Annotated in this window: 45 protein-coding genes; 19 read left to right on the plus strand and 26 right to left on the minus strand. The window is 67.5% G+C overall.

From position 1 onward, the window contains the following. The first annotated feature begins 402 nt into the window (after positions 1–402). The gene (locus PSK12I2_RS0109560; RefSeq protein WP_027598214.1) at positions 403–2,340 is read left to right on the plus strand and encodes an autotransporter domain-containing SGNH/GDSL hydrolase family protein; all 1,938 of its coding nucleotides are present in this window, start codon (positions 403–405) and stop codon (positions 2,338–2,340) included. A 51-nt stretch (positions 2,341–2,391) separates the two neighbouring features. Here the strand turns inward: PSK12I2_RS0109560 and PSK12I2_RS0109565 are convergent, their stop codons facing one another. From PSK12I2_RS0109565 to PSK12I2_RS0109585, 5 genes are all read right to left on the minus strand, one after another. Continuing rightward, a complete protein-coding gene (locus PSK12I2_RS0109565; protein WP_027598215.1) occupies positions 2,392–4,716 on the minus strand; it encodes a bifunctional diguanylate cyclase/phosphodiesterase in 2,325 nt (774 codons plus the stop codon). Further along, a complete protein-coding gene (locus tag PSK12I2_RS0109570) occupies positions 4,703–5,752 on the minus strand; it encodes a spermidine/putrescine ABC transporter substrate-binding protein (protein ID WP_027598216.1) in 1,050 nt (349 codons plus the stop codon). The genes PSK12I2_RS0109565 and PSK12I2_RS0109570 overlap by 14 nt, the downstream gene beginning before the upstream one ends. Before the next feature lie 154 nt (positions 5,753–5,906). Then, positions 5,907–6,536, minus strand: coding sequence for a phosphatase PAP2 family protein (locus PSK12I2_RS0109575; RefSeq protein WP_027598217.1), 630 nt, complete (start codon positions 6,534–6,536; stop codon positions 5,907–5,909). A gap of 170 nt (positions 6,537–6,706) precedes the next feature. Further along, entirely contained in the window at positions 6,707–7,897 is a 1,191-nt protein-coding gene (gene metK / locus PSK12I2_RS0109580) for a methionine adenosyltransferase (RefSeq protein WP_027598218.1), read from the minus strand. 116 nt (positions 7,898–8,013) lie between these two features. Then, positions 8,014–9,012 (minus strand): metalloregulator ArsR/SmtB family transcription factor, encoded by a 999-nt coding sequence (locus tag PSK12I2_RS0109585; RefSeq protein WP_027598219.1) that lies wholly within the window; start codon positions 9,010–9,012, stop codon positions 8,014–8,016. A gap of 213 nt (positions 9,013–9,225) precedes the next feature. Here PSK12I2_RS0109585 and PSK12I2_RS0109590 point away from each other — a divergent pair, with 213 nt between their 5' ends. The 5 genes from PSK12I2_RS0109590 to tkt all read left to right on the plus strand — a co-directional run bounded on the left by PSK12I2_RS0109590 (position 9,226) and on the right by tkt (position 14,812). Beyond that, complete coding sequence (locus tag PSK12I2_RS0109590; RefSeq protein WP_027598220.1) at positions 9,226–9,867, plus strand: paraquat-inducible protein A; 642 nt, start codon at positions 9,226–9,228, stop codon at positions 9,865–9,867. Next, positions 9,864–10,505, plus strand: a complete 642-nt coding sequence (locus tag PSK12I2_RS0109595) for a paraquat-inducible protein A (protein WP_115945141.1) — start codon at positions 9,864–9,866, stop codon at positions 10,503–10,505. Before PSK12I2_RS0109590 ends, PSK12I2_RS0109595 begins: the two co-directional genes overlap by 4 nt. Further along, on the plus strand, positions 10,489–12,135 hold the full coding sequence (locus PSK12I2_RS0109600; protein WP_027598222.1) for an intermembrane transport protein PqiB: 1,647 nt from the start codon (positions 10,489–10,491) through the stop codon (positions 12,133–12,135). The genes PSK12I2_RS0109595 and PSK12I2_RS0109600 overlap by 17 nt, the downstream gene beginning before the upstream one ends. Next, positions 12,132–12,731, plus strand: a complete 600-nt coding sequence (locus tag PSK12I2_RS0109605) for a membrane integrity-associated transporter subunit PqiC (protein WP_027598223.1) — start codon at positions 12,132–12,134, stop codon at positions 12,729–12,731. Before PSK12I2_RS0109600 ends, PSK12I2_RS0109605 begins: the two co-directional genes overlap by 4 nt. Positions 12,732–12,814: 83 nt before the next feature. After that, a complete protein-coding gene (tkt, locus tag PSK12I2_RS0109610; RefSeq protein ID WP_027598224.1) occupies positions 12,815–14,812 on the plus strand; it encodes a transketolase in 1,998 nt (665 codons plus the stop codon). Between the two features lie 69 nt (positions 14,813–14,881). Here tkt and tssI read toward each other — a convergent pair whose 3' ends face one another. The 7 genes from tssI to nrdH all read right to left on the minus strand — a co-directional run bounded on the left by tssI (position 14,882) and on the right by nrdH (position 23,120). Continuing rightward, positions 14,882–16,747, minus strand: coding sequence for a type VI secretion system tip protein TssI/VgrG (tssI, locus tag PSK12I2_RS0109615; RefSeq protein ID WP_027598225.1), 1,866 nt, complete (start codon positions 16,745–16,747; stop codon positions 14,882–14,884). Positions 16,748–16,834: 87 nt separating this feature from the next. Beyond that, positions 16,835–17,371 (minus strand): methylated-DNA--[protein]-cysteine S-methyltransferase, encoded by a 537-nt coding sequence (locus PSK12I2_RS0109620; protein WP_027598226.1) that lies wholly within the window; start codon positions 17,369–17,371, stop codon positions 16,835–16,837. After that, positions 17,368–18,906, minus strand: a complete 1,539-nt coding sequence (locus PSK12I2_RS0109625; RefSeq protein WP_027598227.1) for a DNA-3-methyladenine glycosylase 2 — start codon at positions 18,904–18,906, stop codon at positions 17,368–17,370. Before PSK12I2_RS0109625 ends, PSK12I2_RS0109620 begins: the two co-directional genes overlap by 4 nt. Before the next feature lie 460 nt (positions 18,907–19,366). Next, positions 19,367–20,347 (minus strand): class 1b ribonucleoside-diphosphate reductase subunit beta, encoded by a 981-nt coding sequence (gene nrdF / locus PSK12I2_RS0109630; RefSeq protein ID WP_284670313.1) that lies wholly within the window; start codon positions 20,345–20,347, stop codon positions 19,367–19,369. 10 nt (positions 20,348–20,357) lie between these two features. Beyond that, the gene (gene nrdE, locus PSK12I2_RS0109635) at positions 20,358–22,499 is read right to left on the minus strand and encodes a class 1b ribonucleoside-diphosphate reductase subunit alpha (RefSeq protein WP_084222082.1); all 2,142 of its coding nucleotides are present in this window, start codon (positions 22,497–22,499) and stop codon (positions 20,358–20,360) included. Continuing rightward, entirely contained in the window at positions 22,481–22,885 is a 405-nt protein-coding gene (nrdI, locus tag PSK12I2_RS0109640; RefSeq protein ID WP_027598230.1) for a class Ib ribonucleoside-diphosphate reductase assembly flavoprotein NrdI, read from the minus strand. The genes nrdE and nrdI overlap by 19 nt, the downstream gene beginning before the upstream one ends. Positions 22,886–22,895: 10 nt before the next feature. Beyond that, positions 22,896–23,120, minus strand: coding sequence for a glutaredoxin-like protein NrdH (gene nrdH / locus PSK12I2_RS0109645; RefSeq protein ID WP_027598231.1), 225 nt, complete (start codon positions 23,118–23,120; stop codon positions 22,896–22,898). Positions 23,121–23,584: 464 nt separating this feature from the next. Between nrdH and epd the strand changes: the two genes are divergently transcribed. From epd to fba, 5 genes are all read left to right on the plus strand, one after another. After that, positions 23,585–24,628: an erythrose-4-phosphate dehydrogenase gene (gene epd / locus PSK12I2_RS0109650; protein WP_027598232.1), complete on the plus strand. Its 1,044-nt coding sequence runs from the start codon at positions 23,585–23,587 to the stop codon at positions 24,626–24,628. 27 nt (positions 24,629–24,655) lie between these two features. Next, the gene (locus PSK12I2_RS0109655; RefSeq protein WP_027598233.1) at positions 24,656–25,819 is read left to right on the plus strand and encodes a phosphoglycerate kinase; all 1,164 of its coding nucleotides are present in this window, start codon (positions 24,656–24,658) and stop codon (positions 25,817–25,819) included. Between the two features lie 5 nt (positions 25,820–25,824). Continuing rightward, entirely contained in the window at positions 25,825–26,016 is a 192-nt protein-coding gene (locus tag PSK12I2_RS0109660) for a hypothetical protein (RefSeq protein WP_007161288.1), read from the plus strand. After that, complete coding sequence (locus PSK12I2_RS0109665) at positions 26,013–26,342, plus strand: MliC family protein (RefSeq protein WP_027598234.1); 330 nt, start codon at positions 26,013–26,015, stop codon at positions 26,340–26,342. The genes PSK12I2_RS0109660 and PSK12I2_RS0109665 overlap by 4 nt, the downstream gene beginning before the upstream one ends. A 118-nt stretch (positions 26,343–26,460) precedes the next feature. Continuing rightward, the gene (gene fba / locus PSK12I2_RS0109670; protein ID WP_007161286.1) at positions 26,461–27,525 is read left to right on the plus strand and encodes a class II fructose-bisphosphate aldolase; all 1,065 of its coding nucleotides are present in this window, start codon (positions 26,461–26,463) and stop codon (positions 27,523–27,525) included. A gap of 58 nt (positions 27,526–27,583) precedes the next feature. On the opposite strand, the gene PSK12I2_RS0109675 is transcribed toward fba, so the two are convergent. From PSK12I2_RS0109675 to PSK12I2_RS0109685, 3 genes are all read right to left on the minus strand, one after another. Continuing rightward, positions 27,584–29,794, minus strand: coding sequence for a hypothetical protein (locus PSK12I2_RS0109675; protein ID WP_027598235.1), 2,211 nt, complete (start codon positions 29,792–29,794; stop codon positions 27,584–27,586). A gap of 151 nt (positions 29,795–29,945) precedes the next feature. Beyond that, positions 29,946–30,899 (minus strand): nucleoside hydrolase, encoded by a 954-nt coding sequence (locus PSK12I2_RS0109680; RefSeq protein WP_027598236.1) that lies wholly within the window; start codon positions 30,897–30,899, stop codon positions 29,946–29,948. A 56-nt stretch (positions 30,900–30,955) separates the two neighbouring features. Further along, positions 30,956–31,210 carry a YebG family protein gene (locus tag PSK12I2_RS0109685; protein ID WP_007161283.1) on the minus strand — a complete coding sequence of 85 codons (255 nt, stop codon included), beginning with the start codon at positions 31,208–31,210 and terminating at the stop codon, positions 30,956–30,958. A gap of 316 nt (positions 31,211–31,526) precedes the next feature. On the opposite strand from PSK12I2_RS0109685, the gene PSK12I2_RS0109690 reads away from it, so the two are divergent. Together PSK12I2_RS0109690 and PSK12I2_RS0109695 are read left to right on the plus strand one after the other, a co-directional pair. Further along, complete coding sequence (locus PSK12I2_RS0109690) at positions 31,527–33,020, plus strand: lipid II flippase MurJ (RefSeq protein ID WP_027598237.1); 1,494 nt, start codon at positions 31,527–31,529, stop codon at positions 33,018–33,020. 286 nt (positions 33,021–33,306) lie between these two features. Beyond that, positions 33,307–34,521 carry an NAD(P)-dependent oxidoreductase gene (locus tag PSK12I2_RS0109695; RefSeq protein ID WP_169854534.1) on the plus strand — a complete coding sequence of 405 codons (1,215 nt, stop codon included), beginning with the start codon at positions 33,307–33,309 and terminating at the stop codon, positions 34,519–34,521. Between the two features lie 43 nt (positions 34,522–34,564). Here the strand turns inward: PSK12I2_RS0109695 and PSK12I2_RS0109700 are convergent, their stop codons facing one another. Continuing rightward, on the minus strand, positions 34,565–35,257 hold the full coding sequence (locus PSK12I2_RS0109700) for an HAD family phosphatase (RefSeq protein ID WP_027598238.1): 693 nt from the start codon (positions 35,255–35,257) through the stop codon (positions 34,565–34,567). A gap of 409 nt (positions 35,258–35,666) precedes the next feature. Between PSK12I2_RS0109700 and PSK12I2_RS0109705 the strand changes: the two genes are divergently transcribed. Beyond that, positions 35,667–35,876: a cold-shock protein gene (locus PSK12I2_RS0109705; protein WP_007161279.1), complete on the plus strand. Its 210-nt coding sequence runs from the start codon at positions 35,667–35,669 to the stop codon at positions 35,874–35,876. 87 nt (positions 35,877–35,963) lie between these two features. Here PSK12I2_RS0109705 and mdtD read toward each other — a convergent pair whose 3' ends face one another. Both mdtD and PSK12I2_RS0109715 read right to left on the minus strand, forming a co-directional pair. After that, positions 35,964–37,397, minus strand: coding sequence for a multidrug transporter subunit MdtD (gene mdtD / locus PSK12I2_RS0109710; protein WP_007161278.1), 1,434 nt, complete (start codon positions 37,395–37,397; stop codon positions 35,964–35,966). Between the two features lie 71 nt (positions 37,398–37,468). Next, on the minus strand, positions 37,469–38,356 hold the full coding sequence (locus PSK12I2_RS0109715) for an acyltransferase (RefSeq protein ID WP_027598239.1): 888 nt from the start codon (positions 38,354–38,356) through the stop codon (positions 37,469–37,471). Between the two features lie 106 nt (positions 38,357–38,462). On the opposite strand from PSK12I2_RS0109715, the gene PSK12I2_RS23890 reads away from it, so the two are divergent. Next, the gene (locus tag PSK12I2_RS23890; protein WP_037007636.1) at positions 38,463–39,719 is read left to right on the plus strand and encodes an HD-GYP domain-containing protein; all 1,257 of its coding nucleotides are present in this window, start codon (positions 38,463–38,465) and stop codon (positions 39,717–39,719) included. A gap of 7 nt (positions 39,720–39,726) precedes the next feature. Here the strand turns inward: PSK12I2_RS23890 and PSK12I2_RS0109725 are convergent, their stop codons facing one another. From PSK12I2_RS0109725 to PSK12I2_RS0109740, 4 genes are all read right to left on the minus strand, one after another. Continuing rightward, entirely contained in the window at positions 39,727–40,341 is a 615-nt protein-coding gene (locus PSK12I2_RS0109725; protein ID WP_037007637.1) for a glutathione S-transferase N-terminal domain-containing protein, read from the minus strand. A gap of 108 nt (positions 40,342–40,449) precedes the next feature. Next, positions 40,450–41,826, minus strand: coding sequence for a HAMP domain-containing sensor histidine kinase (locus PSK12I2_RS0109730; RefSeq protein WP_007161274.1), 1,377 nt, complete (start codon positions 41,824–41,826; stop codon positions 40,450–40,452). Beyond that, positions 41,823–42,497: a response regulator gene (locus tag PSK12I2_RS0109735; protein ID WP_027598241.1), complete on the minus strand. Its 675-nt coding sequence runs from the start codon at positions 42,495–42,497 to the stop codon at positions 41,823–41,825. The genes PSK12I2_RS0109730 and PSK12I2_RS0109735 overlap by 4 nt, the downstream gene beginning before the upstream one ends. A gap of 124 nt (positions 42,498–42,621) precedes the next feature. Continuing rightward, on the minus strand, positions 42,622–43,950 hold the full coding sequence (locus PSK12I2_RS0109740; RefSeq protein WP_156930138.1) for a sorbosone dehydrogenase family protein: 1,329 nt from the start codon (positions 43,948–43,950) through the stop codon (positions 42,622–42,624). Positions 43,951–44,391: 441 nt separating this feature from the next. Here PSK12I2_RS0109740 and PSK12I2_RS0109745 point away from each other — a divergent pair, with 441 nt between their 5' ends. Both PSK12I2_RS0109745 and gcvH read left to right on the plus strand, forming a co-directional pair. Then, entirely contained in the window at positions 44,392–45,435 is a 1,044-nt protein-coding gene (locus tag PSK12I2_RS0109745) for a glycoside hydrolase family 5 protein (protein WP_027598243.1), read from the plus strand. 77 nt (positions 45,436–45,512) lie between these two features. After that, a complete protein-coding gene (gene gcvH / locus PSK12I2_RS0109750; RefSeq protein ID WP_027598244.1) occupies positions 45,513–45,896 on the plus strand; it encodes a glycine cleavage system protein GcvH in 384 nt (127 codons plus the stop codon). 80 nt (positions 45,897–45,976) lie between these two features. Here gcvH and PSK12I2_RS0109755 read toward each other — a convergent pair whose 3' ends face one another. The 4 genes from PSK12I2_RS0109755 to PSK12I2_RS0109770 form a co-directional block, all read right to left on the minus strand. Further along, on the minus strand, positions 45,977–46,291 hold the full coding sequence (locus PSK12I2_RS0109755; RefSeq protein WP_007161269.1) for a DUF2388 domain-containing protein: 315 nt from the start codon (positions 46,289–46,291) through the stop codon (positions 45,977–45,979). 87 nt (positions 46,292–46,378) lie between these two features. Next, positions 46,379–50,725, minus strand: a complete 4,347-nt coding sequence (locus PSK12I2_RS0109760; RefSeq protein WP_027598245.1) for a PAS domain S-box protein — start codon at positions 50,723–50,725, stop codon at positions 46,379–46,381. Between the two features lie 37 nt (positions 50,726–50,762). Further along, positions 50,763–52,544, minus strand: a complete 1,782-nt coding sequence (locus tag PSK12I2_RS0109765) for a GspE/PulE family protein (protein WP_027598246.1) — start codon at positions 52,542–52,544, stop codon at positions 50,763–50,765. A gap of 189 nt (positions 52,545–52,733) precedes the next feature. Then, positions 52,734–54,083 (minus strand): inorganic triphosphatase, encoded by a 1,350-nt coding sequence (locus tag PSK12I2_RS0109770; RefSeq protein WP_027598247.1) that lies wholly within the window; start codon positions 54,081–54,083, stop codon positions 52,734–52,736. Positions 54,084–54,253: 170 nt separating this feature from the next. On the opposite strand from PSK12I2_RS0109770, the gene argE reads away from it, so the two are divergent. Next, positions 54,254–55,414, plus strand: a complete 1,161-nt coding sequence (gene argE / locus PSK12I2_RS0109775; protein ID WP_027598248.1) for an acetylornithine deacetylase — start codon at positions 54,254–54,256, stop codon at positions 55,412–55,414. Between the two features lie 163 nt (positions 55,415–55,577). Continuing rightward, positions 55,578–56,876 (plus strand): amino-acid N-acetyltransferase, encoded by a 1,299-nt coding sequence (gene argA / locus PSK12I2_RS0109780; RefSeq protein ID WP_007161264.1) that lies wholly within the window; start codon positions 55,578–55,580, stop codon positions 56,874–56,876. The last annotated feature ends 795 nt before the right edge of the window (positions 56,877–57,671 follow it).

The raw sequence follows: 57,671 nt of genomic DNA on the forward strand, positions 1-57,671 counted from the left end.
CCCTCACCCCAACACTCTCCCCTGGGGAGAGGGGGCTATTCGAACGGGCGCTTGGCGTCATCGCTCCGGAGAAAATCGTAGCCTGGAAAACGGCGCAGCCTTTTCCACTGGGCTCGCTGCCAGGGCCCTCACCCCAACCCTCTCCCCGGGGGAGAGGGGGCTATCCGAGCGGGCGATCAGCCTCATCGTCCCGATGAGCGTCGCCACGGATTGAGCGGCAGACTCGACAGTCATGGCAGGCCGCTCCGGTCGAATTGCCGACAGCCCTCTGACCTGCCGTTCAAGCCGAACAAATGTCTTCCAGGTTTTTGTTTACACCCAGATACAACGTCACAAAAACCGTCTAGCGTGGGGCCACACGCCCTGACGCGTGCCCCGATAACAACAATCAAGGATGCAGGCATGACATCTTTCCTCAGGCAACGCCTGCCGCTGGCCATCGCCCTGGCCACGGCGCTCGCGGCAACCGCCCAGGCGGCTCCCAATCCCTACAGTGGCTTCACCGTGTTCGGCGACAGCCTGCTCGATGCCGGGCAATTTCCCGATACCGGGGTCACGGGCGCCAGCCTCAGATTCACCAACCGCGTCGGTCCCGGCTACAGCCCGGCCAGCGGCGCGGTGACCGGACCGGTGTCCTCGATCCTGCTCGGCCAGCAACTGGGCTTCGATGTCCGTACCCTGGACGCCTCGACCTCGCTGATCAATCAGCGGATCGGCCTGAGCGATGGCGACAACTGGGCCACGGGTGGCTACACCACGGCGCAGATCCGCGATTCCATCACCGCTCGCAACGGCTCGGTGGTGGCGGTGGGTGGCCTGACCCTGCGCAGCCGTGACGGCTACCTGCCCGGCCTCGCCAGCCAGGGACTGAGCCTGGATCCCAACACCCTGTTCTATATCAGCGGCGGGGGTAACGACTTCCTCCAGGGACTGGTCACCTCGCCGGCCACCGCGGCGGCCGCAGCCAATCGCCTGGGTGACGGCGTGGCTGCGCTGCAGCAGGCCGGCGCCCGCTATATGGTGGTCTGGCTGCTGCCCGACATCGGCCAGACCCCAGCCCTGGCCGGTTCGCCGCAACAGGCGGCCAGCTCGGCCCTGAGTCGGGTCTACAACCAGGCGCTGGTGGCGCGCCTGGCCGGTATCGACGCCGAGATCATCGGTCTCAACGTGCCCCAGCTGCTGGCCGAGGTGGTGGCCGAGCCGGGCCGCTATGGCCTGGCCAGCGGGCAGAATCTGACCGGCACCTGCTTCAGCGGCGACAGCTGCACCCGCAACCCCACCTATGGCCTGGGTGCGGCGGCGGCCGATCCCAGCCAGCTGCTGTTCAACGATCGCGTCCACCCGACCATCACCGGCCAGCGGCTGATCGCCGACTACGCCTATTCGCTGCTGGCGGCGCCCTGGGAGGTCACGCTGCTGCCGGAGATGGCCCAGTCCACCCTCAGGGCGCACCAGGACGGCCTGCACCAGCGCTGGCTGGGCGACTGGCATGCCTGGCAGCCGGTGGGGCGCTGGCAGGGCTATGTGGATACCAGCGCGCGGCGCCTGGACGTCGACGACCAGCGCAGCACCGCCGGCGGCGATGGCAACGGCTACAGCCTGGACCTGGGTGGCAGCTATCGGCTCAGCGAGGAATGGCGCCTCGGCGTGGCCGCCGGTGTCGCGCGCCAGCGCCTGGAGCCCGGCGCGGCCGATTCCAGCTATCGCCTCAACAGCTATCTGCTCAGCGCCTTCGCCCAGTACCAGGGCGAGCGCCTCTGGGGCGATCTCACCGCCACCGGTGGCCGGCTGGACTATGACGACCTGAGCCGCCGTTTCGCCCTCGGCCCGACCACCCGCAGCGAGCAGGGCGACACCGACGGCGATCTGCGCGCCCTCTCGGCGCGGCTGGGCTACGACCTGGCGGCGGCCGGCAGTCCCTGGCACCTGAGTCCCTATCTCAGCGCCGACTATGCCCGCGTCCAGGTGGATGGCTATCGCGAGCGCGGCAACGACGCCACGGCGCTGGAGTTCGACGACCAGTCGAGCACCTCGCGGCGGCTGGGGCTGGGTCTGCAGGGGCGCTGGCAACTCGCCCCGGCCACGGCGCTGTTCGCCGACCTGGGCCGCGAGCGGGAATTCGCCGATGGCACCCGCGACGTGACCATGCGCCTGAACAGCGTGCCGGGTCTGGACTACACCCTGGACGGCTACCAGCCCGACAGCGACCGCACCCGACTGAGCCTGGGCGTGGTCCAGCGGCTGACCCCGGAACTGACCCTGCGCGGTGGCTACAGCTATGCCGGCGCGGGCGATAGCCATCAGCAGGGCGTGGGCCTGGGCCTGTCACTGGACTTCTAACCGCCGCGCTGCGGGCAAGGCCCGCTGACAGGGTGTCAGCGGGCATTGCGGCTAGACCCGGCTGGGATCGCCCAGGCGCTGGCGCTGCCAGTCGCGCAATTCGTCCAGACGGCGCGGCGGGCAAACCAGAAAGCCTTGCAGAAGATCGCAACCGGCCTGTTGCAGGCAGAGCTGCTTGAGTTCGGTGTCCACGCCCTCGGCGATCACCTGGGCGTCGCGGGCATGGCAGAAGGCGATGAGCGCATCCAGGCTGGCCTGGTTGCCGGGCTGGCTGAGGCGCTCGACGATGAGCCGGTCGAACTTGATGGTGTCGGCGGGATAGTCGGTGACCTGCTGGATCGAGGTGTAGCCGACGCCGAAATCGTCGATGGCCACGCGAAAGCCCTCGGCGCGCAATTCATGCAGCAGCCCCAGGGTCCGCTCGTTCAGCTCGGCGGCGAAGGTCTCGGTGAATTCCAGTTCCAGGCGGGCCGGATCGACACGGTGGTGGCGGACCCGCTCGCGCAGATAGGGCACGATGTCGGCCTGATCCAGTTGCGCCGACGACAGGTTGATGGACAGCACCAGGTCGCTGCCCAGCACCTCCTGCAGCGCCGGGTATTCGCGGCAGGCCTGGTCCACGACCCAGCGATCGATCCAGCGAAAGTGCCCCTGGCGTTCGGCGATGGGGATGAATTCCGCCGGTGACACCGGGCCGAGGCGCGGCGAATTCCAGCGCAGCAGGGTTTCGGCGGAACGCACCTGGCCGTTGCTGTCGACCGCCGGCATGTAGACGAGATGGAATTCCTCGTCCGGGTTCATGCGCCGCAGGTGCTCGTCCAGCAGATCCTGGCGGCGCTGGCGCGCGGCCAGTTCCGGGGTGAAGTGCACCAGGCGGTTGCCGCCTTCGTTCTTGGCCCGGTTCAGGGCCAGGTCGGCCTGGGCCAGCAGGTCGGCCAGGTCCAGCGGGGCCTCGGGGGTCGCCAGGCCGATACTCAGGGTCACCGCATAGCGCCGCTCGCCAACCAGGGTGCCGTTGTCATGGTTCTGCTGCAGCTGCTGGCCCAGGGCGAGGGCGTCGGTCGCCGCCGCCGGGCCGCGCAGCAGGATGGCGAATTCATCGCCCGCCAGGCGCGTGAACACCAGCTCGTTGCCCGCCTGATAGGCTTCCAGCTGCTGCTGGGTCTGCCGGGCCACGGCCTGCAGCAGCTCATCGCCCACTTCGTGGCCGAATCTGTCGTTCACCGACTTGAAGTGATCGAGGCCGAAATAGAGCAGGGCGATATGGCGGCCGTCCGGCTTGCCCGCCAGCCAGGATTCACCCATGAGCTGGAAGTAGCGACGATTGCCGATCTGGGTGAGGACGTCGGTGCGCAGGGCCGTGCGCAACTGCGCCAGGATGGCCAGGTTGTTGTCGTGCAGGCGCTTCATGTTGGCGCCCAGATGGCCGATCTCGCCGGGTTCGTCGCCGGTTTCGAGGGCCTGGCGCTGGCCTTCCAGCACCTCGGTGAGCTGACTGTCCAGCCGCGCGATGGGCCGGGTGATATAGCGGCGGATCAGCAGGATCAGGACCAGGATGCAGGCCAGGGTCACCAGCAGGCCGCCGCTGAAGTAGGCGATCGCCAGACGGCGCAATTCCCGGTCCAGGTGCCCCGGATCCGGGGTCAGGCGTACATAGAGATCGGGCGACAGGCGCTCGACGGCGGTGAAATCGCTGGTGCGGGCGGGCAGCGTCCGGCTGAATTCCAGGGGCGCGCCATAGCTTTGCTCGAGGGTACGGCGCATGGCCTCCATCCGGTCCGGGCTGACCGCCAGTTGCAGCGTCATCGCCAGCCCGCGCTGACCCGGCAGGGGCGGTCCGGCGGTGCTCGGCAGCAGTGAAGTGGTCGCCACCAGCAGTGATCGCCCCTGTTCGTCGAGCAGATAGTCGCGCCGCTCCAGCGGACCGCTCGGCTCCTGGGCCAGGCGTTCGAGCAGTTGCCGCTGGGCAGCGCTCAGTTGGGCGAAGGGGTCGCCACTGCGTTCGTAGTAGTAGGCCAGGCTGAGGTCGGGGCGGGCGATGGCCAGGGAGATATGGCTGGGCGCATCGTCGCCGGCCAGCTGGCGCACCGCCAGTTGCAGCTGGGTACCCAGGGCTTCGTTGCGATAGGGCACCTCGGTCTGCCGCAGGAAGTTGCCCAGGGCGGCGCTGTTGGACAGGGCATAGAGCAGGTTGCGGCTGAAGTGGTCGTACTCGCGATAGGTGGTTTCCAGCGCCGCCAGGTCATGGTTGACCCGCGAGCGTTCGAGGCCGATCACCGCTTCGCGCTGGACCGTGTAGCCCAGACCGACCAGGGTCAGGCTGCAGAGCAGGGCGACCGGCAGGATCAGCAGCAGGGCGCGTCTATTGAGCGTCATGGCGACCTACCAGAGCACTGCCGATGCGTTGCCGGGTCTGGAAGGTGTCGGGCGGACCTTCGCGAAAGACCTGGCTGCGGGCGAGCACCTCATCGGGGGGAAACAGGCTGGGATCCTGACGCAGGTCTGCCGACAGCAGCCGCAGGGCACCGGCATTGGGGGTCGCCAGGTGCAGGTCCTCGGTCGCCAGCACGGCATTGCGCGGTTCGTTGAGGAAATCGATGAAGCGCCAGGCGGCGGCCTGGTGCCGTGAGCTGCTGAGCAGGGCCACGCAGTCCACCCACAGCAGGCTGCCCTCGCGCGGCGTGACGAAGCGCCAGGGCTGCCCGGGCGTCGCGGCATTGAGCAGGTGCTGGTCGCCGCTGTAGCCCAGGGCCAGCTCGATGCGATCGCTGTAGGCCGGATTGTGCAGGGCGCTGACCACATACTGATAGGTCAGCACCGCCGGGGCCTGGGCCTTGAGCAGCGCGAAGCTGCGTCTGAGCAACTCGGGATCGTCGCTGTTGATGGCGGCGCCGAGGGTGATCAGAGGCGCCACCAGGAGGTCGTCGTGGTCTTCGAGCATGGCGATATGGCCGTGCAGGGCCGGCTCCGGCTGCAGCAGCGGCTGCCAGGACGAGGGCGCCTGGGCCAGGCGATCGCTGCGGTAGAGCAGGCCCAGGGTGCCCCAGACGTAGGGCACGGCATAGTCGCCGCAACTCTGGCGCCAGCGCGGATCGAGCTCGCTCAAATGAGGCAGGCGCTGGGGATCGATGCGCATCAGCAGGCCGTCCTGGCCGAGGCGGGTGGCGCTGACCTCGTTGATCACCACCAGGTCGAGATCGGCATCGCCGCGTGCCAGGGTGGCATCGCGCACGTCGCTACTGTCGAAATGGATTTCCTGCACGGGCGAATGAGCCTTGGCCCAGCGCTGCAACAGGGTGTCGCTGAAATAGCCTTCCCAGGTATAGAGCCGCAAGGGCTCGGCAGCCGCCACGGGTGACGCGGGCAGCCCGGTGAGCACCAGGCTGCAGACAAGGGGGAGGCAGTAGCGCATGCGGACGACTCGGCGGCAAGGACTGACTTAACTAGGAGGGGCCGCAAGGCCCTGACGTTCACCCCGCGAACGTCGGGGCTCTTGCCAGTCTAGGAGTCATCCGCGTATTCGCCAGCCGCGGGCGCCGTCTATTGCACGCGCTGAGTTCTGACCTTCAGTTCTGCAGCGGCGCCACCCCGGCGCGCTGATGGGCGCGGGTCCAGGGATTCTGCTCGTCGGCGAATTTCACCGCCAGACGCTCCAGCACCCGTTGCGTGGGCGCATTGGTGCCATGCAGCAACAGCAGGGGCAACAGCAGCAGGCTGGCGCCCAGCGCGGCCTGACGCGGCTTGAGGTTGACCTCCTGGCCCCGCAGCAGCCACAGCAGGCTGCCGCTGGCGGCGTAGCCGATGGGCAGGCCGGTCACCACTTCCGAGATCGAGTGATAGCCCAGCACCACCCGCGAGACGGCGATGAGCAGGGCGCACAGTGCGCCCAGGGCGGCCGCGGTCAGCCGCAGCGACGGCCGCGCCCGGCTGGCCAGCAGCCAGCCGAGGACCGGCAGCACACTGCCTACCAGCATGGAATGGCCGCTGAAGCCGGTGAAGTCCAGGCGCGGAATGCCCAGGCCCCAGCCAAAGAAGGCGATCTTCGACAGGGCCACGCTGAGACTGGCCGCACCAAACAGCAGCAGCCAGAGCAGTGCCGCCCGCGCCGACAGACCGGCCAGCAGCCAGAGCGCAATCAGCACTGCGCAGGGAAGCATCACCGAGGAATCGCCGAAGTTGGTGATGAACAGCCACATGGATAAGCACACTCCTGGAGAAGACGAGGCATTCTGACCACCGCACGCCCAGAGGTTGCATCGCCCGTGCCAGCCTGTGGACTGGCGCAAGAAAGCGCTGGGACCCCGGTTGCAGACCCAGAAAAAAGCCCCGGCACCGGAGGTGGCGGGGCTGTCTGCCGGGAGGCGTCTTACAGACCGGCAGCGGCGCGCAGGGCGGCGGCGCGATCGGTGCGTTCCCAGGTGAAGGTGGTGAAGGTGTCATCGCCCACGGTGATTTCCTGGGGATGGCGACCGAAGTGACCGTAGGCCGCGGTGGCCCGGTACATCGGGTGCAGCAGGTCGAGCATGGTGGTGATGGCGTAGGGGCGCAGGTCGAAATGCTCGCGCACCAGCTGCACGATCTTCTCGTCGCTGATCTTGGCGGTGCCGAAGGTGTTGATCGAGATGGAGGTGGGCTGGGCCACGCCGATGGCGTAGGACACCTGGATCTCGCAACGATCGGCCAGGCCGGCGGCGACGATGTTCTTGGCCACGTAGCGACCGGCGTAGGCGGCGCTGCGGTCGACCTTGGACGGGTCCTTGCCGGAGAAGGCGCCACCGCCGTGACGGGCCATGCCGCCGTAGCTGTCGACGATGATCTTGCGGCCGGTCAGACCGCAGTCACCCACCGGGCCGCCAATGATGAACTGGCCGGTCGGGTTGATGTGGAACTGGGTGTCCTTGTGCAGCAGCTCGGCGGGGATGACGTGCTTGACGATCAGCTCCATCACGGCTTCGCGCAGGTCGGCGTACTTGACCTCGGGATTGTGCTGGGTGGACAGCACGATGGCGTCGATGCCGACCACCTTGCCGCCGTCGTAGCGGCAGGTCACCTGGGACTTGGCGTCCGGGCGCAGCCAGGGCAGCAGGCCCGACTTGCGTGCTTCGGCCTGACGTTCCACCAGGCGGTGGGAGAAGGTGATGGGCGCGGGCATCAGCACATCGGTCTCGTTGCAGGCGTAGCCGAACATCAGGCCCTGGTCACCGGCGCCCTGGTCTTCCGGCTTGCTGCGATCGACGCCCTGGGCGATGTCCACCGACTGCTTGCCGATGATGTTGACGATGCCGCAGGTGGCGCCGTCGAAGCCCACGTCCGAGCTGTCGTAGCCGATGTCGACGATGACGTCGCGCACCAGTTGCTCCAGGTCGACCCAGGCGGAGGTGGTCACCTCGCCGGCGACGATGGCCACACCGGTCTTGACCAGGGTCTCGCAGGCCACGCGGGCGTGCTTGTCCTGGGTGATGATGGCGTCGAGCACGGCATCGGAGATCTGGTCGGCGATCTTGTCCGGATGGCCTTCGGACACGGACTCGGAGGTGAACAGGGAATATTCGCTCATCGAATGGTTCCTAAATTACCAAGGGGTAGGGGCCCGCAGGCCGGTCGAGACAGCAGTTTCCTTGCTGGACATGACGCCCTTGAGCGTCGGGTCCGCCCGCCACTGGCCGGTTGGCCTCATGACGGGGTGTTTCCCTGATCCGGGCGCGCGAACTGGCGCACCTGGATCTGAAAGCCGTTGCGCAGGCCGAGGTAGAGGCTTTCGCCCGCCTGCAGGCCGGCGGCCTGGGCCCAGCGCGCCAGTTCGTCCTGGTCGAAGCCGAGCCAGAGATCGCCACAGGCCGCGCGCGCCCAGGTCTGGTCGTGGGGGCAGAGGTCGGTGATCACCAGGCTGCCGCCCGGTGCCACGCGCCGCGCCAGCTGCTGCAGCGCCTCCGCCGGCGCGGCGAGGTGGTGCAGGACCATGTTGAGGACCACGCAGTCGGCCGCTGGCAGCGGCTCGGCGAGGGCGTCGGCCAGTTGCAGTTCGACATGGGCGAGGCCGTCGCGCTGGCAGCGCTGGCGCGCCAGTTCGAGCATGGCCGGGCTGTTGTCCACCGCCACCACCCGGGCGAAACGCCGCGCCAGGTCCGGCAGGAAGGCGCCGTCGCCCGGACCCACTTCCAGGGCGCAGCCACGCGGATCCAGGGCCAGGGCGTCCAGCAGGCTGAGCAGGCCGTCGCGATACTGCGGCAGGCTGGCGATCAGGTCCTGCTGGGCCTGGAATTTTTCCGCTACCCGGGCGAAGAAGTCGCGACTCACCGCCGCGCGCTGGGCATGCACCTCAGTGATCCGCGTCTGCACGGCGCCGGGCAGGTCCAGGGCGTCCACCTCTTCGAGCAGGGCGGCGTGCAGGGCGCCACCCAGGCTGCCGGGGCGGGGCAGGGCGCGGCGATAGAAGATGGCGTTGCCCTCGCGGCGGGTGGCCACCAGCTGCGCCTGAGCCAGCACCTTGAGGTGGTGGCTGATGCCGGACTGGCCGGTGGCGAAGATCTGCGCCAGTTCCAGCACGCCGAAGGAGGCGCTGTGCAGGGCGCGCAGGACGTTCAGGCGCAGGGGATCGCCGCCGGCCTTGCACAGGGCGGCGAGGGTATCTCCTGGTTCTTGGCCGAGCGCCGGCACGCGGAGCGGATTCATGGGGCGCTAGTCTAGAGACCCGTCCCGGGCCTCGCAAGAAAAGCATCAAAAAGTTTTGATACTTGTCCATGGCGGTGGGCCGCGCATACCTTCGTCGAGGAAGGTAAGATGCCGGGGCCTTTTGCTCAGCGGTCTTCGCAACGTTGCGGTAACGACCGCGAGACTCGCGCGTCCAACCTGCAGCCCCCTTCCAGGAGCGTCACCGGGTAACCCATGTCCGTCCAGCCACCGTCCCCTTCCGCGCCTGCCGCCAGCACGCGCCTGGTGATCTGCGAGCACTGCGATTCGGTGCATCGCCTGGAGCCGCTCGCCGCTGGCGAGCGGGCGCACTGTCTGCGCTGTGGCGCCTTGCTCTATCGTGCCAGCCGCCTGGACATCCAGGGTCTGCTGGCGCTGGCGATCGCCGCGGCGGTGCTGTTCGTGATCGCCAATGTCGGACCCATCCTGCAACTCAGCTTTCGCGGCCTGCACAGCGAGGCGACCCTGCTGGAATCGGTGGTCGCCATGAGTCGCGGCTTCGCCGGCCCCATGGCGCTGGTGGTGGCCATGACCCTGTTCGTGGTGCCGCTGCTGCAGATCCTGCTGCTGCTCTGGGTGCTCGGCTTCGCCCAGCTCGGCCGCCGTGCCCCCGGCTTCGCCACGGCCATGGTCACCCTGCACTACCTGCGGCCCTGGAGCATGATCGAGGTCTTCGTGCTCGGCGCCCTGGTGGCGGTGATCAAGCTCGCCGGCCTGCTGCACGTGGTGGTGGGCCTGGGGCTGTTCGGCATGGTCGGGCTGATGGTGGTCCTCTTGATCATCGCCAAGCGCGACCTGCACCCGCTGTGGGACGCCGTCGGGGAGCGCGAGTCTTGAGCGCGCCGCAGTTGCCGCCGCGCGCCGACGAACTCGGCCTGTGCCTGTGCCACGTCTGCGGCAAGGTCTGTACCGCGCCGCGCCGGCACAAGGCCGGCTGCCCGCGCTGCGGCTCGGCGCTGCACCGGCGCAAGCCCAACGTCTATGCCAAGACCTGGGCCTATCTGCTCGCCGCGCTGATCCTCTATATCCCCGCCAATACCCTGCCGGTGATGTTCACCGGTACCCTGGGCCGCGGCACGGAAAGCACCATCCTCGAGGGGGTGATCGAATTCTGGGAGAACGGCTCCTGGGGCGTCGCCCTGGTGATCTTCATCGCCAGCGTGGCGGTGCCCTCCATCAAGTTTCTGGTGCTCGGGACCCTGCTGGTGAGTTGCCAGCGCCGCAGCGACTGGGCCACCGCCCAGCGCGCCCGGCTCTATCGCTTCGTCGAGCTGATCGGCTACTGGTCGATGCTCGACGTGATCGTGGTGGCCCTGGTCTCGGCGCTGGTGCACTTCGGTGCCCTGAGTTCGGCGGCGCCGCGCCTGGGTATCGTGTTCTTTGGTTTCGTGGTGGTGCTGACGATGCTCGCCGCGATGAGTTTCGATCCCCGCTTGATCTGGGATGCAGAGGTGAACGATGACGGACAGGCATGAACCCGACGCCCTGGCGCCTACTCCCGAGGTACGCCGCAGTCGCTGGAGCGTATCGCTGATCTGGCTGGTGCCCATCGTGGCGGCCCTGATCGGGCTGTCCATGGTGATCCACAGCTGGGCCTCGCGCGGGCCGACCATCACGGTGACCTTTCTCACCGCCGAGGGCCTGGAAGCCGGCAAGACCCAGGTCAAGTACAAGAACGTGGTGATCGGCACCGTCAGCGACATCCAGCTGGCACCGGATCGCAACCGGGTGATCACCACCATCGAGCTGGAAAAGTCCGCCGAGGGCTTCGCGACCAAGGACGCGCGCTTCTGGGTGGTGCGGCCGCGCTTCGGCGTCAATGGCGTCTCGGGAGTCGACACCCTGGTGTCGGGCGCCTTCATCGGCGCCGACATCGGCGATTCCACCGAGTCCCATCGCGACTTCCGCGGCCTGGAGCAGCCGCCGGCGCTGATTCACGGCGCCTCGGGCAAGAGATTCATCGTCACCGCCGACGACATCGGCTCGCTGGACGTCGGCTCGCCGGTCTATTACCGGCGCATCCAGGTCGGCCGGGTGGTGTCCTTCCACCTCAACCAGGACGGCAAGGGCGTCAGCGCGCAGATCTTCGTGGATTCGCCCTACGACCGCTTCGTCACCGCCAACAGCCGCTTCTGGAACGCCAGCGGGGTCGATGTCTCGCTCAGCGCCTCCGGCCTCAAGCTCAATACCCAGTCGCTGGCCACGGTGGTGGCGGGCGGCATCGCCTTCGTCACCCCCGAATGGCCCAAGGATCCGCAGGAGGCCGACGAAGACCAGCGTTTCACCCTGTTCGACGACCAGGCCAGTGCCCTGGCGCCGCCGGATGGCGAGCCCTTCTATGTGCGGATGAGATTCCAGCAGTCGCTACGCGGGCTCGCCACCGGGGCGCCGGTGGAATTCCTCGGCATGAACGTCGGCCGGGTGGTCTCCCTGACCCCCGACTACGAGGACGCCCAGGATCGCTTCTCGCTGATCGTCGGCGCGGTCATCTATCCCCAGCGGCTGGGCGACGTCGGCAAGCGCATCGAGACCAAGGACCGCGACGGCAAGCTGTTCGCCGGCTGGGTGGCCCGCGGTCTGCGCGCCCAGGCCCGCACCGGCAACCTGCTGACCGGCCAGCTCTACATTTCCGTCGACTTCGTGCCCAATGCGCCCAAGGTGGCCTTCGATCCCCAGGCCAAGCCGCTGTCGATTCCCACCGTCACCGGCAGCTTCGATCGCCTGCAGGAGCAGATGGCCGGCATCGTCAACAAGATCGACAAGATCCCCTTCGATTCCATCGGCAAGAATCTCGACACCAGCCTGGCGCAGCTCAGCGGCACCCTCAAGCAACTCAATGCCGGGGTCCTGCCGCAGCTGACCACCACCCTGATGGGTGTGCAGCAGCTCACCGGCAGCGCCAGCCAGAGTCTGGGCGCGGATTCCCCGGTGCAGCAGAATCTGACCCAGACCCTGGAAGAGATGCAGCGCATGGCGCGTTCCCTGCGCGTGTTCGGCGACTACCTCGGCCGCCATCCGGAATCCCTGATCCGCGGTCTGGTGACCGATCCGCCGCCCAAGTTCGAACCGGGCTCCCGCGATCCCGCCAAAGGAAAACTGCAATGAAGCGCCTGACCTGCCTGGCTCTGCCCCTGCTGCTGGCCGCCTGTTCGTCCAAGGCGCCGCTCAACTACCACACCCTGACCAGCGCCGCGGAGCCCGCCAGCCAGGCGCGCGCGGCGGACTTCCGCTTCGCCCTGCAGGGCGTCTCGGTGCCGCCCCAGGTGGATCAGCCGCAACTGGTGGTACGCCAGGGCGAGGGCATCGCCCTGCTGGAAAACGAACGCTGGATCGCGCCCCTGGCCGACGAGGTGCGCAGCGCCCTGTCCGCCGACCTGTCCCGGGACCTCGGCACCCTGGACCTGGGCGATGCCCCGCGCGGCAGCGGCGCCCCGGTGCTGCGCATCAAGGTGGATCTGCAGCGCTTCGATTCGCAGCCCGGGCGCGGCGTCCAGCAGGACGCGCTCTGGACCCTGCGCCTGGCCGAGCCGGGCGGGGAGCGGGTGCTCACCTGCGGCAGCCGGATCAGCCAGCCCGCCGGCGCCTCCTATGCCGAGGTCGTCGCAGCGCACCGCCAGGCCCTGGCAGCCCTGGCCCGGCGTATAGAACCAGTGGCGCGCGCCTTCGTGGCCGACGGCGCGACAGTCTGCCCGGCGGGCTGAAGCGACCGCGCCGATTGCTGGAAGTGCCCTGGCTGGGCCAGAATGATGGCCCTTTCGCTCTGCCTCTGCCAGGAGACACCGCAATGCCCAGCCGTCGTGATCGAGCCAACGCCATCCGCGCCCTCAGCATGGATGCCGTGCAAAAAGCCAACAGCGGCCACCCCGGCGCCCCCATGGGCATGGCCGACATCGCCGAGGTGCTCTGGCACGATCAGCTCAAGCACAACCCTGGCAACCCCCAGTGGGCCGACCGTGACCGCTTCGTGCTGTCCAACGGCCACGGCTCCATGCTCATCTATTCGCTGCTGCACCTGTCCGGCTACGACCTGTCCATCGACGACCTGAAGAATTTCCGTCAGCTGCACAGCAAGACCCCGGGTCACCCCGAATACGGCTACGCCCCGGGCATCGAGACCACCACCGGTCCCCTGGGCCAGGGCATCGCCAACGCCGTGGGCTTCGCCCTGGCGGAAAAGGTCATGGCCGCCCAGTTCAACCGCGATGGCCACCAGATCGTCGATCACCACACCTACGCCTTCCTGGGCGATGGCTGCATGATGGAAGGCATCTCCCACGAGGTCTGCTCCCTGGCCGGCACCCTGGGCCTGTCCAAGCTGATCGCCTTCTATGACGACAACGGCATCTCCATCGATGGCGAGGTCGAAGGCTGGTTCACCGACGACACCCCCAAGCGCTTCGAGAGCTACGGCTGGCAGGTGATCCGCAACGTCGACGGCCACGACGCCGACGAGATCAGGACCGCCCTGGACACCGCGCGCAAGAGCGACAAGCCCACCCTGATCTGCTGCAAGACCGTGATCGGCTATGGCGCGCCGCACAAGCAGGGCAAGGAAGAGTGCCACGGCGCACCCCTGGGCAACGACGAGATCCAGGCCGCCCGTGAACTGCTCGGCTGGTCCCATGCGCCCTTCGAGATCCCCGCCGAGCTCTATGCCGAGTGGAGTGCCAAGGAGCGCGGCGCCGCCGCCGAAGCCGAATGGAACGAGCGCTTCGCCGCCTACGCCCAGGCCCATCCGCAGCTGGCCGCCGAATTCAAGCGCCGCATGGCCGGTGACCTGCCCGCCGATTTCGCCGAGCGCGCCGCCGCCTTCATCCAGGACGTCGCCACCAAGGGCGAGACCATCGCCAGCCGCAAGGCCAGCCAGAACGCCCTGCAGTTCTTTGGTCCGCTGCTGCCCGAGCTGCTCGGCGGTTCCGCCGACCTGGCCGGCTCCAACCTGACCCTGTGGAAGGGCGCCAAGGGCGTCACCGCCGAAGACGCCAGCGGCAACTATGTCCACTACGGCGTACGTGAATTCGGCATGAGCGCCATCATGAACGGCGTCGCCCTGCACGGCGGTCTGGTGCCCTACGGCGCCACCTTCCTGATGTTCATGGAATACGCCCGCAATGCGGTGCGCATGTCGGCGCTGATGAAGCAGCGGGTGCTCTATGTCTTCACCCACGACTCCATCGGTCTCGGCGAAGACGGTCCGACCCACCAGCCGGTGGAGCAACTGGCCTCCCTGCGCTACACCCCCAACCTGGACACCTGGCGTCCGGCCGATGCGGTGGAATCCGCCATCGCCTGGACCGCGGCCCTGGAGCGTCGCGACGGTCCCAGCGCGCTGATCTTCTCGCGCCAGAACCTGGCCCACAGCGTGCGTGACGAAGCCACCCTGGGCAACGCCGCGCGCGGCGGCTACGTGCTCAAGGACTGCGTCGGCGAGCCCGAGCTGATCCTCATCGCCACCGGCTCCGAAGTCGGCCTGGCGGTGCAGGCCTACGAGCGCCTGAGCGCCGAAGGTCGCCAGGTGCGCGTGGTCTCCATGCCCAGCACCAGCGTCTTCGACCGCCAGAGCCCCGAGTACCGCCAGCAGGTCCTGCCGGTGGAAGTCGGTGCCCGCATCGCCATCGAAGCCGGCATCGCCGACTTCTGGTACAAGTACGTCGGTCTCGACGGTCGCATCATCGGCATGCACACCTACGGCGAATCCGCCCCGGCTGCCGCGCTGTTCGAGCACTTCGGCTTCACCCTGGACAACGTCCTGGCGGTGGCTGGCGAGTTGCTGGAAGACTGAGTCCTGCCGCGCTAATAGAAAAAGCCACGCTGAAGCGTGGCTTTTTTATGCCCGGGATTCAGCGCCTGCTCAGGGATTCACCCGGATGCTCGGCCCTGACAGGGTGACCCCGCCGGCCTCCAGTTGCACGAAGCTGCCGCCGGCCTTGAGGGTCAGGCGGGCGCCGGCTTCCAGGACAATCTTCTGGCCGGACTGGAGCCGGATCTCGCTGCCGGCCTCGACCAGCAGACTGCCGTCTAGCCGCAGGTGCTGACTCTCGCCGATGTCCAGGTGGTCGTCGGCGCGCACCTCGCTGCGGCGCTCGCCCCGGGTGATGCGGTGTTCCTCGGCGTGGAATTCGCTGTAGCTGTTGCCGCGGATGCGCTCATGACGCTCGTGGCCGATCTCGCTGCGGTGATCATGGCCGATGCGTTCGTCCCAGTCGCGCTGGGCATGGACATGGATCTCTTCCTGACCCTCTTGATCCTCGCTGCGCAGTTCGTTGTATCCACCGCCGCCGGGGCTGCTCAGGCTCTTGAAGGTGCTGCGGGTCTTGTCCCGGGGCAGCTCCAGCGGTGGGCGATGCTCGGCGTGGTACAGGCAGCCGATCACCAGGGGTTGGTCGGGATCCCCCTCGAGAAAGCCCACCAGCACCTCCATGCCGATCCGCGGCACCGCCAGGGCGCCGTGGCCGTCACCCGCCCAGCCGCTGGCGACCCGCAGCCAGCAGCTGGTGCGCTCATCGGCCCGGCCCTGGCGGTCCCAGTGGAATTGCACCTTGATCCGGCCCAGGGCATCGCAATGGATGTCCTCGCCGGCCGGTCCGGTGACCACGGCGCTCTGGGCGCCCAGCAGCCTGGGCTTGGGATGGCGCAGGGGCAGGCGGAAGGGCTGCGTCCAGGGCCGGGCGACAAAGCTGTTGCGATAGCCCTGGCGCCAGCTGGCGGCCGGGATGGCGTCGGTGGCGTCTTCCTCCAGGACCTGGGGCTGGCGACCCTCGTGCTGGATCTCGGTCAGCAACCAGAGCTGATTCCAGTCGGCGCGCGGGTGCTGTTCCAACGGCAGGAAATGCCCGCTCACCAGGCTGGGCTGGTCGCTCGCACCCTCGGCCTGAACGGCGTCCCCTCGCAGGCGCTCCAGGCGCCGGCTGCTCAGGCGCTGGCCGGTAGCGCGATCGGTGAAGCGGCCGGGAAAGCCATAGTCTTCCAGCGCGGGCTGGGCCGCGGTTTCCGCATTGCTGTGCAGGCGCAGCCGAGGTTGCAATGGGTCGTGATCGCGTAGGGTCGCGGCGCTGCTGCGGATCTGCAGGCCGACCGCCAGGCGACTGATCACGGGTTCGTCCGTCACCAGACCACTGCCGGGTCGATAACGGGTGGCGCCCAGCCGCGCAAAGCCGGTGGCGTCATCGCCAAACACCAGCACATGACCGTCGCGGCGATGCTGGTGGTGGAAGTGCAGGCCCTCTTCTTCGCAGAGGCGGGTGAGAAAGGCCAGATCGCTTTCGCCGTACTGCACGCAGTAGTTGCGCGGCGGATAGCGCGTTGGCCCCAGGGCGAAGCGATAGTCGCCGTCGAGGATGCCGTGCTCCTCGAGCAGCTGCGCCAGGATCTCGGGCACGCTGCGTCCCTGGAAGATGCGGGAATTGACGCGGTGGGCCAGGGCAGCCAGGCGCGGCACCAGTTCGGCGCGATAGCGGGTCAGGCGCCGGCCCGTATCGCCCTGGGCCACGGCGGCGAGCTGGCCGTGGATGCCCTGGTCACCCGGACCCAGGGCGAGAAAGGCGGGCCGCTGCAACAGCGCTTCCAGCGGCCAGTCCGGGCGCTCGCTGACCAGCTCGAGCTGGAAGCGATAGGGCTGGCCGATGGCCTCGTGGCCGTCGAAGGCGAGCACCTGGAAATCCTGGGCGACGCCGTCCAGCGTCAGGGTGAAGGTCGGGGTATTGGCTGAGCTGAACATCGCATCGCGTCCTTGCGAATCGAAAGCTCCAGTGTGCGCTACAGGGTTGCACCGACTCAAGCGCCGAAAGGTGCATTCTAGAGCCTTTTAACAGGCAGATTCTGGCGCAGTGCCTGGCTGGGAGGCGGCGAAGAGATCCCGCGGCTGCGGCAGTGCGCCTTCCAGTTCCAGCAGGAATTGCTTGGTCGGCAGGCCGCCGCCAAAGCCGGTCAGGGCGCCGGACGCCCCTATCACCCGGTGGCAGGGCAGCACGATGGGCAGCGGATTGCGCCCGTTGGCGGCGCCCACCGCGCGCATCGCCTGGGGTCGGCCGAGATGGCTGGCGAGTTGACCATAGCTCCAGGTCCGGCCGTGGGGGATCTCCGCCAGGGCCTGCCAGACCGCCAGCTGGAAGGGGGTGCCGCGCGGTGCCAGGGGCAGCTCGAAGGTCCGGCGCTGCCCGGCGAAGTATTCGCCCAGCTGCTCGCGGGCCAGGTCGAGGATGGGGTGGTCGGCGGCGCTCCAGCTGGCGTCGCGCTTGGCCAGGTAGCGATTCTCGGGAAACTCCACCACGCGCAGGCCACTGTCGTCGGCGGCCAGGGTGAGCGTACCTATGGGGCTGTCCAGCAGGCAGTAGGCGATCATCGGGGCGACTCCTTGGCGAGACGGGTGGGAACGGGTTCGGCGGGGGCGTCGGCGGGCGCCTTCCAGGTGGCTTCGCGCCAGACCTGCATCACCCCGTAGGCACGCCAGGGCCGCCAGGCTTCGGCGCGGGCGTACAGGGCCTTGGCGGTCAGGCGCTCGCCGGGCGGCGCCAGCCGCTTCTGCAGCACCAGGTCTTCCACCGGGCAGGCATCGGGATGGGCCAGGGCACGCAGGGCGATGTACTGGGCGGTCCAGGGCCCTATGCCCTTGAGCGCGATCCAGCGCCGGGCGAAATCGTCCAGGGTGCGCCCGGTGTCGAAGTCCACCTCACCGGCGCGCAAGGCCCGGGCCACGGTGCCGAGGGTGCCGGCGCGGGCGCGGATCAGGCCGAGGCCGGTGAGGTCTTCCAGGGCGGCATCGGCCAGGGCATCCACCGTGGGAAAGAAGTGATGCAGACCGGCTGGCGGTCGACTGGCCTCGTGACCAGGCTCGCCCCAGGGACGACCGAAGCGCTGCACCACCCGGGCGGTCATGGTGGTCGCTGCCACCACGCTGACCTGCTGGCCGATGACGGCGCGCACGGCGATCTCGAAGCCGTCCCAGCCACTGGGCAGGCGCAGGCCCGGGCGGCGCGCCACCAGTTCCGCCAGGGTCGGATCGACCGCCAGACCCTGGGCGATGGCTTCGGGATCGGCGTCCAGATCGAACATGCGGCGAATACGCGCCACCGCGGCCTGCAGCTCTCCAGGGGCAGCACCGTGCAATTCCAGGCGCAGCGCCGGCGTGTCGGCGTCCCAGGCCGAGACGCGCAGCCAGCCCGGCTGCTCGGGGGTGCCGATCACCCGGGCGTAGCTGGTGTCGTCCAGCACCTCGACGCCGGGCAGGGCGTGGCCGCGGAGAAAATCCAGCTGGGCGGCGAAGTCGTAGGGCGGTCGATAGGCCAGGCGCAGGACCAGCACCGGCGAAGCCGCGGCCTGACCCTTGCGCACCTGACTGGGGGCCAGGCCGTAGGCGTCGCGAAAGGCGGTGTTGAAGCGTCTGAGACTACCGAAGCCGGCGGCCAGGGCCACCTCGGTGATGGGCAGCCGGGTCTCGCTGAGCAATTGCTTGGCGAACAGCAGTCGGCGGGTGGTGAGCACCGCCAGGGGTGCGGCGCCCAGGCGCTCGACGAACAGCCGGCGCAACTGACGTTCGCTGAGGTCGAGGCGGGCGGCGAGGGCGGGCAGGCCGCCGTCGTCCAGGCCTTCGTCCATCAGTCGCAGGGCCCGCGCCAGGGTGGCGTCGCCGCGTTGCCAGTGGCCGCCGGCGGGGGAGAGCTCCGGGCGGCATCTCAGGCAGGGGCGATAGCCCGCGGCCTCGGCGGCTGCGGCGCTGGGGTAGTAGCTGACGTTTTCCGGGCGTGGCGGTTGCGCCGGGCACACTGGCCGGCAGTAGATGCCGGTGGTGAGCACCGCGGTGTAGAACAGGCCGTCGAAGCGCGGATCCCGCGCCAGGCGGGCGCGTTCGAAGGCGGGAATATCGGGAAAGGCATTCATGGCGGCAGGTTAGCACCGCCGGGGAGGGGTGACTGGCCGTTTTCGGACGGGACCGCTGAGGTAGAGAGCTATCGCGGCCATGGGCCGCTCCTACAGGAGCATCAGGCGTTTGTAGGAGCGGCCCATGGCCGCGATAAGCCGTATTACTAGCGTCGTGGCGTGGAAAACGGCGCAGCCTTTTCTGCTGGGGACTTCGCGGCGAGGGGCACCCTCACCCCAACCCTCTCCCAGGGGGAGAGGGGGCTTGCCGGAGCAGGCCGGTTCAGCATCGTAGCGTAGAAAACGGCGCAGTCTTTTCCACTAGAGCTTCGTCGCGAGGGGCGCCCTCACCCCAACCCTCTCCCAGGGGGAGAGGGGGCTTGCCGGAGCAGGCCGGTTCAGCGGCGTAGCTTGGAAAACGGCGCAGCCTTTTCCGCTGAGGACTTCGTCGCGAGGGGGCTGATCGGAGCAGGAGGTAGGCTCAGAAATCCCAATCCTCGTCTTCGGTACTCACCGCCTTGCCGATGACGTAAGACGAACCCGAACCGGAGAAGAAGTCGTGGTTCTCGTCGGCGCTGGGCGACAGGGCGGCCAGGATCGCCGGGCTGACGTCGGTCATGCTGCTGGGGAACAGGGCTTCGAAGCCCAGATTCATCAGCGCCTTGTTGGCGTTGTAGTGAAGGAATTTCTTCACGTCCTCGCTCCAGCCGACGCTGTCGTAGAGGTCCTCGGTGTAGGCCACCTCGTTGTCGTAGAGATCCTGCAGCAACTCGTAGGCGAAGTCCTTGACCTGCTGGCGGCGCTCCGGGCTTTCCTTGGCCAGGGCCTGCTGGAATTTGTAGCCGATGTAGTAACCGTGCACCGCCTCGTCGCGAATGATCAGGCGGATCAGATCGGCGGTGTTGGTCAGCTTGGCGCGGCTGGACCAGTACATCGGCAGGTAGAAGCCCGAATAGAACAGGAAGGACTCCAGGAAGACGCTGGCCACCTTGCGCAGCAGCGGGTCCTCGGCGTGGTAGCGCGCCAGGATCAGGTCGGCTTTGGTCTGCAGATAGGGATTCTCCTCGCTCCAGCGATAGGCCTCGTCCACGTCCGGCGTCGAGCAGAGGGTGGAGAAGATCGAGCTGTAGGAGCGCGCATGCACCGCTTCCATGAAGCCGATGTTGGCGATCACCGCTTCCTCGTGGGGGGTGACGGCATCGGCCAGCAAGGTCGGCGCGCCCACGGCGTTCTGGATGGTGTCCAGCAGGGTCAGGCCGGTGAAGACGCGGATGGTCAGCTGCTGTTCCTTGGGCGTCAGGGTCGCCCAGGAGGGGATGTCGTTGGACAGCGGGATCTTTTCCGGCAGCCAGAAGTTGCCGGTCAGGCGATTCCACACTTCCAGGTCCTTCTCGTCCTGGATGCGGTTCCAGTTGATGGCGTTGATGCGATTCAGGCGCGGGGCGTTCATAGCTGCATTCATGACCTTTTCCTCACAGGCTGCAGGACACGCAGCCCTGCACCTCGGTGCCTTCCAGGGCGGCCTGGCGCAGGCGGATGTAATAGAGCGTCTTGATGCCCTTCTTCCAGGCGTAGATCTGCGCCCGATTGATGTCGCGGGTGGTGGCGGTGTCGCGGAAGAACAGCGTCAGCGACAGTCCCTGGTCGACATGGCGGGTGGCCTCGGCATAGGTGTCGATGATCTTTTCCGGGCCGATCTCGTAGGCGTCCTGGTAGTACTCCTGGTTGTCGTCGGCCAGGTAGGGCGCCGGGTAGTAGACGCGGCCCAGCTTGCCTTCCTTGCGGATCTCCACCTTGGCAACGATGGGGTGGATGCTCGAGGTGGAGTGGTTGATGTAGGAGATCGAGCCGGTCGGCGGGATGGCCTGGAGGTTGCGGTTGAACAGCCCGTGCGCCATCACCGAGGCCTTGAGTTCCTGCCAGTCCGCGCGGGTCGGCAGGCGGATGCCGGCCACCTCGAACAACTCGGCCACCCGCGGGGTGCGCGGGGTGAAGTCGCCCTCGGTGTACTGATCGAAATACTCGCCGCTGGCGTACTTGGAATCGGCGAAGCCCTGGAAGCTCTGGCCGCGTTCAATGGCCAGGCGATTGGAGGCGCGCACCGCATGGTAGGTGACGGTGTAGAAGTACAGATTGGTGAAATCCAGACCCTCGGCCGAGCCGTAGTGGATGTGCTCGCGGGCCAGGTAACCGTGCAGGTTCATCTGCCCCAGGCCGATGGCGTGGGAGGCGGCGTTGCCGGCGGCCACCGAGGGTACGCAGCGAATGTCGCTCATTTCCGAGACCGCGGTGAGGCCGCGGATGGCGGTTTCCACGGTTCGGCCCAGATCCGGCGAATCCATGGTGCGGGCGATGTTCAGCGAGCCCAGGTTGCAGGAGATGTCCTGGCCGACATGCTCGTAGCCCAGGTCTTCGTCGAAGCGGCTGGGGGTGTTGACCTGGAGGATCTCCGAGCAGAGGTTGCTCATGTTGATGCGCCCGGCGATGGGATTGGCGCGATTCACCGTGTCTTCGAACATCAGGTACGGATAGCCGGATTCGAACTGGATCTCCGCCAGGGTCTGGAAGAATTCCCGGGCATTGATCTTGCGTTTGCGGATGCGCGCATCGGCCACCATCTCCGCGTACTTGTCACTCACGCTGATGTCGGCGAAGGGCACGCCATAGACCCGTTCCACGTCGTAGGGCGAGAACAGGTACATGTCGGCGTTGCGCTTGGCCAGCTCGAAGGTGATGTCCGGGATGACCACGCCAAGGGACAGGGTCTTGATGCGGATCTTCTCGTCGGCGTTCTCGCGCTTGGTATCGAGGAATCTCAGGATGTCCGGGTGGTGGGCATTGAGATAGACGGCCCCGGCGCCCTGGCGCGAACCCAGCTGGTTGGCGTAGGAGAAGGCGTCTTCCAGCAGTTTCATGATCGGGATGATGCCGGAAGACTGGTTCTCGATGCGCTTGATCGGCGCCCCCACCTCGCGCACGTTGCTCAGCAGAAAGGCCACGCCGCCGCCACGCTTGGACAGCTGCAGCGCCGAATTCACCGCGCGGCCGATGGACTCCATGTTGTCTTCGATGCGCAACAGGAAGCAGGACACCAACTCGCCGCGCTGGCGCTTGCCGGCGTTGAGAAAGGTCGGCGTGGCCGGCTGGAAGCGCCCGCTGATCATCTCGTCCACCAAGGACTCGGCCAGGCCCTCGTCACCACGGGCCAGACTCAGGGCGACCATGCACACCCGATCCTCGTAGCGCTCCAGGTAGCGCTGGCCATCGAAGGTCTTGAGGGTATAGCTGGTGTAGTACTTGAAGGCGCCCAGGAAGCTCTGGAAGCGGAATTTGTAGGCATAGGCGCGCTCGAACAGCGCCTTGACGAAGGCCGGGGCGTATTGCTCCAGCACCGCCGCCTCGTAGTAGCCCTTGTCCACCAGGTAGTCGAGTTTTTCGTCCAGGTTATGGAAGAACACGGTGTTCTGGTTGACGTGCTGCAGGAAGTACTGGCGCGCCGCCTGGCGGTCCTTGTCCAGCTGCAACTCGCCGTTGGGGCCGTAGAGATTGAGCATGGCGTTGAGCGCGTGGTAGTCCGCCTCGCTGCCGGTCGGGGTCAGGCCTGACGTTGCCAAAAGTCGTTCACTCCCGTTCTCACCCGGTCGACATCTTCCGTCGTGCCGAGCAGTTCAAATTGATAGAGCAGGGGTACCGCGCATTTCTGGGCGACGATGCGTCCGCCCAGGCAGTAGCCCTCGCCGAAGTTGGTGTTGCCGGCGGCGATGACGCCGCGGATCAGAGCGCGATTGTGCGGATCATTGAGAAAGTGGATCACCGGCTTGGGCACCGCGCCCTTGCTGCCGCCGCCGCCATAGGTCGGCAAGACCAGGATGTAGGGCTCGCGGGCCTTGAGCGGTTCGGCGGCGGGATCCTGGGGGATGCGCCGCGCTGGCAGTCCGAGTTTCTCGACGAATCTGTGGGTGTTCTCCGAGGTGCTGGAGAAATACAGCAGCTCGCCCATGGTCCTGGCCTCAGGCCACCAGCTGGCCGAGCTTGTCCGGGCGGAAGCCGGCCCAGTGGTCGTCACCGACCACCACCACCGGCACCTGGCGATAACCCAGGGATTCCACGGTCTGGCGCGCCTTGGCGTCCTGCTCGATGTCCACCACCTGGTAGGCGATGCCCTGGCGATCCAGGGCGCGATAGGTGGCGTTGCACTGCACGCAGGCGGGCTTGCTGTAGATGGTGATGGTCATGGCTGACTCCTGTCCGTAGTGGGGCGAACTCAAAGGAAAAAGCCTGTCGCCAGCCGGGATCTGCCGGGGCGGCACGGGTCTTTTCCTTTGAGTTCGACTTGGGCCTCAAGTTCGGTCCAGATACTACATATGGTGTTTTTGAATTTCTACACCACAACAAGTGGGGATTTTGATCTGGGTCATGGCTCTGCTCTATCACGCCTGGATGACGATTTCAGTCAGGCCATGGCCGCTGAACCAGGTAGTCCCTCCGCCCCTGGGGCTACCTGCGGACCTCTCCCTGCAGACCGCCAGACGCCGTGGCTGCGGCAGGGGCGTCTGGCCAGAGGGTGGATTTCTTTCCTGTCTGCCAAGGAGAGCGCCTTTTTGTAGTGCGAAAGTCGACCGGACTACGCTCGCGACTCCCATTCGTCGTCGAACCGCCGCATAATCGGCCTTTCGCTTGCGCCCGAGTCCGTTCACGCATGAGTTCCGCTCGCTATCGCCTCGCTCTCAACGGCTACGGTCGCATCGGTCGTTGCGTGTTGCGTGCCCTGCACGAGCGCGGTGCGGCGAGCGAGCTCGCCATCGTCGCCCTCAACGACCTGGCCGACCGGCCCAGTCTCGAATACCTGACCCGCTTCGACTCCACCCATGGCCGCTTTCCCGGGCGGGTGGCGCTGGACGGCGAACGCCTGCGCATCGGCGACCAGGCCCTGGAGATCCGTCGCGAGGCGGAGCCCGACCGGGTGGACTGGCGCGCGCTGGACGTCGATCTGGTGCTGGAATGCTCCGGCGCCTTCAGCACCCGTGCCGAGGCCGGGCGCTTTCTCGCCGCCGGCGCACCGCGGGTGCTGTTCTCCCAGCCCATGGTCAGCGAGACCGACGTCGACGCCACCGTGGTCTATGGCGTCAACCAGCAGGCCCTGCGCGGTGACGAGACGCTGGTCTCGAATGCGTCCTGCACCACCAACTGCAGCGTCCCGGTGCTGAAACTTTTGCACGAGACCCTGGGTCTGGAGTACGTCTCCATCACCACGATCCACTCGGCCATGAACGACCAGCCCGTGATCGACGCCTACCATGCCGAAGATCTGCGGCGGACGCGGTCGGCGTTCCAGTCGATCATCCCGGTGGCGACCGGCCTGGCGCGCGGCATCGAACGCCTGCTGCCCGAGCTCGGCGGGCGCATCCAGGCCCGCGCCGTGCGCGTACCCACGGTCAACGTCTCCTGCCTGGACATCACCTGCATCGTCGGCCGCGACACCACGGCGCCGGCGCTCAACACCCTGTTGCGTGACGCCGCCCAGAGCGGTCCCCTGGCCGGGCTGATCGACTACACCGAGTTGCCCCACGCCTCCTGCGATTTCAACCACGATCCCCATTCCGCCATCGTCGATGGCAGCCAGACCCGCGTTTCCGGCCCCCGGCTGGTCAATCTGCTGGTGTGGTTCGACAACGAATGGGGCTTCGCCAACCGCATGCTCGACGTCGCCGGCCATTGGCTGCGCATCGCCAAGCCCACCTGAAACAAGCACAACTAAGGGATTGCCTGTATGTCCGTGTTGAAAATGAGCGACCTCGATCTGAAGGGTAAGCGCGTCCTGATTCGCGAAGACCTCAACGTTCCGGTGAAGGAAGGCCAGATCAAGAGCGATGCCCGCCTGGTCGCCGCCCTGCCGACCCTCAAGCTGGCCCTGGAAAAGGGTGCTGCGGTGATCGTCTGCTCGCACCTGGGGCGTCCCACCGAGGGCGAGTTCAGCGAGGAAAACAGCCTGGCCCCGGTCGCGGCCTACCTGAGCAAGGCCCTGGGCCGCGAGGTGCCCCTGGTGAAGGACTACCTGGACGGCGTCCAGGTCGAGCCGGGTCAGCTGGTGCTGCTGGAGAACGTGCGCTTCAACGCGGGCGAGAAAAAGAACGCCGATGAGCTGGCGAAGAAATACGCCGCCCTGTGCGACATCTTCGTCATGGACGCCTTCGGCACCGCCCACCGCGCCGAGGGTTCGACCCATGGCGTGGCCAAGTTCGCCAAGGTCGCCGCGGCCGGTCCGCTGCTGGCCGCCGAACTGGATGCCCTGGGCAAGGCGCTGGGCAATCCCGCCCGCCCGATGGCCGCCATCGTCGCCGGCTCCAAGGTCTCCACCAAGCTGGACGTGCTCAACTCCCTGGCGCAGATCTGCGATCAGCTGATCGTCGGCGGCGGCATCGCCAACACCTTCCTCGCCGCGGCCGGCTACAAGGTCGGCAAGTCGCTGTACGAAGCCGATCTGGTGGACACCGCCAAGGCCATCGCCGCCAAGGTCAGCGTGCCGCTGCCGGTGGACGTGGTGGTCGCCAAGGAATTCGCCGAGACCGCCCAGGCCACTACCAAGTCGATCAACGACGTGGCCGACGACGACATGATCCTGGACATCGGCCCGGTCAGCGCCCAGCAATTCGCCGACCTGCTCAAGTCGGCCAAGACCATCCTCTGGAACGGTCCGGTGGGCGTCTTCGAATTCGACCAGTTCGGCGAAGGCACCCGCACCCTGGCCCAGGCCATCGCCGACAGCGACGCCTTCTCCATCGCCGGTGGTGGCGACACCCTGGCCGCCATCGACAAGTACGGCATCGGCGAGAAGGTCTCCTATATCTCCACCGGTGGCGGCGCCTTCCTCGAATTCGTCGAGGGCAAGGTTCTGCCGGCCGTCGAAGTCCTCCAGCAACGCGCCCAGGAGTAATCGCCATGCGTACGCCGCTGCTCGTCTGTTCCGCTGTCCTGATGCTGGCCGGTTGTGCCGGTGGCAATGCCGACAAGGCCTGCGCGGTGTTCGCGCCGCCACCGGCGGCAGCCGCCACGCCCACGGCGCAGAATGGCGAGCGGGTCGATACGCTCAATGGCAACGCCAGCCGTCCTGCCAGCGGTTGCGCCCAGTGAAGGGGCGCACGCTCGCCCTCGGTCTGCTGGGTCTCGCCGTGCTGACCGGCTGTGCCGGTCGCGGCGCGCAGCAGACGGGCGGCTGGACCCACTGGGTCTGTGATTCCAAGGCGGCCTTCGACTGGCGCTATGTGGATCGCAGCCAGTCCATCGTCGACCTCAAGCTGGAAGGCGATGGCCTGATCCGCCATCTCAACCGCGAACCGGCCACCGATGGCCAGTCCTATACCGACGGGCTGGTGGCTTTGCATATCCGCGGCGACCAGGGACTCGTCTACTGGATCGCCAACAACGACCTCATCGGCCGCGGCTGCCGGACGCCTTGAAGCGGCGAATGTCAGCTGAACCGATTAATCCAGGGCGGCCAGGGGTCGGCCGCTTGAACCCTGCCAGCCGCTCATGCAGGCTGGCGCCACCACCGCCTTTGTAGGGAGATAATCACCAATGGCACTCGTCAGCATGCGTCAGCTGCTGGATCACGCCGCCGAATTCGGCTACGGCGTCCCGGCCTTCAACGTCAACAACCTCGAGCAGATGCGCGCCATCATGGAAGCCGCCGACAAGACCGATTCGCCGGTCATCGTCCAGGCCTCCGCCGGTGCCCGCAAGTACGCCGGCGCTCCCTTCCTGCGTCACCTGATCCTGGCCGCGGTGGAAGAATTCCCGCACATTCCGGTGGTCATGCACCAGGACCACGGCACCAGCCCCGACGTCTGCCAGCGCTCCATCCAGCTGGGCTTCTCCTCGGTGATGATGGACGGCTCGCTGATGGCCGACGGCAAGACGCCGTCCGACTACGACTACAACGTGCGCGTCACCCAGCAGACCGTGGCCTTCGCCCATGCCTGCGGCGTGTCCGTGGAAGGCGAGCTGGGCTGCCTGGGCAGCCTGGAAACCGGCATGGCCGGTGAAGAAGACGGCGTGGGCGCCGAAGGCACCCTGGATCACAGCCAGCTGCTGACCGATCCGGAAGAAGCCGCCCAGTTCGTCAAGGCCACCAAGGTCGACGCCCTGGCCATCGCCATTGGCACCAGCCACGGCGCCTACAAGTTCACCAAGCCGCCGACCGGGGACACCCTGTCGATCCAGCGCATCAAGGAAATCCATGCGCGCATCCCGGACACTCATCTGGTCATGCACGGCTCCAGCTCGGTGCCCCAGGAGTGGCTGAAGATCATCAACGAGTACGGTGGCGACATCAAGGAAACCTACGGCGTGCCGGTCGAGGAGATCGTCGAAGGCATCAAGTACGGGGTCCGCAAGGTCAACATCGACACCGACCTGCGTCTGGCCTCCACCGGTGCCATCCGCGAGTTCATGGCCAAGAACCGTAGCGAGTTCGACCCGCGCAAGTACCTGGCCAAGACCGTCACCGCCATGCGCGACGTCTGCATCGCCCGTTACGAAGCCTTCGGCACCGCTGGCCAGGCCTCCAAGATCAAGCCGATCTCCCTGGACGCCATGTTCGAACGCTATGCCCGCGGCGAGCTGGATCCCAAGGTCAACTGATCCCGCGCTGCAGGAAAAGGCCCCGTATGGGGCCTTTTTTTATGGCCCGCAGCCAGGCTCAGGCGCTTTGTTGCCGCGACGCCTGATCGGCTTCGGCGGCCAGGCAGGCGCGGGCGAGGAGCAGCCAGAGACGCTGGTGTAGGGCGTTGAGCGCAGGCAGCAGCTCGGCGCTGTGGCGATAGACCGCGGAGAGGGAATCCTCGGCGAGATCGAGCCGGGGGCAGTGACGCTGCAGGTAGTCGCCCAGGCTGACCGTGGCGATGGCGGGAGGCAGGGGCAGATCGCAGGCCAGCCAGTCCGCGACCCGGCGTCGATAATCCTGCTTGGCGAATTCGCACAGGGCATTGATCTGACTGGGGCCCTGCGGTCGCCGCTGCAGGGTGCGGTATTCCTTCACCAGCAGGCGCGCCTCGCGCAGGCGCTCCACGTCCGGATAGCGCTCGGCCAGGGTGAGCAGCAGCCGATAGAGCTCGGCAGCCTGCTCCTGGCCGGGCAGACGCTGGGCCAGGGCCCGTTCGATGCGCTGCCGATAGAGCGGCGCCACGGCCAGCAACTGCTGGCGCGCGGCGGTCTGCCAGGTATCGATGGCCCGATACTCCTGCAAGTGCTCCTGGTTGAACGCCCCTTCGCCGTGAACGACGTGGGCCAGTCCATGACTGTGCAGCTCTTCGTAGAAGGCCAGCAGGCAGCGCCGCTGGCTTTGCTTTTCCGCCTCCTGCCAGGCGTCCGCAGTGCCGGCGGCCAGCAGCAGGATGCGTTCGCGGACAGTGTCCGCCTCGAGGGCGCGGGTGGTCCGCTCCAGCGGCAGGTGCAGGGGTAGCCAGGGGCAATCGGGCCAGGCATGGCCACTCCAGCGCTGCAGGTCCGTGTCACTGTCCTGGACCGGTTCCGGAACCAGCGTGGCCACCGTGGCCGCTGGCTCCGCCTCGGGCTGGCGGCCGGCCAGGCGATGGACCAGCAGGGTCAGGGCGCGGCCATGCGCATCGGGCTGCTCCAGCAGGGCACTGGCAGGGCGCCGGTCGTCCAGCAGTCCGGGGAGCGGATGCCGCTCGGCCCAGGCGATCCGCTGCCGATCCGCCGGATGACGACCCCAGTAGCGGCTGCTGGCGGAGGTCGGCGTGGGGGAGAGCGTCTGGCGAGCCAGCAGGGCCGCGTGCAACTCCAGCAGATTGCCGACCAGGCCCTGGGCCGCGGGTGCCGTCAGGCTGCGCCGTCTGGCTTCACGCCAGGCCTGCTGGGCCAGGCGCGTCTGGCGCGCCGTTGTGCGAAAGGCCGCGCTGCCGCCCAGCAGGACCTGGTAATGATCGGCGCGGGCTTCCCGGCGCTGGCTGGCGGTGCGGGTGAGGCGCTGGCCGCTGGCAAAGAGCAGGCGGGCCCAGCCACGGGCGACGCGGGCGAGGAGCCCTCGGGACGCCGCCTGGCCGAGGCGTTCCAGTTGCGCGAGGCAGGCATTGAGCAGGGCGCCCCCCAAACGATCCAGAGCGCTCACCTGGTGCCCCAGCACATGGGCGAGGCTGGCCAGGTACTGATCGCGGGTGAGTGCCGTCATCAGCGGCAGACCCAGGCGCAGCGTCCGGGTCCTGACCGCGAAGCGGATGTCGACCTCCGCCGTCAGCAGCAGGCGCCGAGGCGGGCAGACCCCCATGGCCTGGCAGAGCGCTGCGATCAGCGAATGCAGCGCCGGCTCCTGGGCTGGCGTCAGCGGCCGTTCGGCGGCGGCTTCTGTTCCTCGGCCCGGGCGCGGCGCCAGAAAGCCCAGGGCCAGCCAGGCGCCCAGGCCGGCCAGCGGCAGGGCCAGGCCACAGGCGACGACGATATCCTGGTGCAGCAGAGTAATGAAGGCCGCCAGGGCACAGATCGCCAGCAGCAATCCCGCCAGGCCCGGCAGCAGATAGAGCAGGCTGAGCGTCAGGCCGAGGAGCACGGCCGCCAGCAGTTGCAGGCGCTCACCCAGGGAGAAGGCCGGGCGCGGCAGGCCCGCTGCCTGCAACGCGGCCAGACGCGCCTGCAGATCGAGGTCCTGGGCGACGGGGGTGGAGTCCTGGCGTTCGACCAGATGGACATCCAGTCCCGTATCCCGCAGCCGCTCGGCCCATTCGTGGGCTTGCGCGCTGGCCAGATCCCGCTTGAGGACACCCCTGGCCGGGGGCAGCAGGCGCTCCACCTGCTCCGGTGCCAGCTTGAGCTGATAGAGCAGGCTGATCCTCAGGGTGTCGGGGGAAACATCGTCGCGGCAGCTGCCGCTGAGCAGGAGATCGTAGCGAGCCATGGGCAATCCTTTGCGCAGTCGTCCGCCGGGGCGGTAGGTAGAAATCCAGAGCGGCTTTCTACCTCACTGCTGCAATCGCGTTGCGTGCATGGCTCTCAGTTGCGCGGCCCCGGGCCGCTCTGGCACGCCCTTCTGGCGGATTCGTGACCGATTACCGCTCCGCTGCGGTCAGGACCTCTTCCATCCAGGCCACCATGGCGGCGCCATCCATGCCCAGGCAGACCGTGACCAGCGGATTGCCGGACCAGCGCCCGTCCAGGTAGGCGCGCCCCTCGGGGGCGAAAAAGGTCTGGCCTTCCGCCAGGCCTTCGGTGCCGACGCTGAGGTGACCGCGAGCGGTGTGGAACAGCTCGGGGCGGCGCAGATAGGCGAGGGCGCAGCTGTCGTGGGGATGGCAGCCGTCGATGTCCTTCACGCTGCGGTAGAAGTCCGCATAGAAGTCATAGCTGCGGGCGAGCACCTCGCCGAGGGCGCCCTGGCGCGCCGCGATGCGCTGCAGGCGGGGCGGATCGAGCACGGCGCGGTGGGTGGCATCGAGGCCGACCAGGGTCAGCGGCCAGGGAGCGGCGAAGACCCGTGCCGCGGCATGGGGATCGGAAAAGATGTTGGCTTCGGCCACCGGCGTGACGTTGCCCGGCTCGACGATGGCGCCGCCCATCACCACCACCTCGCGGACGCGCTCGGCGACCGTGGGATCCAGCGCCAGGGCGAGGGCCAGGTTGCCCAGCGGCCCGACCGCCACCAGGGTGATCTCGCCCGGTCGCAGGCGGGTCTGCTCGACGATGAAGCGCGCCGCATCCAGGGCATGGGGTGTCTGGCTTGGTGTGGGCAGCTGCTGGTTGCCCAGGCCATCCTGGCCATGCACGTGCAGGGCGTGGTTGCCGGCCGGCTTGACCAGAGGCTCGGCCACCCCAGCCGCGACGGGTGTGTCCCGGCCGGCCAGTTCGGTGAGCAACAGGGCGTTGCGGGTCGCCGTGGTGACCGGCACATTGCCGAAGGTGGTGGTCAGCCCGATCACCTCGAAGGCGGGATCGGCAAACAGCAGGGCGATGGCCTGGGCGTCGTCCACGCCAGGATCGGTATCGAAGATGATGGGAAGGGACAAGAGGCTTTCTCCGGCTCAGATCTCTTCCCAGGCTACCCGAGGGGCAGCGCCCCTTGCTAGCTGGGCAGGTCCAACTCGCCCAGGGCGTCCGGCTGGTTGCGAAACGCCCGGGCGAAGACCTCGCGATTGCGGGCCATGAACAGCCCCAGGTCTTCGCACTGCTTCTCGGCAAGACCGGGTACGGCCTTGTCCAATACGCTGGCGAGCGACTCGGCCAGCTCCAACATCTTGTCGTGACGATCGGCTTCGGCTTTATCCATGAACAGGCGCTCCGGATCTCGGCTGCTGCGATACAACACTTCGACGGCCATGCGTCACCTCGTATTCTGTATCTGGTTATATATACAGTAGTTGGCTTGCCGCGGGATTGCAAGGACTACCGCTCGGCGGTCAGCCTTAGGTCACTCATGGCAATTTGCCAATCGTTCGACATTTCCGCGTGTCTCCAGATTTGCCTCGGGAAACTTAAGCGCGGAAGCTGGTCTCTGAGTCTGGACCAAACGGGCATCACTGCCCGCCTTTATCCGGATCACCTCCGGCTCACGGAACGAGACCGCCAATGCCTGCCATCTTTATCCGTCCGCTTATTGCCGCGCTTGGCCCGTCTGGGTCGATCGAGGTGCGGGCGTGAGTTCGACCCTCATCATCCTGGCCATCACGGTCGCCAGCTTTCTGCTGGGGTTCCTGCGCGACCTGCTGATCGCCCGCCAATTCGGCGTGAGCTGGGAAGCCGACCTGATCTTTGTCGCGCTCATCCTGCCGGTGTTCTTCGAGAGCTTCTTCGGCCTCGCCCTGCGCGATGCCATGATTCCCTATCTGCAACGCATCCGCGACCGCTGCAACGCCCAGTACGAGCAGGTCGGTCGCTGGCTGTACTGGCGCATCGGCCTGTTCGGCCTGCTGTTGTCGGTGATCGGCGTCCTCGCCAGCCCCTGGCTGATGCATGCCCTGGCGCCGGGCTGGAGCGACGAGCAGGTCGAGACCGGCAAGCTGGTCTTCGCCGTCGGTACCCTGCTGATCTGCGTGCAGGCCGTCCTCTATTGCCAGGGCGCGCTGCTCAACCTCGATCGCATCTTCATTCTGCCGATGACCCGCACCCTGATGCTCAATCTGGGCGCCATCCTGGCCATCGTCATCCTGCAGCCGAGCGGTATCGCGCTGTTCACCGGCATGCTGCTGCCCCAGGTGCTGCTGATCGTCATCCAGCACCGCCGCCTGGGCTATCTCGGCCAACGTTCGGTGGCCTTCGAGAAGCCCGAGGGCAGTCCCTTCGCCCTGACCTTCGCGCCGGTGCTGCTCGCCGCCGGCGCCCAGCAGGGTTGCATGCTGGCGGAGCGTTTCTTCGCCTCGCTGCTGGCGGAGGGTAACATCACCATGCTGTCCTTCTCCTACCGCATCGTGACCATTCCGCTGACGCTCTATGCGCTGTCCATCCTGGCGATGATCTTTCCCGAGCTGACCCGCAGCTGGAACGAGGGCAATGCCGACAAGTACAGCGCGCTGATGCGCAAGGCGCTGCTCGGCACCCTGCTGTTCCTGGTGCCGGCCGCCGTGGTGCTGTTCAGCTACTCCGAGCCGGTGGTCAAGGTGCTGCTGGAGCGCGGGGCCTTTGGCGCCGAGCAGAGCGCGGCGACCGCGACCCTGGTGGTGGCCTATGCCCTGGGTCTGCCCTGGATGGGGCTGGCCCTGCTGTGGGGGCGTGCCCTGCTGTCGCAGCAGCGCGCCCGCACCTTCCTTTACGCCACCCTGGCCAGCTCCTTCATCACCGTGGCCCTGGACGCTGTTGTCTATCGGCCATTCGGTGCCCAGGGACTGGCCTACTCCTTTACCACCGGAGCCTTCCTGCAGGCGGTGTTCATGGCGCTGGCGCTCTATCGCCACTCCCTGGCCGGCCTGCACCTGTCGCTGCTGCTGCGCTGGTTCAGCGCGGGCAGCGCGGTGGCCCTGCTGAGTTTCCTGTTGCCCAAGCCGGTCGGCCTGCTGGAGCTGATCGTCAGCGTCAGCGTGGCCATGCTGGGCTTCCTGGTGCTGTTGCTGGTCCTGGGCGAACGTGACCTGTTCCGCCGCGGCTATTGGGCGCGCGGTGACTCAGGCACGGGGCGCGCTGAACCGACGAGTTGAACGGCCGTCGCTGGACGGCAAGGAAAAAGGTGGCGATCTGCAGCCATTGGTCGCTATCTGTTACGAAGTCATGAATTTTTGATTTGGCTTCGAGTCGCACGGAAAGATTGATCCCAGTCAAAGAATTTCTGATGGAAGCTTTTTTCCATTTGCAAGAGATCGGACATGTAGTTGGGGTCGGCACTTCGCATGGTGGCTTTGCTCGCTACCGACATTCTCTTTGAAAGGAATCGATCCTATGTCCTCCCAATCCCCTGTCACCCGTATCGGCATCGTCGGTACCGGCATGATCTCGCGCTGCCTGGCCCGGCTCATCAGCCGTCACTATGACGACATGACCGTGACCCGCGTCCTGACCCGCCGGCCCATCGCCACGGTCACCGACTATCCGCTGACCGAGGCGCTCACCCAGTCGGTGGCGGATCTCATCGATCATTGCGACCTGCTGGTGGAGTGCAGCGGCGACCCCTACCACGGCACCGAGATCATCGAGCGCGCCTTCGAGGCCGGCATCAAGGTGGTCACCATCAATGCCGAACTGCAGGTGACGACCGGTTCCTACCTGGCCGGCAAGGGTTTCCTGACCGAGGCCGAGGGCGACCAGCCGGGTTCGCTGGCGGCGCTGCACGAAGAAGCCGTGCAGATGGGCTTCAAGCCGCTGGTCTACGGCAACATGAAGGGCTATCTGAACCACAACCCGACGCCGGAAGACATGGCCTACTGGTCCGCGCGCCAGGGCACCAGCGTCGACCAGACCACCTCCTTCACCGACGGCACCAAGGTGCAGATCGAGCAGGTGGTGGTCGGTAACAACTATGGCGCGACCATCACCCGCCAGGGGCTGGAAGGCCTGAATTCGACCAACCTGCAGGACAGCGCCAACATCCTCGCGCAGATGGCCGAGCAACTGGGCCAGCCCATCGTCGACTACGTGATCCCCAGCGGCTACTCCGCCGGTGGCGTCTTCGTGGTCGGTCGCCATGACGAAGACCAGGCCGGTGCCATCGAGTACTTCAAGCTGGGCAAGGGCCCCTACTATGTGCTGGTCCGTCCCTTCCACCTGTGCTCCCTGGAGGTCGGCAAGACCCTGAGACGCGTCATCGCCGGCGGCAAGATCCTGCTCAACAACTCCACCACGCCGACCCTGAGCGTGGCCGCCATCATGAAGAAGCCCATGGCGGCCGGCGACATCATCGAGCGCGGCATCGGTGGCTACAGCGTGCGCGGCGAAGCGGTCAAGATCGCCGAGTGCCCGGACCACCTGCCGATCGGCCTGCTCAAGCACAGCGTGCTCAAGCGCGCCCTGGAACCGGGTCAGATCGTCACCTTCGATGACGTCGAACTGACCCCCAGCCGCGCCCTGGACATCGTCCTGCAACAGCATCGCGAGGCGATCCATCGCCAGCTGCTGGAAACCCAGCTGAGCGAGTCGGCCTGGAACGCCAGCGCCGACCTGGCACCGGTCGCGCTGCCCAAGGCGGTGGGTGCGGTCCTGTCCTGATTTCGCCGAGGCGGAACGCGAAGGGGCCCTGAGGGCCCCTTTTCTATTGCCCGCCGCTGGCGGCGGCGCGGAGGCGGGCGACGGTCGCGGGGAGTTCGTCCATGTGCGCGATCAGCGCGGTCACGCCCAGCGCGCTCAGGGTCTCGCCATGGCTGGGCGGAATGTGGCTGGCGCCGGTAAAGCCGATGACGCGCATGCCGGCCGCCAGCGCCGCGCGCACGCCGGTGGCGCTGTCCTCGATCACCAGGCAGCGCTCCGGCGCGACGCCCATCGTCCTGGCGGCCAGGAGGTAGACATCGGGTGCCGGCTTGGGCTGGGCCACCATGTCGGCGCTGAAGATATGGCCCGCCACCCGCTCGACCAGATCGGCCCGGCGGACCGAGGATTCGACGCTGTGCCTGAGGCTGTTGGAGGCGACCGCCAGCGGCAGGTCGATGCTCTCCAGAGCACGCTTCACCCCGGGAATGGCTTCCACGCTGGTGGAGATCAGCGTTTCCGCCTGGGTGCGCAGGTCGCTGAACAGCGCGGGCGGCAGGGTGATGCCGAAGCGCTGCTCGACCAGGGCGAAGATGTCCCGGGTGGTCAGGCCAAAGGTCCCGTGCAGCAGGGCTTCGAGTTCGGCGCGTGGTGCATGGGCGGCCAGGCCGTCGAGGACGACGCGTTCGGCGAGGATTTCGCTGTCGACCAGCACACCATCGCAATCGCTGATCAGCAGTTCCACAGGGGTGACGTTCATCGGTATTCCTTGCAGGGGGATTTCATGGTCGGGGCCGCGGGCCCGGGCCATTCGAAACGGCGGGAAAGAAGCGCGGAAGCAGGACTGGCGAGGGTTTGCGCCGCTGTCCGGGTGGTCGAAAACCGGCTCCACAGTACCTTGCATGGCGCGACAAATTACCTCTTGTCAAAAACGATTTCGGTCTCCGGAGGGTAATCGCTTTCCAGAAAAATATGGCGTAGAGTTCGAGAACTGTGTTTGCTTGGGTCGCCGTCGATCGTGACCTGAGGCGGTAGGCTTTCCGTCCACCCCTTGCTGCTCGATTCTTGTTACTCCTTGCAACTCAGTACCGGGTGCCTGGTCTATGCAACGCGCTGCCGCGCCAGCACCTGTCATAACAAACCCGTTATTCCAAGGAGCAACACCCGTCATGTCGAATCGTCAGAACGGCACCGTCAAATGGTTCAACGAAACCAAAGGCTACGGCTTCATTACTCCCGAGAGCGGTCCGGACGTGTTCGTTCACTTCCGCGCAATCGAAGGCAAAGGTTTCAAGACCCTGGCTGAAGGCCAGAAGGTCAGCTTCGAAGTCGTGCAAGGCCAGAAGGGCATGCAGGCAGAGCACGTACAGGTCATCTGACACCTGACGTCGCCCGAAGCTCACGAAAAACCCCGGCCAGGCCGGGGTTTTTCGTTTATGGCGTGTCGAGCGGTGCTATAGCCCGCTTCACTCGACGTTCTGCGCGCTCTTTTCCGGTTCGGCCGCCAGCGGCTTGACCCGGCGCCCGGTCTCCCGCGAGGCCTGCAAGAAGATCGCCGCCGCCAGCATCGAGAGCGCGCCGACGCAGAGAAAGGTCGCGCGAAAGGCGGACAGCACCTCGGTGTCGCCATAGTCGTCCTGGAAACCGCCCAGCAGGGCGGCCGCACAGGCCACGCCAAAGCTCATGGCCAGTTGCATCACCACCGACAGCAGGCTGTTGCCGCTGGCCGCCTGCTGGTCGTGCAGGTCGATGAGGGTAATGGTGTTCATGGCGGTGAACTGCATGGAATTCACCGCGCCGAGGATGCCGAGGTGGATGAGCAGCCAGACGAAGGGCGTCGAGGGACCGATCAGGGCGAGGCTGGCGATCAGGCAACCCAGTAGCAGGGTGTTGCCCACCAGCAGGCGGCGATAGCCGAGGCGCCCGATCAGCGGACCGGCGATGGGCTTGGCCAGCATCGCCGACAGCGCCAGGGGCATCATCAGCAGGCCGGCCTGGGTCGGCGAGTAGCCGAGGCCCACCTGGAACAGCAGCGGGATGAGAAAGGGCAGGGCGCCGCTGCCGAGGCGGGCGAAGAGATTGCCGAAGATGCCCACCGCGAAGCTGCGGATGCGAAACAGCTCGGCGGAGAACAGTGGCTGGTCGTGGTGCAGGGCGCGCAGCCAGTAGGCCACCATGCATGCCATGCCGGCCATCAGCAACAGCACCACCCGCACATGGGGCAGGTGCAATTCGCCGAGGCCTTCCAGGGCGATGCTGATGAGGATCATGGAAGTGCCGAAGAGCAGGAAGCCCAGGCCGTCGAAGCGTTGCGGCAGGGGGCTGCGCAGGTCCGGCAGCAGGCGGCGGGTGGCCAGGCAGCCGAGGATGCCCACTGGCAGGTTGATCAGGAAGATCCAGTGCCAGGACACGGCTTCCACCAACCAGCCACCCAGGGCCGGGCCGGCCAGAGGGCCGATCAGGCCGGGAATGGTGATGAAGCTGAGGATGCGGACCAGCTCGCTGCGCGGATAGACGCGCAGGATCACCAGGCGCCCTACCGGCAGCATCAGCGAACCGCCGAGGCCCTGGATGACCCGGGCGGCGATCAGCAGGTTGAGGCTGGGCGCCAGGGCGCAGAGCAGCGAGCCAAAGGTGAAGAGGGCGATGGCGGTGAAGAAGACGCGGCGACTGCCGAAGCGATCGGAAATCCAGCCCGAGGCGGGAATCAGCAGCGCGACAGTGAGCAGGTAGGCGATCACCACCCCCTGCATGCGCAGCGGATTCTCGCCGAGGTCGGCGGCCATGCGCGGCAGGGCGGTGTTGACGATGGTCGCGTCCAGCGACTGCATGAAGAAGGCCACGGCGATCAGCCAGGGAAGCCAGCGGGCCGTGGTGGTATCCAGGGTCGGGGAGGGCATGGGAGGTCCTTGTCGAGACAGCCGACTACCCGCTCTCTGACTGTCTGGCGGCGGCAGGGTGCCCCGCTCCTTCAGCGCGAGCGGGAATCTAGCAGCGCCTCGATCCGCTGGTCCTTCTCTGCCCAGAGCGTGCTGACCCACTGCTGGAAGCCTGCGCGAAATTCCGCATCTTCGCTGTAGTCACCCGCCCAGCGCGCCGGATCCAGAGGTCGCGCGCGAATATCGATGATAACGCGTTTGACTCGTCCGCAGAGCAGGTCCCAGAAGCCGGGCACGCGACCGTCGGGATAGACCAGGGTGACGTCCAGCAGGGTGTCCAGCTGCTCGCCCATGGCGGCGAGGACGAAGGCCATGCCGCCGGCCTTGGGCTTGAGCAGGTGGCGATAGGGCGACTGCTGCTCCGCATGCTTGGCGGCGGTGAAGCGGGTGCCTTCCAGGTAGTTGACGATGGTCACCGGCTGGCGGCGGAATTTCTCGCAGGCGCGGCGGGTGATGGCCAGGTCCGCGCCCTTGAGTTCCGGGCGGCGGGCCAGCTGGGCGCGGGTGTATCTCTTCATGAAGGGGTAGTCCAGCGCCCACCAGGCGAGCCCCAGGAAGGGTACCCAGATGAGCTCCTTCTTCAGGAAGAACTTGAAATAGGGCACCTTGCCGTTGAAGGTCTCGATGAGCGCGGGGATATCGACCCAGGACTGGTGATTGCAGATGACCAGGTAGGAGCGGTCACGGCTGAGCGCCTCGGTGCCGCGGATGTCCCAGACGGTGGGGGTGAGGCGGGCGAAGATGGCCTTGTTGATCTCGGCCCAGGTCTCGGCGATGGCGGTGACCACCCGGGAGCAGAGGTCGCGCAGCGCGACAAGGGGCAGCAGCTTGATCAGGGCGAATACCAGTAGCGGACCGATCATGACCAGGGTGTTCAACAGGAGCAGCGCAGAGACGGTGATACCGGTCAGGAGGTGCATGGATTCTCTCGTCTAGAACTTGGGGCGATAGTCTTTGGCGTGACATAGCATTTTGCGATCATCCGCCTCTGGATGGCTGCTGCCGATCCGCTGCGAAGTGAACGCCATGCTCAAAAAGGTTACCAGTGCCGAGGTCTGCCTCGGCATGTACATCCACAAATTCGAAGGCAGCTGGATCGACCATCCGTTCTGGAAGGCGCGCTTCCTGCTGCAGGAGCCACGCGACCTGCAGAAGATCCAGGACAGCGCGGTGACCGCGGTGTGGATCGATATCGCCAAGGGCCTGGATTGCCGGTCCCCGAGCGAATGCTCGCCCGCCCTGGAACCGGTGGCGGTCCCTGAGCCCGTTGCCGCGTCGGTCGCTGCCCCCGCGACGCTCCCCGCTGCCGCTCCGACCCCGGAGACGGGCACCGCACCGGTCGCCGCCATCAGTTGTCCGCAGGAAATGGCGCAGGCGTCGGCGGTCAGCGCCCACGCCAAGCAGGAGGTGGCGCGGCTGTTCCAGGACGTGCGCCTGGGCCAGGCCATCGAGCTGAGCGAAGTGGCGACCGTGGTCGAGCAGATCTCGGCGTCGGTGTTGCGGCACCCCACGGCACTGATCAGCCTGACGCGGCTGCGCACGGTCGACGAGTATACCTACATCCATTCGGTGTCGGTCTGCGCCCTGATGACGGCGGTGGCGCGGCAGATGGACCTGCCGGCTGAGCAGGTGCTGCTGGCCGGTCAGGCCGGTCTGCTGCACGACGTGGGCAAGATGCGCACCCCCGTCGAGGTGCTCAACAAGCCGGGCAGGCTGACCGAGGCCGAATTCGCCGTGATGCGGCGGCATCCCGAGGAAGGCGTCGCCCTGCTGCGGCAGTGGGGCGCATCCGCGGAGGTCATCGACGTCTGCCTGCACCATCACGAGAAATTCGATGGCAGCGGCTATCCCCATGGGTTGGCCGGCAACCAGATCAGTCTGCTGTCGCGCATCGCCGCGGTCTGCGACGTCTATGACGCCGTCTCCTCGACCCGGCCCTACAAGACCGCCTGGAGTCCGGCCGAGGCGATCCGGCGCATGGCGGAGTGGAAGGGGCACTTCGATCCCCGGGTGTTCCAGGCCTTCGTCAAGACGCTGGGCATCTATCCGATCGGCTCCCTGGTGCGGCTGAGCAACGAGCAGCTGGCGGTGGTGGTCGAGCAGCACCCGGACAGCCTGCTGACCCCGCGGGTGCGGGTATTCTTTTCCGCGCGTTCGCGCACGCCGCTGCCGCAGCGGTTGCTGGATCTCGCCCGGCCGCCCGCCGACGAACGCATCGTGCGGCGGGAAGATCCGCAGGAGTGGGGCTTTCGCAATCTGGAGCGGCTCTGGCAGCAGGCCTAGCGCCGGCTCAGGGGCGGGNGGCCTGCAGCGAGGGCCGCTCGCCGGTACGGGCGTACCAGGCGGCGATGCGCGGACAGTCGCTGCGCCAGGCCCAGGTGGGGATGCGGAAGTCCAGATAGCCGAGCAGGCAGGCCATGCCCAGGCTGGCCACGTCGAATTCGCCCTCCAGTTCGGCGATGGCCTCGCGCTCGAAGTAGTCCAGCGCCCGGGCGATCTTTTCCTGCTGGTTGTCCAGCCAGAGCTTCCACTGCATGCCCGGTGGGCGCATGAAGCTCTCGTAGCGGATCTGCACCGCGGCTTCCATCATGGCGTCGCACAGCGAGGCCAGGGTCAGGCGCCGCCAGCGCTCCGGGCCCTGGCGCGGGATCAGCGGGGTGCGCGCGTGCAGGGTATCCAGGTAGTCGAGGATGACGCGGCTGTCGTGCAGGCAGGTGCCATCGGCCAGGCGCAGGGCGGGAATCTTGCCGGCGGGGTTGGTATCGAGGACGTCGCGATTGGGGTTGAGCGGCGTCTGCTGGACGATTTCCACCTCCACCTGCTCGATCAGGTCCGTCTCGTGGAGCATCACCACGACTTTGCGACCGAAGGGCGAGGCGGGAGTGTGGTACAGGATCATGGACATGGGCCGGGCTCTCCAGAAGGCAGGACTGCATTCGCTTGTGGCGAATCCCTGCACTGTAAGCCCTAGGCCGTCCCGGGTAAAAGATGGCCTTGGTCGTAGGTGGCCGGATCAGGCCAGGCCGGGTAGCTCGACGTATACCCCCAGCCCGCGTCCTTGCAGGCCTTCGCCCAGGTGCAGGCTGCCGCCATGGATTTCGACGATGCGCTTGACGATGGGCAGCCCCAGGCCGCTGCCGACGTTCTGGCCAGCGCTCTCGCTGCGGTAGAAACGAGTGAAGATCACCGCCCGTTCTTCCGGACTGACCCCGGGGCCGCTGTCGCAGACGTCGATACGTACCTGGCCGGGCACCTCCTCGACGACCCGCACCAGCACCTGGCCGCCGCTGGGGGTATAGCGGATGGCGTTGCCGACCAGGTTGGTGAGCAGCACGCCCAGCCAGGTGGGAATACCCGACAGCTTGACCTCCTGATCCTCCAGCACCAGGTCGATGTTCTTCTCGATGGCCAGGGGCGCGAGTTCCGACAGGGTGTCCGCCGCCAGCCGGCCGAGATGGACGGGGACGAACTGCTCCTGCAGGGCGCCGCTGTCCAGCCGCGCCAGGAGCAGGATCTGCTCCATCAGCTGGCTGATGCGTTCGGCGCTGCGACGCACCTGCACCAGGCCACGGGCATGGGCCTGGGGATCGCTGGACCTCAGGGCGACCTGGGTGTGGGTCAGCAGACTGGCGAGGGGGGTGCGGATCTCGTGGGCGGCGTCGCTGGTCAGCCGGCGCTCCGCCTCCAGGGCCCCGTCCAGGCGTTCCAGCAGAGCGTTGATTTCTTCCACCAGGACCGCGGCTTCCAGCGGCACCCGGCTCAGCGGCAACGGCTCCAGGCGCTGGGCGGAGCGCTGCTTGATCTGCGCGGCCAACTGGCGCAGGGGCTCCAGACCGCGGGTGACGCCGAACCAGATGAGGGCGGCCAGCACCGGCAGGGCCAGGGCCAGGGGAAACAGCGAGCCGAGCAGCAGCAGGTTGGTGGCGCCGCGGCGATCGGCCAGGTTTTCGTAGATCCAGATGCGCCCCTCGCCGCTGCTCAGCCGCAACACGCGCCAGTGCTGCCCCTCGGCCAGCAGGCTGCTGAAGCCGGGCGGCTGGTCGGCCAGGCCGGCCGGCGGCGCCGGGGTGCCGAGGCGCTGGTCGCCGGCCTGCAGCAGATAGCCCAGGGCGTTGCGTCGCTTGAACAGCGGCAGGTCGGCGATGGCCGTGCGGCTGCGCTCCAGGGCCCGGGCCGCGGGCGGCAGGCTGTGGTCACCGCCCTCGCCCAGGGTGGCCAGGTGCAGGGCGGCCGAGCCGAAGTCGAGCATGTCCTCGTCGGCCAGGCGATTCACCTGGCGCAGCACCAGCTGGTAGGTCACCAGGGCGGCGATCAGCCAGCAGGCGAAGATGCCGCACAGCAGCAGCGTCAGCAGCCGCCGGCGCAGCGAGACGGCCGGGCCGTCGGTCATGGAGCCGGCCGCTCGGGCTGGTCGATGCCGTAGCCGATGCCGCGCACGGTGCGGATCAGGCTGGTGCCGAGCTTGCGTCTGAGGTGATGGATATGGACCTCGATGGCGTTGCTCTCGACGTCACCGTCCCAGCCATAGAGCGCCTGCTCCAGGCGATTGCGCGAGAGCACCTTGCCCATGTTTTCCAGCAGCAGGCGCAGCAGGGCGTATTCCCGCGGTGCCAGCTCCACCGGCTGGCCGGCCAGGGTCACCCGGTGGGTGGCCGGATCGACCCGCAGCTCGTTGTGCTCCAGTTGCGGCAGCGCCCGGCCGGCGCTGCGGCGGGTGAGGGCGCGGACCCGGGCGAGCAGTTCGTCCAGGTCGAAGGGTTTGGTCAGGTAGTCGTCGGCGCCGGTGTCCAGGCCGGTGACCCGGTCGGTGACCTTGTCGCGGGCGGTGAGGATCAGTACCGGGGTAGCGTCGCCGCGCTTGCGCAGCGCGGCCAGAACCTCGAGCCCCGAGCGGCGGGGCAGGCCGATGTCGAGCACCACCAGATCGAAGGGATCGGTTTCCAGCGCAGCCTGGGCGGCCTGGCCATCGGTCACCCAGTCGACGGTATCGCCTTCCAGGGCCAGGCCGGCGCGGATGCCGTCGCCCAGCAGCATGTCGTCTTCGGCCAGCAGTATTCTCATCGGATTTTCCCAGGCGGTTGAGCGGTTTTACCGCTCCGGGCCGGCCTCGGCAAGAGCGGTGACCATCTCTAGGATGGTCAGCCTCCAGCCTAGGCCAGGGCGCTTAAGGCCGGATTAACACGGCTCAGGGACGCTGGGCGCTGACCCGCCAGATCGTATTGCCGACATCGTCGGCCACCAGCAGGCCGCCGTGGCCATCGTTGACCACCCCGACCGGACGTCCCTGGGCCTCTTCCTTGCCATTGAGGAAACCGGTCAGCAGGTCGCGCGGCGGGCCGCTGGGCTTGCCGTTCTGGAAGGGCACGAAGACGACCTTGTAGCCGCTCTTGGGATCGCGATTCCAGGAGCCGTGCTGGCCGACGAACATGCCCTGGCGAAACGCCGTCGGCAACCCGCTGTCGGCGCTCGCGAAGGCCAGGCCCAGGGAGGCGGTGTGGGTACCCAGGGCGTAGTCCGGGGTCAGCGCCTTGGCCACCAGATCCGGGCGGGGCGGCTGTACCCGGCTGTCCACGGTCTTGCCCCAGTAGCTGTAGGGCCAGCCATAGAAGCCGCCGTCCTGCACCGAGGTGGCATAGTCCGGCACCAGGTCGCTGCCGATCTCGTCGCGTTCGTTGACCACCGTCCACAGTTTGCCGGTGCTGGGCTCCCAGTCCAGCCCATTGGGGTTGCGCAGACCGGTGGCGAACAGGCGTTTCTGGCCGCTGGCGCGATCCAGCTCCCAGATGGCGGCGCGGCCTTCCTCGATGTCCAGGCCGTTTTCGCCGACGTTGCTGTTGGAGCCCACGGTGAGATAGAGCTTCTTGCCGTCGCGACTGGCGATGACGTTCTTGGTCCAGTGGTGATTGATGCCCGCCGGTAGCTCGGTGACCGTCACCGGCTGGCCTTCCAGGCGAGTCGCACCGGGGCGATAGGAGAAGCGCACCAGGGCATCGGCATTGGCGACATAGAAGTCCTCGCCCACCAGCACCATGCCGAACGGCGAATGCAGCTGTTCGGCGAAGACGGTGCGGGTCTCGGCGACGCCATCGCCGTCGGCATCGCGCAACAGGGTGATGCGGTCGGCGCTGGGCACCCCGGCGCCGGCCTTCTTCATGAACAGACCCGCGATCCAGTTCTTGATCCCGGGAAAGCCCTCGCGCTTGGGCGCATTGCTTTCCGCCACCAGCACATCGCCATTGGGCAGCACATAGAGCCAGCGCGGATGGTCCAGGCCACGGGCGAAGGCCTGGACCTGGGTGCCGGGCGCGGCAGTGGGCTTGCCGCCTTCGGGCCAGCCGACCGCCGGGGCCACGTTGATGGTCGGCAGCAGTGTCTTGTGGGGTTCCGGCAGGGTCGGCGTCGGCCCATAGCCGGCTTCGCGCTGCAGGCGCGCGGTCTCGCCGCAGCCGATCAGGGCCACGGCGGCCAGGGTCAGGGCCAGGGTACGCAAGGGATAGGGCGTGCTCAGGGGCATGGCAGGGCTCTCGCGAGGGGCTCGCAGGATAGAGCCCGGCTGCCGGCGAACGTTCCGGGGCCGGCCCCATGGCCACCCTGGGCATCTGTGCAGCCCGGTTTTGAAAATGACTCTTTTTACCAAGTCGGTCTTTTTGAGTGCTCGGGCGCTGTACTCGTTCTTTCACGGATACGGAAAGTCCTGCCGATTCAAGGTGTTAGCGAGACTGCGCCGAGGTCTGCGGAAAAGCGCCGGCTATCTGACGTAAATCAAAGCGTAACCATCTGTTTTTGAACGAAAAAATTCACTAAAGCTGGCGCAGCTGACGCCGATAGCTGCCCCAACAATGACGACGAAGTCGCACCCAGTGGCGCCGCAAGCGGACGCGGCCGCCTGAACTCGCCTACGCCAGGACCCGCTAGCTTGCGGGGGCGGGGAGTCTTTCTTTTCACAGGTGCAGTCATGCAATCCCTTACCCGGCGCTTGCGCCAGTTTTCCCTGCGGCTGGCCGGTACCCTGGCCCTGAGCAGCGCACTCCTGGGTTCGGCCCAGGCGGTCGACCTGGTCGGTCTCAACTTCTCCGGTGCCGGCTTCGCCAGCCAGGTGCTGCCCGGCCTCAACAACCGCAACTACATCTTTCCCAGCGAACAGCACTTCAAGGACTGGAGCGCCAAGGGCATCAAGCTGGTGCGCTTTCCGATCATCTGGGAGCGCATCCAGCCCAACCTGAATTCGATGCTGGATCCGGACTATGGCGCCCTGGTCACCCAGACGCTGAATTACGCCCAGAAGTATGGCGTCAAGGTGATCCTCGACCTGCACAACTATGCGCGCTATCGCGGCGAGGTGATCGGCGCGGGCAAGGTCACCTACTTCAACTACTGGGACGTGACCTATCGCCTGGCCTTCCGCTTCGGCAAGCACCCGGCGCTCTTCGGTTACGACATCATGAACGAGCCCCACGACGCCGTGGCCTTCTGGCCGACCGCCGCCCAGCACGGCATCAACGGCATCCGTACCGTGGACAGCGTCCACCCCATCATCGTCGAGGGCAACGGCTGGTCCAGCGCCGCGCGCTGGCCGCAGTGGAACGATCCGCTGCTGGCGCTCAAGGACCCGGCCAACAAGCTGATCTTTTCCGCCCACGTCTATTTCGACAATGACGGTGGCGGCCAGTACGCCAGCAAGGACATGAGCGGCTTCGACCCCATGGTCGGGGTGAATCGCGTCAAGCCCTTCGTCGACTGGCTGAAGAAGAACGGCAAGCAGGGCTACATCGGCGAATTCGGCGTGCCGGACGACGATCCGCGCTGGCTGGTGGCCATGGACAACATGCTGGCCTATCTCAAGCAGCACTGCATTCCGGCCAGCTACTGGGCCGCCGGTCCCGGCTGGGGCAACTACAACCTGGCGGTGGAACCCATCAACGGCGTGGATCGACCCCAGTGGGCGACCCTGAAGAAGTACGTCGACAGCAGCAGCTGCGCGAGCATCGGCCCCAAATAAGCCCGGCCAGCGATGGCGGTCCCCGGGGTCGGCAGGCTACCCTTGCCTTTTAACCGTGCCAGCCCCGAGGACCTCTCATGAGCCAGATTCCCGCCGACCTGCGTTATGCCGCCAGCCACGAATGGGCCCGTCTGGAAGCCGACGGTAGCGTGACCGTCGGCATTTCCGACCATGCCCAGGAAGCCCTGGGCGATGTGGTCTTCATCGAACTGCCGGACGTCGGCAAGACCCTCGCCGCCGGTGACCAGGCCGGGGTGGTGGAATCGGTGAAGGCGGCCTCGGACATCTATGCCCCGGTGGGCGGCGAGGTGATCGCCGTCAACGAGGCCCTGGCCGACGCCCCCGAGCAGGTCAATGGCGAGCCCTATGGCGCCTGGTTCTTCAAGCTCAAGCCGCAGGACGCGGCCGAGCTGGACAAGCTGCTCGACGCCGACGGCTATCGCGCCGCCAGCGAGAGCTGAGGCGCCATCCGCCGCCCGGATCCCGGGCAAAAAAGAACCCCGCGCGGCGTGGCCGGCGGGGTTCTTTTTTTGCCTGACCCTTACTGGGTCAGGATACGCATGGCGAGATCGCTGTCGCTGGCCTTGAGGCCCGGCTCGGCGGCGCGCATGTCGCGCAGCGCGGCCTCCAGGTAGGGGCCACGGATCTGGCCGTTGCTGGCCAGGTAGGAGCTGGCGTCGTCCTGGGTGGCGGCGACGATCTTGTGGTCGTCACGGCTGGTGGTATAGAACGAGCCCGAGGTCGCCCCGAGGGTCGCGGCATGCCGCCAGAACCGGGCATCCGCATTGGCGGCGGTGGTCGCGGCCAGCAGCGGCAGGCCGATCAGGGAAACCAGAGCAAGCTTCTTCAGGCGCATGGATGAGATCTCCTTCATGAGGTTTCCTATAGAGAGCTCAGACGTCCTTTGAGTTCCAGCGCCCTGTGCCGGCTTCTTCGCCGGCGCCTAGTGCTGGATCATGCTGTGGATGCGCTCCGCCAGGGCATCGATGTCGAAGGGCTTGATCAGCATGTCCATGTTCTCGCCGAGGAATTCGCCGCGCACCTTGGCGTTCTTGGCATAGCCGGTGATGAACAGCACCTTGAGCTCGGGGCGCCGACCACGGGCGATCTCGGCGAGCTGGCGGCCGTTCATGCCGGGCAGGCCGACGTCGCTGATGAGCAGGTCCAGCCGCTGATCGCTCTCGATGATCGGCAGGGCGCCATCGGCATCGCTCGCCTCCAGAGCGGTGTAGCCCAGCTCCGCGAGCACCTCCAGCACGATCATGCGCACCGCGTATTCGTCCTCCACCACCAGCACGGTCTGGCCGGCTTCGGCGCGGGGCGCGACCTTGAGCGTCGGTTGATCGGTGGCGGCGGCAGCCACCTCCGGATGGCGCGGCAGATAGAGACTGATGGTGGTGCCCTGGCCCTGTTCGGTGTCGATGCGCGCGGTGCCGCCGGACTGCTTGACGAAGCCGTAGATCATCGACAGTCCCAGCCCCGTGCCCTGGCCGGCCGGCTTGGTGGTGAAGAAGGGTTCGAAGGCCTTGGCCTTGACCTCCGGTGGCATGCCGGTGCCGGTGTCGGCCACGCTCAGGCGCACATAGTCGCCCGGAGTCAGGGATTCGCGGGCCGCCGCCTCGGCGTCGAGGCTGAGGTTGGCGGTGGCGATGCACAGCTCGCCGCCCGCGGGCATGGCGTCGCGGCCATTGATGACCAGGTTGAGCAGGGCGTTTTCCAGCTGGTGGGTATCGCTGTGGGCCAGCCAGGCGACCGGCGCCAGATCCAGGCGCAGGGCGACGTTTTCGCCCACGGTGCGCACCAGCAGGTCCTGCAGCGAGGCGACCAGCTGGTGGACGTCCACCGGCTGCGGGTCCAGAGTCTGGCGGCGGGCGAAGGCCAGCAGCCGGTGGGTGAGGGCGGCGGCGCGGTCGGCCGAATTGACCGCCGCGTTGATGTAGCGATCCAGGTCCTGGGTGCGGCCGTTGGCGATGCGCAGACGGATCAGGTCGAGGGCGCCGACGATGCCGGTGAGCATGTTGTTGAAGTCGTGGGCGATGCCGCCGGTGAGCTGGCCGATGGCTTCCATCTTCTGCGACTGGCGCAGGGCTTCCTCGGTGCGCTCGCGCTCGTAGATCTCGGCGATCAGCCGCGCATGGCTGCGCCCCAGTTCCTGGGTACGCTCGGCGATGCGCTGTTCCAGCTGGTCGGTGGTCTGGCGCGCCTCGGTGACGTCCACGCCGCAACCCACCAGGCCATGGAATTCGCCGTCGAGCTCCAGGCGCGGGGTGCCCTCCAGGCGTAGCCAGCGCCATTCGCCCTGGGCATTGCGCACCCGCACCTCGGCACGCAGCGCGCTGTGGGTGGCGACGGCCTGCTTGAAGGCGCCTTCGAAGGCCGGGCATTCGCTGTCCGGCAGCAGGGCGCTCCAGCCCTGGTCGTGCAGATCGGCGTCGTGCAGATCGAATTCGCTGGCGAAGCGCTGGTTGACGAATTGCAGCTGGCCGTCGGCGTCGCAAGCCCAGATCAGCACCGGGGCGCTGTCGGCCATGAGCCGGAAACGGCCCTCGCTCTCGCGCTGGGCGTCCTGGGAGCGCTGCCGGCAGATGGCCGACCAGAGCCGGTCGGTGACGTCGCGCAGAAATTGCACCTCGCCTTCCGTCCACAGTCGGGCGCGCTGGTCATGGGCGACGAACAGTGCGCGCAGGCGACCGTCTTCATAGAGCGGGATGTCCACCAGCGCCGCGATCTCCAGATCGAGCAGGCGCTGCGCATTGGCCTGGGCGCGCGGGTCCTGGCTGACGTCGTCGATCACCAGGGGCGCTTCGCCCTCCTGGCTGCCCAGGCTGTCGGGGGCGAGCAGCGGATAGGCCAGGGCCTGGTCGAAGTGGCCGTTGGGCGTCCACATCTGGTGCGGGACGAAGGTGCCGCGACTCTCGTCCAGACGGGCATAGCCGACCCGGCGCAGGCCCAGTCGGGTACCCACCAGTTCCAGGGCCGCGGCCACCCCGGCGCTTTCCGGGTCGCCTTCGCGCAGGCGGTCGCCCAGTTCGATGAGGGCGTGCTGGCGGGCTTCGGCGGCGCGGCGCTCCTCGATCTGCCGGCGCAGCTGGCGATTGGTCTCGCTGATGCGATCGGCGTCATGGCGTTCGCGGGTGATGTCGCGGGCGATGCCCACCAGCCGCCGCTGACCGCCGGGCTCCAGGCGTTCGCGGCCGCGGATGCTCAGCCACACCGGTTCGCCCTGGCGCGGACTGCGCACGCGAAAGGTCAGCCGCAGGTCATAGGCATTGCCGCCGCCCTGGATGGCCGCGCTGACATAGGCTCGCACCCGGGGCGCATCGGCGGGGTGCAGTGCGCGCAGCAGCGCCGCGCCGCGCAGGGTGCAGCGGCGCTCCGTGGCCCCGACCAGATGGGCGAGGCGCGAATCCCAGCTGATCAGGTCGCGGTCGATGTCATAGTCCCAGACGCCCAAGTCGGCCACATCCATGGCCAGGGCGATGCGCTGCTCGGCCAGACGCAGGGCGTCGGCCGCTGCGGTGCGCTCGATGACGATGCGGATGCGCTCGGCCACCTCGCGTACCAGGGCGACATCGCCGATGGTCCAGTGGCGGGGCGTGTCGGCATAGAGGAACAGCAGACCCACCAGCTGTTCTTCGGCGAGCAGGGGCACCACCAGGCCGGCGCGCACGCCATGCTCCACCAACTGGGTGCGCATCTCGCCCAGGCGACTGTCCTGGGTGCTGTCTTCCACGCTGACGATGATGCCGCGGCGCAGCTCCTCCACCGCCGAGGTGTGCCAGTGCGCCAGGCTGGGCAGGTTGAGGCGGTGGGTTCGGCCCTGTTCGAGCCAGTCGCTGTCGATGGTCAGGCTGCCGTCGCGGCCGACCCGGGCATAGCCGATGCGCTGCACGGCGAGCAGGTGGCCAAGGCTGTCGCCCAGCACCGAGGCGACTTCGCCGGTGTGGGTCACGCCATGCAGCAGGTCGCCCAGTTCGAGCAAAAAGCGCTGGCGGTCATGGCTGCGGATGCGTTCGCTGAGGTCGACGAAGGTGCAGATGGCGCCCTGGACCTTGCCGTCGCGCCAGAGCGGCTGGGCGCGCCATTCCACCGGCAGCAGACTGCCGTCCTCGCGCAGCAGGGCGTCGGCGGACAGGTGCAGGGTGGCGCCTTCGCTGGCGGCGCGCTGCAGGGCCCGGGCGCCATCCTCGCTGCGGGCGGAGCTGAGCCGGGTGTCCAGGCGTTCGCCGAGGATGTCGCGGTCCTCGGGCAGGCCGAGCATCTGCCGGAAGGCGCGGTTGCAGAGGGTGGCACGGCCCTGGCGATCCAGGGCGCAGAAGCCCTCGTGGGTCGATTCGAGCAGCAGGTGGGCGAAGGCCTCGCTCTCCCGCAGCGCCGTTTCCGCCCGCTTGCGGCTGTCGATGTCCTGGGCCACGCCCACCCAATGCTCGATCTCGCCGCTGGCATTGGTGAAGGGCATGGTGCGGGTTTCGAACCAGCGATAGTGACCCTCGGCATCGCGCAGCTGCAATTCCAGGCTGCCGGCGACGCGTTGCTCGCGCACCTCGCGCCAGCGCCGCAACAGCTGCGGACGCTGCTCGGGATGGATGGCGCCGGCCCAGAGATCGGGGTCGGCGACCACGCTGGCCGGACTCAGGCCGCTGTATTCGTACCAGTAGCGATTGGCGTATTCGAAGCTGCCATCGGGCCGCGCGAACCAGATGATCTGCGGATTGACGTCCATCAGCGCGCGGTAGTGGGTTTCGTCGAGGGTGCTGTGCCGCGCCGGCGAGGCCGCCTGCAGCCGCGTCTCGAACAGGCGCAGCACCTGGCGCGCCAGGCGTTCGAGGCCGCTCAGGCGTGCGGCGTTCAGCTCGCGCGGTTGCCAGTCGAGCACGCAGAGGGTGCCGAGAAAGACGCCTTCGGCCGTCCGCAGCGGGGCGCCGGCATAGAATCTCAGTCCGGCCGGATCGGTCACCAGGGGATTGTCGGTAAAGCGCGGATCCTGGCTCAGGTCCTCGATCTGCCGCGCTTCCCGGGCGTCGTGCAGGTGCTGGCAGAAGGACAGCGCCAGGGGAATTTCCGCCACGCCCAGGCCGCGTTCGGCGATGAACAGCTGCTGCTCCTCGCCAAGCAGGTTGACCGCGGCGATGGGCGTCTCGCAGAGGGTGGCCGCCAGTTCCACCAGGTCGTCGAGGGCCGGCTCCGGCTGGCCGTCGAGCAGGCCGCAGGTGGCCAGGAGCGCCTGGCGGCGACGGCGCTGCTCGGCGTCCTCGGCACCCACGGCAGGGTTCACGACGGTTGTCTGCACGGCTGGCTATCCTTGTTCCGCTCGCGGGCTGCTGGACCTAACGTTCGCTCTGGGGCGTGACGCGCAGGACTTCTTCCACGGTGGTGAAGCCGGCGGCGATCTTTTGCGCACCGGACAGCCGCAGGCTGCGCATGCCTTCCTTGAACGCCTGCCGCCGCAGCGCGGTGATGTCGGTATCCGCCGTCACCAGTTCGCGCAGACTATCGGAGAGGGTGAGGATTTCGTATACCCCGGCACGACCGCGATAGCCGGTGTCACGACATTCCGGGCAACCCACCGGCTGCATGGCGCCGGTGGGCAGCGGGGCGTTCCACGGCTTGGTCAGTTCCTGCCAGGCGGCCGGGTCCAGTTCGGTGGGCGTCTTGCAGGCCGGGCAGAGGGTCCGCACCAGCCGCTGGGCCATGACGCCGAGCACCGTGGCGCGGATCAGGTAGTAGGGCACGCCGAGTTCGATCAGGCGACTCACCGAGCTGGGTGCGTCGTTGGTGTGCAGGGTGGAGAGCACCAGGTGACCGGTCAGGGCCGCCTGGATGGCCATCTCGGCGGTTTCCAGGTCGCGGATCTCGCCGATCATGATGATGTCCGGGTCCTGCCGCATCAGCGCCCTGACGCCACTGGCGAAGGTCACCTCGATGTTGGGCTGCACCTGCATCTGGTTGAAGGCGTCCTCCACCATCTCGATGGGATCTTCGATGGTGCAGACGTTGACCTCGGGCGTGGCCAGCTGCTTGAGGGTGGTGTACAGCGTGGTGGTCTTGCCCGAACCGGTGGGGCCGGTGACCAGGATGATGCCGTTGGGTTGCCCGGTCATGCCGGCCCAGCGGCGCAGGTCGTCGGCGGAAAAGCCGAGCTGGTCGAAGCTCTTGAGCAGTACGTCCGGGTCGAAGATCCGCATCACCAGCTTTTCGCCGAAGGCGGTGGGCATGGTCGACAGGCGCAGTTCGACTTCCTTCTCGCCGGCCATGCGCGTCTTGATCCGGCCGTCCTGGGGCTTGCGCTTCTCGGCGACGTTCATGCGCCCGAGGTTCTTGATCCGGCTGACCACCGCCAGGGTGACCTGGGCCGGGAACTGGTAGACGGTGTGCAGCACCCCGTCGATGCGAAAGCGCACCGCGCCCTGCTCGCGACGCGGCTCGACGTGGATATCGCTGGCGCGCTGCTGGAAGGCGTACTGGAACAGCCAGTCGACGATGTTGACGATGTGGGCGTCGTTGGCATCCGGCTCGCCATCGGCGGCGCCGAGATTGACTAGCTGCTCGAAGTTGCCGACGCCGCTGGTCTTCTGCTCCACCGCCGAGGCGCCGGTGACCGAGCGCGCCAGGCGAAAGAATTCCTGGGTGTAGCGGGTGATGTCCGCCGGGCTGGCCACCACGCGCTTGATCGGCCGCTGCAGCACATGGGTGAGGTTGCTTTCCCAGCTGTGCACGAAGGGCTGGGCGCTGGCCACCGTCACCTCGTCCGGGCTCACCGCCACGGCGAGGATCTTGTTGCGCTGGGCGAAGGCGTACGACATCAGCGGGGTGACCGAGGCCACGTCCACCTTGAGCGGATCGATGCGGTAGAAGGGCTGGCCGGAATACTCGGCGAGCCAGCGGGTGAGGCTGTCCAGATCCAGCTTGCGCCCCGGGCGACTGAGGTCGTCCACGCTCTGCGCCGCCAGGAACTCCAGCGGATGCTGCTGCGGATTGGCCGAACCGCGGCGCAGGAGCAGGCACTGTTCGGCGGTCTGCTGGTCGATCCGCTGCTGGCTGACCAGCTCGCGCAGGATGTCGCCCAGGTCGAGCCAACGATCAGCGGAAGGGGAAGCTATGGCGGACATCTGGACTCCTTGAAAAGGTGGTCGCACTCGGGGTGGCGCCCGGTGCCTGACCGGGGACGACCCGCCTGCGCTACCCGCCAGGTTGGTCGCCTCCTCCAGCATAGCGATTTTGTATTAAGGAATCGCTCGCGGCCTTGTGCCATCAGGATGGACGGCCGGATGCGCCAGCCGTTCCCGCCATTCGGCGGCTCAGGCCAGGGCTTTCCAGGGCGCCAGGCCATGGACCAGGCGCGCCTGCTCGGCTACCCCGGCGAGATCGCCATGGGCGCTCAGCGGCGCCAGCTTGCCCAGTTCGCCATACAGCCGATCGGCTTCGGGCAGGTCCAGGGCGCCCCGCGCCAGGTGCAGCCAGACCTGCATGCGCTCCAGGCGCGGCAGCTGCTGCTCGATCAACTCGGGTTCGGTGATGGCGCGTAGCAGCGGCAACTCGGCCGCTTCCAGGGCCAGGAAGCGCGGCAGCCACTGGCCCAGGGGCGTCGCGCCCTGGCGTTCGCCACGGCCGGTGCGGCCCTGGGTCCAGGCGCGCTCGTGCAGCCAGCGCGCGGCGCGCAGGGAGAACAGGCCCCAGCGCGGCTGCTCCAGTTCGGCGGCGAAGCGCTGCGGTGCCTGGCGGCGGGCTTCCTCGTCGTCCTGGCCGATGGCGGCAAGCGGGCGCCAGTCGGCGAGCAGCTCGTCGAGGGTCTGGCGCAGGTCGCGGCTGGTGGCCCGCGGAGCGGCCTGGCCAAGGCTGCCGAGCAGGGCGCGCAGGTCGATCAGCTGGTGCACCCAGTCCACCAGCAGGCGCCAGTGGCCATTCCAGCGATACTGTTCGGCCAGGCGCTGGCTGCCGGCCAGCAGGTGTCCGCCGAGGCGGGCGACGGCCTCGTCCAGCGGCGTCTCGGCGTCGAGTTCCGGCGCAGAGAGGTAGAGGGTGTAGCTCGCCGCATCGTGCAGGCGATAACCGCGCTCGGCCTTGCTGATGTCGCAGGGCATCAGCGGGAATTCGGCGGCCAGTTGTTCGGCCAGTTCCAGCAGCGCGGCCGGTTCGCCCTGGCGCAATTCCAGCTCGACCTCGGCGATGGCCTCGCGCTGGTCGCCGGCACGCACCTCGCCCTGGTCGAGGGCGACTTCGATGATGGTTCGGGCCTTGCCCCGGCCCCAGGCGATCTCCGCGGCGTCGCGGACGAAATCGGTGTCGAACACCGGCTGCAGGCGGCGCAGGTCCAGGTCGGCCAGTTCCGCCGGCCAGCAGCTGTCGTCGAACAGCGCGGTGTCCAGGGTGGCATCGGCCAGCGGCCATTCCCACTCGTTGCGCTCGGACAGCCCGGCCAGGCTCTGGCCGCGACTCTTGAGCGTCTGGATGAAGCGCTCGCCATCACGCCGCACACGCAGGGCGACCTTGGCGTGGGCCAGGTCGCGGGTGTCGGTGTCGTAATAGCAGTTGGACAGCTCGTGGCGCTGCCAGCCGTCCTTGCAACGCTTCTTCAGCAGCGGATGAGCGCGCAGGGCGTCGAGGGTGGCCGCACTGGCGCGCAGCTTGATTTCGGTTTCTTTGGCCATTGGAGGATCCTGGCGCCGGAAGAGAACGGTCCGGCTCCGTGCCGAGCGCGTCATGACGACGGACGGCGAGAACGTGGGCGCTAGTTTAGCCCGTCCCGCCCCCCTGGCGCATGAAGGTTTCATCGCGCGGCGGATGGCGCCATGATGGAGGCGTGACCAGGAGACCCCGCATGACCCTGCCCGCGCTGAAAGCTCTGTTCTCAACCCTGATCGCCGAAAGCTCGGTGAGCTGCACCCAGCCGTCCCTGGACCAGTCCAACGCCGGCGTCATCGCCCGCCTGAGCGACTGGTTCGGCGCCCTGGGCTTCGCCTGCGAGACCCAGGAGGTAGCGCCGGGCAAATTCAACCTGATCGCCACCCTGGGCAGCGGGCCGGGCGGTCTGGTGCTGGCCGGCCATACCGATACCGTACCCTATGACGCCGCCCTCTGGCAGGCCGATCCCCTGCGTCTGCGCGACGCCGATGATCGCTGGTACGGCCTGGGCAGTTGCGACATGAAGGGCTTTTTCGCGTTGATCCTCGAGGCGGTGCGCGACCTGGATCCGCGGCAGTTGCGCCAGCCGCTGATCGTGCTGGCTACCTGCGACGAGGAATCCTCCATGGATGGCGCCCGGGTGCTGGCCGAAGCCGGCCGCCCCCTGGGCCGCGCCGCGGTGATCGGCGAGCCGACCGGATTGCGGCCGATCCGCCTGCACAAGGGCATCCTCATGGAGCGCATTGACATCCTCGGCCAGAGCGGCCACTCCTCCGATCCGAGCCTGGGCCACAGTGCCCTGGACGCCATGCAGGCGGTGATGGGCGAGCTGCTCGACCTGCGCGCCCAGTGGCAGCGCGAATACCGCAATCCGCTGTTCCTGGTGCCCCAGCCGACGCTGAATCTGGGCTGCATCCATGGCGGCGACAATCCCAACCGCATCTGCGGCCAGTGCGCCCTGGAATTCGACCTGCGCCCCCTGCCGGGCATGCAGCCCGAGGCCCTGCGCCAGGCCATCCGCGGGCGGCTGCTGCCGGTCGCCGAACGCTTCGGGGTGCGGATCGACTACCAGCCGCTGTTTCCCGCCGTGCCGCCCTTCGAGCAGCCCGCCGAGGCCGAACTGGTGCGCCTGGCCGAGCGGCTCACCGGCCACCGCGCCGAGGCCGTGGCCTTCGCCACCGAGGCGCCCTATCTGCAGGCGATCACCCAGGAGGTGCTGGTGCTCGGCCCCGGCGACATCAGCTGCGCGCACCAGCCCGAGGAGCACCTGGCGCTGGCGCGGATCGCGCCTACCGTCGAGCTGCTGCAGCAGCTGATCGGCCACTACTGCCTGGGCGCGGCCGCCGCGGTCCGATGAACAGACCCGCGCGTCCGGCGTGACTTTTTGTAAACTCCAGACGGTCTACTGAGGCTGTCTGCCCATCCGCTCCCTGTCGAGGAACCCCCGTGCTGCGACGACGCTGAACGCCCTGCCTGCCCTCGTTCACCCTCCCGCCTATCCTCCAAGGGTCTTCGTCTCGATGCACGAATACGTCAACTGGCTTCGCCACGCCTCGCCCTATATCAACGCCCACCGCGACGCCACCTTCGTCGTCATGCTGCCCGGTGACGGCGTCGCCCATCCCAACTTCGGCAACATCGTCCACGACCTGGTGCTGCTGCACAGCCTGGGCGTGCGCCTGGTGCTGGTGCACGGCTCCCGTCCGCAGATCGAATCGCGCCTGGCCGCGCGTGGCATCGAGCCGCGCTTCTACAACGACCTGCGCATCACCGACGGCCCGACCCTGGAAGCGGTGATCGACGCCGTCGGCAGCCTGCGCAGCGCCATCGAGGCGCGCCTGTCCATGGACATGGCCGCCTCGCCCATGCAGGGCTCGCGGCTGCGCGTCGCCAGCGGCAATCTGGTCACCGCACGCCCGGTCGGGGTGCAGGATGGCGTCGACTTCCACCACACCGGCGAAGTCCGCCGCATCGACCGCCGCGGCATCGGCCGCCTGCTCGACGAGCGCACCATCGTGCTGCTCTCGCCGCTGGGCTACTCGCCCACCGGCGAGACCTTCAACCTGGCCTGCGAAGACGTCGCCATGCGCGCCGCCATCGACCTGGGCGCCGACAAGCTGGTGCTCTACGGCGCCGAGCCGGGCCTGCTGGACGAACACGGCGCCCTGATCCGCGAGATCGGCCCGCAACAGATCCCCACCCATCTGGCGCGCCTGGGCAGCTCCTACCAGGCCGAACTGCTCGACGCCGCCGCCCAGGCCACCCGCGGCGGCGTACGTCGCTGCCACATCGTCGGCTACGCCGAGGACGGCGCCCTGCTCACCGAACTCTTCACCCGCGCCGGCAGCGGCACCCTGGTGGCCCAGGAACCCTTCGAGACCCTGCGCGAGGCGACCATCGCCGACGTCGGCGGCCTGATGGAGCTGATCCGCCCGCTGGAAGAACAGGGCATCCTGGTGCGCCGTTCCCGCGAGGTGCTGGAGCGCGAGATCGAGCAATTCAGCATCGTCGAACGCGAAGGCCTGATCATCGCCTGCGCGGCGCTCTATCCCATCGCCGACTCGGCGGCGGGCGAGCTGGCGTGCCTCGCGGTCAATCCCGACTACCGCCACGGCGGTCGCGGCGACGCCCTGCTGGCCCGCATCGAACAACGCGCCCGCGAGCGCGGCCTGAGCACCCTGTTCGTGCTCACCACCAAGACCGCCCACTGGTTCCGCGAACGCGGCTTCGAACCCAGCAGCGTGGAGCGCCTCCCTGCGGCGCGGGCATCGCTGTACAACTTCCAGCGCAATTCGAAGATCTTCGAGAAAGGCTTGTAAGGGCGCGCTCGTAGGTTGGGCTGAGACGGCTGCATCGTCGAAGCCAATACCGCCAGCCCCACCGTCATCGCGGCCATGGGCCGCTCCTACAGATTCAAGGCACGCCTGTAGGAGCGGCCCATGGCCGCGATAGCGCCAGTCCCAACGGAAACCGCTGCAAGGCGGAGCTGGCCCTTCCTGCATCGATACCGGAAGGCGCACTCGTCAACCATCGAGTCGCCCGCTGGCGTCTGGAGACGTAGCGTGGAAAACCGCGCAGCGTTTTCCACTAATGGGCACCGCCGCTCTCAGTGGACAAGGCTGCGCCGTTGTCCACGCTACGGGCTACGGGCTACGGGCTACGGGCTACGGGCTACGGGCTACGGGCTACGGGCTACGGGCTACGGGCTACGGGCTACGGGCTACGGGCTACGGGCTGCGGGCTGCGGGCTGCGGGCTGTTCAGGGTTCTTCATCCAGAACCTCCAGGCTGGCGAATCGCCCCGTTCAGCAGGGCGAGCGCCAGTGTCGTGGAGTGGGTCGAGCCGCATGGATGCGGCGAGAGGTCCAGTGGGCCATGGACGGCCCATCTGGACCGACCCCGGAACGGCGCTGGCGTGAGCGTAGCGTAGCGAAGTAACAGCCGTAGGCTGGCCCGAAGGGCGAGCAACGCGAGTCACCCGGAGCGCAGCGCAGGGCCGGATGTCCGGGGCAAGCGCTTTTGGTTACTTTTGTCCGGGGCGCGCAGCCGCGACTGACAAAAGTGACTCGCTCGGGAGAGCGAAACAAGAAGTGCCAGCAAAATTCGATAATCAGC

Origin of the sequence: Pseudomonas sp. MOIL14HWK12:I2 (assembly GCF_000510745.1) — a bacterium.
Lineage (GTDB): Bacteria > Pseudomonadota > Gammaproteobacteria > Pseudomonadales > Pseudomonadaceae > Chryseomonas > Chryseomonas oryzihabitans.

Coding starts and splice junctions, on each gene's coding strand:
- nrdF (WP_284670313.1), bottom strand. CDS start 20,347: ATGAATGCAGCTATGAACGCCCCGCGCCTGAATCGCATCAACGCCATC.
- mdtD (WP_007161278.1), bottom strand. CDS start 37,397: ATGCCCTCCCCGACCCTGGATACCACCACGGCCCGCTGGCTTCCCTGG.
- nrdH (WP_027598231.1), bottom strand. CDS start 23,120: ATGACCATCACCATCTACAGCAAGCCCGCCTGCGTGCAGTGCAACGCC.
- PSK12I2_RS0109560 (WP_027598214.1), top strand. CDS start 403: ATGACATCTTTCCTCAGGCAACGCCTGCCGCTGGCCATCGCCCTGGCC.
- PSK12I2_RS0109735 (WP_027598241.1), bottom strand. CDS start 42,497: ATGAGAATACTGCTGGCCGAAGACGACATGCTGCTGGGCGACGGCATC.
- PSK12I2_RS0109605 (WP_027598223.1), top strand. CDS start 12,132: ATGAAGCGCCTGACCTGCCTGGCTCTGCCCCTGCTGCTGGCCGCCTGT.
- epd (WP_027598232.1), top strand. CDS start 23,585: ATGAGTTCCGCTCGCTATCGCCTCGCTCTCAACGGCTACGGTCGCATC.
- PSK12I2_RS0109755 (WP_007161269.1), bottom strand. CDS start 46,291: ATGCGCCTGAAGAAGCTTGCTCTGGTTTCCCTGATCGGCCTGCCGCTG.
- PSK12I2_RS0109715 (WP_027598239.1), bottom strand. CDS start 38,356: ATGCACCTCCTGACCGGTATCACCGTCTCTGCGCTGCTCCTGTTGAAC.
- PSK12I2_RS0109600 (WP_027598222.1), top strand. CDS start 10,489: ATGACGGACAGGCATGAACCCGACGCCCTGGCGCCTACTCCCGAGGTA.
- argA (WP_007161264.1), top strand. CDS start 55,578: ATGCACGAATACGTCAACTGGCTTCGCCACGCCTCGCCCTATATCAAC.
- nrdI (WP_027598230.1), bottom strand. CDS start 22,885: ATGGGCGAGCTGCTGTATTTCTCCAGCACCTCGGAGAACACCCACAGA.
- fba (WP_007161286.1), top strand. CDS start 26,461: ATGGCACTCGTCAGCATGCGTCAGCTGCTGGATCACGCCGCCGAATTC.
- PSK12I2_RS0109625 (WP_027598227.1), bottom strand. CDS start 18,906: ATGAATGCCTTTCCCGATATTCCCGCCTTCGAACGCGCCCGCCTGGCG.
- tssI (WP_027598225.1), bottom strand. CDS start 16,747: ATGTTCAGCTCAGCCAATACCCCGACCTTCACCCTGACGCTGGACGGC.
- metK (WP_027598218.1), bottom strand. CDS start 7,897: ATGAGCGAATATTCCCTGTTCACCTCCGAGTCCGTGTCCGAAGGCCAT.
- PSK12I2_RS0109765 (WP_027598246.1), bottom strand. CDS start 52,544: ATGTCCGCCATAGCTTCCCCTTCCGCTGATCGTTGGCTCGACCTGGGC.
- PSK12I2_RS0109695 (WP_169854534.1), top strand. CDS start 33,307: ATGATCTCGCGCTGCCTGGCCCGGCTCATCAGCCGTCACTATGACGAC.
- PSK12I2_RS0109660 (WP_007161288.1), top strand. CDS start 25,825: ATGCGTACGCCGCTGCTCGTCTGTTCCGCTGTCCTGATGCTGGCCGGT.
- PSK12I2_RS0109770 (WP_027598247.1), bottom strand. CDS start 54,083: ATGGCCAAAGAAACCGAAATCAAGCTGCGCGCCAGTGCGGCCACCCTC.
- tkt (WP_027598224.1), top strand. CDS start 12,815: ATGCCCAGCCGTCGTGATCGAGCCAACGCCATCCGCGCCCTCAGCATG.
- PSK12I2_RS0109585 (WP_027598219.1), bottom strand. CDS start 9,012: ATGAATCCGCTCCGCGTGCCGGCGCTCGGCCAAGAACCAGGAGATACC.
- PSK12I2_RS0109740 (WP_156930138.1), bottom strand. CDS start 43,950: ATGCCCCTGAGCACGCCCTATCCCTTGCGTACCCTGGCCCTGACCCTG.
- PSK12I2_RS0109590 (WP_027598220.1), top strand. CDS start 9,226: ATGTCCGTCCAGCCACCGTCCCCTTCCGCGCCTGCCGCCAGCACGCGC.
- PSK12I2_RS0109730 (WP_007161274.1), bottom strand. CDS start 41,826: ATGACCGACGGCCCGGCCGTCTCGCTGCGCCGGCGGCTGCTGACGCTG.
- PSK12I2_RS0109565 (WP_027598215.1), bottom strand. CDS start 4,716: ATGACGCTCAATAGACGCGCCCTGCTGCTGATCCTGCCGGTCGCCCTG.
- PSK12I2_RS0109700 (WP_027598238.1), bottom strand. CDS start 35,257: ATGAACGTCACCCCTGTGGAACTGCTGATCAGCGATTGCGATGGTGTG.
- PSK12I2_RS0109570 (WP_027598216.1), bottom strand. CDS start 5,752: ATGCGCTACTGCCTCCCCCTTGTCTGCAGCCTGGTGCTCACCGGGCTG.
- argE (WP_027598248.1), top strand. CDS start 54,254: ATGACCCTGCCCGCGCTGAAAGCTCTGTTCTCAACCCTGATCGCCGAA.
- PSK12I2_RS0109675 (WP_027598235.1), bottom strand. CDS start 29,794: ATGGCTCGCTACGATCTCCTGCTCAGCGGCAGCTGCCGCGACGATGTT.
- PSK12I2_RS0109655 (WP_027598233.1), top strand. CDS start 24,656: ATGTCCGTGTTGAAAATGAGCGACCTCGATCTGAAGGGTAAGCGCGTC.
- gcvH (WP_027598244.1), top strand. CDS start 45,513: ATGAGCCAGATTCCCGCCGACCTGCGTTATGCCGCCAGCCACGAATGG.
- PSK12I2_RS0109620 (WP_027598226.1), bottom strand. CDS start 17,371: ATGATCGCCTACTGCCTGCTGGACAGCCCCATAGGTACGCTCACCCTG.
- PSK12I2_RS23890 (WP_037007636.1), top strand. CDS start 38,463: ATGCTCAAAAAGGTTACCAGTGCCGAGGTCTGCCTCGGCATGTACATC.
- PSK12I2_RS0109575 (WP_027598217.1), bottom strand. CDS start 6,536: ATGTGGCTGTTCATCACCAACTTCGGCGATTCCTCGGTGATGCTTCCC.
- PSK12I2_RS0109705 (WP_007161279.1), top strand. CDS start 35,667: ATGTCGAATCGTCAGAACGGCACCGTCAAATGGTTCAACGAAACCAAA.
- PSK12I2_RS0109745 (WP_027598243.1), top strand. CDS start 44,392: ATGCAATCCCTTACCCGGCGCTTGCGCCAGTTTTCCCTGCGGCTGGCC.
- PSK12I2_RS0109685 (WP_007161283.1), bottom strand. CDS start 31,210: ATGGCCGTCGAAGTGTTGTATCGCAGCAGCCGAGATCCGGAGCGCCTG.